Source organism: Cryobacterium sp. Y62 (assembly GCF_002929785.1).
Lineage (GTDB): Bacteria > Actinomycetota > Actinomycetes > Actinomycetales > Microbacteriaceae > Cryobacterium.
Genome location: NZ_PJJK01000120.1, coordinates 171,508 through 212,125 on the forward strand (window position 1 = coordinate 171,508; position 40,618 = coordinate 212,125).

The window sequence follows — 40,618 nt, forward strand, 5'->3', positions numbered from 1 at the left end:
GAAGGAGACGCGTCTGAGGGAGACGCGTCCGAGGGAGACGCGTCGGAAGGTCACGTGACCAAGAGCACCAGCACACAGTGGGGCCTCGACTACCTGTTCGGCCTGGTCGACACCGATGAAACCTTTCGTGCTTTCTGGGCCCACAGCTGGACCGAGGAGAGCGTGGCGCTCACCGACTTTCTGGCCTACCTTGCCGACCGTCGAGCTCGGTTTCCGGGCATGCACGTCTACCACTACGCCGCCTACGAGCGCACTCACCTGCTCAGCCTGGCCGCACGCCATGGCGTCGGCGAAGACCAGATCGATCAGCTGTTGCGTGAGAATGTGCTGGTCGACCTGTATCCGCTGGTGCGTAAGACGATGCGTGTAGGGTCACGTTCCTATTCGATCAAGAAGCTCGAACCGCTCTACATGGGAACCGAATTGCGGGGTGGCGAGGTCACCAACGCAGCCGATTCCATCACCGAATACGCTGCAGTCCGCGACCTGCACGAACACGGAGATCGGGCTGAAGCGCAGCGCATGCTTGACTCCATCGCCGACTACAACCGCTATGACTGCGTGTCAACGCTGCGCCTGCGCGACTGGTTGCTCGCCCTGGCTCGCCGGGCCGGCATCCGCTCGGCCGGCACGCCGCTCAAAGCGGATGCCGACACGGTGGAGCCGTCGCCGGTGCGCGACGCCCTGCTCGCCCTAGCGGCCCCGGCCAGCCACACCCCGCGCACCGCCGACCAGACCGCGGCCGCCTTCGCCGCCGCCGCGATCGACTATCACCGCCGCGAGCAGAAGAGTTTCTGGTGGGGGCACTACTTTCGACTCGAGTATCCGATCGACGAGTGGCAGGACACCCGCGACGTGCTCGTCGTCGAACACGTCAACGTAGACCGTGACTGGTTTAGGGAGGGCCAGCAACGCGTCGACCGCCGACACCTGTGGCTGCGCGGGCGAGTTGCCCCGGGCAGCAGCATCAAACCCGGCGACCAGGCCGGGCCCTATTTGCTTTACGAATACCCGGGGCCATTCCCCAATCCGGACACTTCCGAGGGCGCCCGCACCCACCGCGCAGTGAAAGTGCTCGAGGTCAGCGACGACGGTGGCATCCTGGTCGAAGAGACGCTCCTCAAAGATGTCGCTCGGTATGATCACCGGCCGAGCGCCCTCGCGCCGGCCGCACCGCCCCGGCCGATGCAGCAGAAGCCCGCTATCGATCAGTGGGCCGCTGCCATCGTCGACGCCCAGCCCGGCTGGCCGAGCGACCCGATGGTCGACATTCTGCGCCGCACCCCGCCGCGTACTCGCACGGGGCAGCTGACGGCCATCGCGACCGACGACACCACGATCGACGCCATCACCGTAACGCTGCTTGACCTCGACCACTCCTACCTCGCGATCCAGGGGCCGCCCGGCACCGGCAAAACCTATCTCGGCGCTCACGTCATCACCGCCCTCGTACAACATCACGGGTGGAAGATCGGTGTCGTCGCGCAATCCCATGCGGTCGTCGAGAATCTCCTCGGCGCCGTCGTCTCGGCTGGGCTCGATCTGGCTCTGGTCGGCAAGGTCGTGAAGACCGGTGTTGACCCGGTCGATGCCGCCTTCACGGTACTACCGAAGGACGGCCAGTTGCTCTTCGCGCTCGACCATGCCGCCACCGGATTCGTGATCGGCGGCACCGCCTGGGACTTCAGCAATCCCGCCCGTGTGCCGCGCCACAGCCTCGACCTGCTCGTCATTGACGAAGCCGGGCAGTTCTCGCTCGCCTCAACGATCGCGGCAAGCGTCGGCGCCCAGAACCTGCTGCTGCTGGGCGACCCGCAGCAGCTTCCACAGGTGAGCCAGGGTACCCACCCCGAGCCGATCGACCAGTCGGCGCTTGGCTGGGTCGCCGCCGGCCACGACGTGCTGCCTGCCGACCGGGGCTATTTTCTCGCCGAGAGTCGCCGCATGCATCCGGCCGTGGCCGCTCCTGTCTCCCGGCTGTCTTATGGCGGCCTGCTGCGCGCCAACCCGGTCACCTCGACCCGGTCGCTCGCCGGTGTCGCGCCCGGGCTGCACGCGGTGCCGGTCGTCCACACCGGCAACGCCATCTCCTCACCCGAAGAAGCGGATGCCGTGGTCGTCCTCGTGCAGACCACCCTCGGTCGGCTCTGGACCGACCCGAGCACCGACCGGCTGAACGACTCGCTGACCGAAGCCGACGTGATCGTCGTCACGCCGTATAACGCCCAGCTGGCCCTGGTTCGGCACTCCCTCGACGCTGCAGGCTACCCTGACGTGCGGGTCGGCACCGTCGACAAATTCCAGGGCCAGGAGGCCGCCGTCGCGATCGTCACGCTCGCGACCAGTTCGGCCGAGGACGTACCGCGTGGCCTGTCGTTCCTGATCATGAAGAACCGCCTGAACGTCGCCATCTCACGTGCGAAATGGGCCGCCTACCTGGTCTATTCGCCGGCGTTGACCGATTATCTGCCGGTGACACCGGCCGGCGTCGCCGAACTCAGCGCGTTCATCAGCCTGGTGGAGCCAGATCGCGCAGAGAAGCCAGACCCCGCGGAGAAGCCATGCGGTGCGGAGAAGCCTGGCGGCGCGGAGAGCTAGGCTCGCGGCGGCAGGTCCTTGATGATGTTGGTGATGCGAATCGTCGAGCAGCGACGCCCCGCGTCGTCGGTGACCACGATCTCGTGCGTGGTGAGCGTGCGCCCCAGGTGGATCGGCGTGCAGACTCCGGTCACATAGCCGGACGTTGCCGAGCGGTTGTGGGAGGCGTTGATCTCAATGCCGACGGCGAGTTTCCCCGGTCCGGCGTGCAGGTTCGCGGCCATCGAGCCGAGCGTCTCGCCGAGCACGACGTAGGCACCGCCATGCATCAGCATGGCAGGCTGGGTGTTGCCGGCCACGGGCATCCGTGCCACAGCGCGGTCTATCGTGAACTCAATGAACTCCAGCCCCATCTTGTCGGCCAGGTCTCCGCCACCGCGCTGCTGAACCCAGGCGAGTGCATCGTCAGTCGTATTGAACATGATCACCTTTGGTCGGGGGAACCCACGCGGGAAGACACTTGTAGGCTAGGGGAGTGTTGGACTCCGAAAAGCCTACCCTGATGATCATCGACGGCCATTCCCTGGCATTCCGGGCGTTCTTCGCCCTGCCAGTGGATAGCTTTCAGACCCACGCCGGGCAGCATACGAACGCCATCCATGGTTTTCTGTCGATGCTGCTCAGCCTGCTGCGCAATGAGAAGCCGACCCACCTCGCGGTCGCCTTCGATATCTCCCGTGCTTCCTTTCGCACCCGGGAATACCCCGAGTACAAGGGCACCCGCAACGCGACGCCGCCGGAATTCCTTGGCCAGATTCCGCTGCTGCAGGAAGCCCTCGCTGCGATGAACATCACGACCATCACCAAGGAAGACTTCGAGGCCGACGACATTCTCGCGACCCTCTCGGTCGAGGGCACCGCAGCGGGCTACAACGTGCTCGTCGTTTCCGGCGACCGCGACGCGATCCAGCTAGTCAACGAGACCGTCACCCTGCTCTACCCGGCCAGCCAGGGCGTGTCAGCGCTCACCCGCTACGACCCGGCCCGGGTGCGTGAACGCTACGGCATCGAACCCGAGCAGTACCCCGACGTCGCCGCCCTGGTCGGCGAAACCAGCGACAACCTGATCGGCATCAGCAAGGTTGGCGAGAAAACCGCCGTGAAGTGGCTCGGCCTGTATGGCAGTCTCGACGGCATCCTCGAACACGCCGAGGAGATCAAGGGTGTCGTCGGCAACAACCTGCGCCAGCAGAAGGAGAACGCGATTCGCAACCGCCGGCTCAATCGCCTGGTCACTGACCTGGAGCTGCCCGTAGCGGTCGCCGCGCTCGAGCGCGGCGCCATGGACACCGACGCCGTGCGCGACATCTTCACCCGCCTCGAATTCAAAACCCTGCTCGACCGAGTGCTCAAGCTGGCCGGAGAAGATCCGACGGTTGAGGCATCCGTTGCTGTCATCGAGGAGGTGCCCGCGTTGCAGGCGCCTGTTGCGCAGGACCTGCTCGATGAAGAGTTGCAGTCCTGGCTTGACCGGGTGAGCAGCGCAAACCCGGCGGGCCTCGGCCTCACGGTGGAGGTGCAGGACGGCAAAGTGATCGGGTTTGGGCTGGCCAGCCCGAACGAAACCATCAATCTGCCCTGGCAAGCCGGTCGCAAGGACTACGCCCCGTTCGAATCGTGGCTCGCAGGCGACGCCCCGAAGATCATGAACGATGCCAAGCACCAGGTGAAGGCGCTGCGCCGCAGCGGGCTGCCCTTTGCCGGCCTGGCCTTCGACACCCTGGTCGGCGCCTGGCTCATTCGCCCCGGCGGCCCCGACAAAACCCTGGCCGACCTGGTATCGCGCTATCTCGACGAAACCTTGGCCGTCGCCGACCCCAACCAGCTCGTACCCGACGAAACGCAGCAGGCCGGAGCGCCCGCCCAGGCCTGGTATACCCTGCGTCTGTTCGCCGCCGTCGAGAAAGCCCTCGACCCCGGCTCGCTCAAACTGCTGCTCGAGATCGAGCTGCCGACCCTGTTGGCCCTGGCCGACATGGAACTGGCCGGTGTCAGCGTCTCGCACGAGCAGCTCGCCGAGCTTTCCGCCGAGCTCGGTACCAGCACGGCGAGCCTTGCCGCCGCTGCCTACGCCGAGATCGGCCGTGAGGTGAACCTCGGTTCGCCCAAGCAGCTGCAGGATGTGTTGTTCACCCAGCTCGAGATGCCCAAGACCCGCGCAAACAAGACCGGTTTTTCAACGGATGCCGGTGCTCTTGCCGACCTGCAAGCCAGCAACCCGCATCCGTTCCTCGATCTGCTACTCCAGCACCGCGACGCCACCAAGCTGCGCCAGATCGTGGAAACCCTCGACAAGGCCATCGACACGAGCGGCCGCATCCACACCACCTACGTGCAGATCGGCACGACCACCGGTCGCATCTCCTCGAACGACCCGAACCTGCAGAACATCCCAGTGCGCACCGAAGAAGGCCGGCGCATCCGGGCCGCCTTCCAAGCCGGCACCGGCAGTGAGAGCCTGCTCACCGCCGACTACTCGCAGATCGAGATGCGCATCATGGCGCACCTCTCCGAGGATGCCGGACTGATCGAGGCGTTCAACGCCGGGGAAGACCTGCACCGTTTCGTCGGTTCTCGCATCTTCGGAGTCGACCCGGCCGACGTGTCGGGCGAGATGCGCAGCAAGGTCAAGGCCATGAGCTACGGGCTCGCCTACGGCCTCAGCGCCTTTGGGCTGTCAAAGCAGCTGCGCATCGATACCAAAGAGGCCAAGCAACTCATGACCGACTACTTCGAGCGGTTTGGCGCGGTGCGCGACTACCTTCGAAACGTCGTCGAGCAGGCCAAGGTCGACGGCTACACCCAGACCATTTTCGGTCGGCGTCGGCCGTTTCCCGACTTGGCCAGCCCGAAACGGGTACTGCGCGACAACGCCGAGCGGGCCGCCCTCAACGCGCCTATCCAAGGCTCGGCGGCCGACATCATGAAGATCGCCATGAACGGTATCGCCGCCGATCTGCTGGATGCCTCGATGGAGTCCCGCATGCTGCTGCAGGTGCACGACGAATTAATTTTCGACGTCGTACCGGGGGAATGGGATGCCCTGCGCCAGGTCGTCACCCACAACATGGAGTCCGCTGCCGACCTTCTCGTTCCGCTGACAGTACAGGTTGGTCGCGGCGCCAACTGGGACGCCGCCGCGCACTAGTCCAACCGAGCGCGATCGAAGGGCTGAGGTGCGCCAAATCGTCTTTCCCTGCTCGGTTTCAGGGCGATTGGCTACCCTCACTCTGTCGGGTTGACCGGCCAAATTCCCCAATTGGGGGTACGCAATGAAACGTCGTGTTCTAGGCTCGATGCATGACAAATGACATCCAGCGCTCTCCCACGGCCATCGACGAGATCGCCGAAGAGTGGGTGGACACCCTCGTCGACCTCGACCCCACCGTGGGAACCTACATCGGCCGCACAGAGGGAGACGGTCGCTACGGCGATTACTCCCCGGCCGGTCACGAACGGTTCGTGGACGCGGCGAAGAAGACGATCGCGCAGTTGGATGCCGCCCGCCCGGCCGACAGCGTCGACGAAGTCACGCAAACCGACCTACGCAGCGAACTGTCGCTCACCGTCGAAAGCTCCGACGCCGAGCTGCAACTTCGCGACGTCAACGTGATTGCATCGCCCGCGCAGGAGATCCGCGAGATCTTCGACCTCATGCCCACGAAAACTGTCGAAGACTGGGCCAACATCTCGAGCCGCCTCGGCAACCTGCCAGTGGCCATCGACGGGTACATCGAGACCCTGCGCCACGGCATCGAACGCGGCGTGACACCGGCGCGCCGCCAGGTGCGAGAGGTGCTCGCCCAAGCCCAGCGCCACGCTGCCAACGACGGGTTCTTCGCCGAATTCACCGCGAATGCGTCGCTCGATACCGGAACCCTGCCCGCCTCTCTAGCTAAGGATCTCGGCCTCGGTGCCCGCAAATCAGCGACCGCGTACGACAAGCTCGCCACCTTCTTTCGCGACGAGCTTGAGGGTACTGCCACTGAAAACGATGCGATCGGCCGTGACCTGTATACCCTCGCCTCCCGCCGCTTTCTCGGCGCCACCATCGACCTCGACGAAACCTATGAGTGGGGCATCGAAGAGCTCGCCCGCATGGTCGAAGAGCAAGAGAAGATCGCCGACCAGATCAAGCCCGGCGCGAGCGTGCTCGAAGCCATCGCCTACCTCGACACCGACCCGAGCCGCAAACTGCACGGCACCCCGGCGCTGCAGGAGTGGATGCAGAAAACCAGCGACAAAGCCGTCGCCGACCTGGCCGAAACCCAGTTCGACATTCCCGACGAGATCAAAACCATCGAGTGCATGATCGCTCCGACCCAGGAGGGCGGTATCTACTACACCGGCCCAACCGACGACTTCTCCCGGCCCGGCCGCATGTGGTGGTCCGTTCCGGTCGGCGTGACCGAATTCGACACCTGGCGTGAACTGACGACCGTGTATCACGAGGGCGTTCCCGGCCATCACCTACAGATCGGGCAGGCCGTCTACAACCGGAATAAACTCAATACCTGGCGCCGCCAGCTGGCCGGGACCTCGGGCCACGCCGAGGGCTGGGCGCTCTACGCCGAACGCCTGATGGAACAACTCGGCTACCTCGACGACCCGGCCGATCGTCTCGGCATGCTTGACGGGCAGCGGATGCGCGCAGCTCGCGTGGTCCTCGACATTGGGGTGCACCTCGGCAAACCCCTGCCCGACGGCTCCGGCCCTTGGACCGCCGACTACGCCTTCGAATTTCTCGGCCAGAACGTCAACATGAACGAGAGCTTCGTCAAATTCGAGGTCAACCGCTACCTCGGCTGGCCGGGCCAGGCTCCCTCCTACAAGGTCGGCCAGCGCATCTGGGAGCAGCTGCGCGACGAGAACGCTGCCCGCGAGGGAGCGAACTTCTCGATCAAGGCATTTCACCGTCGTGCCCTCGACCTCGGCGGCGTCGGCCTCGACACCCTGCGGTCGGCGCTGGCCTAGCCCGTCGGTAGCACTTGGGCCGGCCCGGCCGGCCCAAGACGTAGTCCTCGGCGGGAATATACGAATCGGTAAACTGAACTTGTGCGTCCCGCCGAATTGTCCCCGTCCGACACCGGCACTGTCTCAACGACCGGCACTGTCTCAACGACCGGCACTGTCTCAACGACCGGCACTGTCTCAACGACCGGCACTGTCTCAACGACCGGCACTGTCTCAACGACCGGCACTGTCTCAACGACCGGCACTGTCTCAACGACCGGCACTGTCTCAACGACCGGCACTGTCTCAACGACCGGCACTGTCTCAACGACCGGCACTGTCTCAACGACCGGCACTGTCTCAACGACCGGCACTGTCTCAACGACCGGCACTGTCTCAACGACCGGCACTGTCTCAACGACCGGCACTGTCTCAACGACCGGCACTGTCTCAACGACCGGCACTGTCTCAACGACCGGCACTGTCTCAACGACCGGCACTGTCTCAACGACCGGCACTGTCTCAACGACCGGCACTGTCTCAACGACCGGCACTGTCTCAACGACCGGCACTGTCTCAACGACCGGCACTGTCTCAACGACCGGCACTGTCTCAACGACCGGCACTGTCTCAACGACCGGCACTGTCTCAACGACCGGCACTGTCTCAACGACCGGCACTGTCTCAACGACCGGCACTGTCTCAACGACCGGCACTGTCTCAACGACCGGCACTGTCTCAACGACCGGCACTGTCTCAACGACCGGCACTGTCTCAACGACCGGCACTGTCTCAACGACCGGCACTGTCTCAACGACCGGCACCGCACCCATCTCACGTGCACCAGCCCGGACCGGGCCACGGCTCAAACCCAAACGCGCCCTGATCGATCGCCCGGGCATCCGTTTTTTGTTTCTGGCTCCGGCGGGCGCATCGCTGCTGCTGGGACTCTACGCTGCGACGGCGCTGCTCGGCTTGGACGTTCCGCCACTTGCCGACCGTCTGGCCGCGTCGCACGGCGCCCTGATGGTGTTCGGCTTCGTCGGCACCTTGATCGTGCTTGAACGGGCCGTCGCCATCAAGAAATGGTGGGCTTTCACCGCGCCGGCGCTGCTCGGTCTCGGCAGCCTGCTCGTGCTGGCGCCCCTGCCGACCTGGATCGGCCGCACCACGATCGTCGTCGGCGCGATCGGCCTGCTGCTGATCTACCGCACGATCTGGCGTCGGCAGGCGATGACGGCCACCGCCATCCAGTTCCTCGGCGGCATCAACCTGGTCGTCGCCGCCGTTCTCTGGCTCGCCAACGTTCCGGTCGCCCACTTGATCCCGGCTTTCAGCGCCTTCCTCGTGTTGACGATCGTCGGCGAACGCCTCGAACTCGCTCGGTTATCCCTACGCGGCACCCACCCCGGGCGCGGCCTGCTCTGGGCGTCGCTGTCATTGAGCGGCTGCGTCTCGCTCGCCCTCTGCCTGCCGGCCGTCGGATATCCATTCTTCGGCCTGGCCCTGCTCTGGGTGGTCTCCTGGCTGTTCCTGCACGATGTCGCACGCCGCACGCTCCGGGCCACCGGGCTGCCACGGTACATGGCTGCCTGTCTGCTCAGCGGCTACGCCTGGCTGATCGTCGCCGGAGTGATCTGGATCATCGGCGGTGCCACGACAAACGGACCGATCTACGATGCCGCCGTTCACGCCGTGCTGCTCGGATTCACCCTCTCGATGATCATGGCGCACGCCCCCGTCATTTTGCCGGCCGTGCTGCGCCGCCCGCTGCCGTACCGGCCGATCATGTACCTGCCCGTCGTTCTCCTGCACGCTTCGCTTCTGCTGCGGGTGCTGTTCGGCGACGGTCGCGGACAGCTCACCCTGCTGCAGCTCGGCGGCTCACTCAGCATCGCCGCCCTGCTGCTGTTCATCATCATCGCCGTGGCCTCCGCTGCCCGCGCCCCGATGCCAAACGCCAGCCCCGCCAGAAAAAACCGTCAATGAGCCCCGTCACCGCCCGAGTGCACGCCCGCCGGACCTGGTACCTGCAGACCAACGCCGTGGTCGTCGGCTGGCTTGCCGTGCTCGCGGTCGTCGTTCTGGTGCATCAGGGTATTCCGGGCGCCGACTGGCTTATGGTGCATCTGCTGCTGCTCGGCGCCGTCAGCACCGCGATCCTCATCTGGAGCCAGCATTTCGCCGACACTCTGGTTCGGCGGCCGGCCCTCAGCGGGCGCCGGTCGCTGATCATTCGCCTGACCGGGCACACGCTCGGGGCGATTCTCGTGCTGGTCGGCATGACCGTCAACCTGTTCCCTGTGGTGCTCGTCGGTGGCTTAATTGTCGGCGCGGTCGCGGTGCTGCACGCGGTTTTCCTCGGCGGCCAGCTGTACCGGGCGAAACCCACCCGCTTCGGCTCGCTCGTGCGCTACTACGTGGCAGCCGCCGTGAGCCTCGCCGTGGGAGTAGGCCTCGGCATCTGGATGGCGAACCCGGGGACCGGCGGCGATCTGCACTCCCGCCTCTACCTGGCGCATATCATTCTCAATCTACTTGGTTGGGTCGGCCTGACCGCGGTCGGCACCCTGCTGCTGCTCTGGCCCACCGTGCTGCGCACCCGCCTCGGCGATGGAACGGATGCGGCCGCCCGCACCGCCCTACCCTTGCTCGCGGCCGGCGTGGTCGTCGCCGCCGGTGCCAGCCTGGCTGGTCTTCCGCTCGGCGCTGCCGCGGGCAGCCTGCTCTACCTGATCGGCCTCGTGCCCGTCGTACGCGAGGCCGTGCGGCAGGCCCAACAGGCGCCGCCGACCACGTTCGCCGGCTGGAGCCTGGCCGCATCGATCGCCTGGCTCACGTTCAGTGTCGGGGTGCTCGGCTGGCTGGTGGCGACCGCTCCTACTCTGACTGACGCCGTTGCCCGCCTGGGCTGGCTGCTGATTCCGCTGCTGGCCGGCTTCGCGGTGCAATTGCTGCTCGGCGCCCTGAGCTATCTGGTACCGATGGTGTCCGGCGGCGGACCGCAGGCAGGCAAGGCCGCCGCCGCCGAACTCGACCGGGCGCCGCTGTTTCGTCTGCTTGTCGTCAACGGTGGCATCTTGCTGTACCTGCTGCCGGTGCCGAGCCTAGTCAAGGTCGTGCTGTCCCTGCTGGTCTTCGGGGTGCTGCTGAGCTTTCTGGTGCTGCTGGTGCGCGCAGTCATGGCGGGCGGACGTCTCCGCTCTCGGACCGGGTCTGCCCCGGTTGCCCGGCTCGCCACGAAGCCAGCCGGCCCGCGCCACACACGCAGCGGAATGGCCGCTGCCGCGGTTGGAGTGCTCGTGCTGGCCGTCACCGCGGGCGTCGCTCTTGACCCGGTTACGGCCGGGGTCGGGGCAGCATCGGTCACCGCTTCGGACACCGCGACCGCCTCGGGCGAGATCACTCAGGCCACCGTGACCATGCTCGACATGAGATTCTCGCCCTCCAGCCTGACCGTACCCGCCGGCAACCGGCTTGAACTGACCATCACCAACGACGACACGGCCGTGCACGACCTCACTCTGGCGACCGGCATCACGTCGGGCCGGGTCACCCCGGGGGAGACGGTCGTCATCGACGCCGGCATCCTGGCCGCCAGCAGCGAAGGCTGGTGTTCCATCGCCGGCCACCGCCAGATGGGCATGGTGCTGCAGATCGATGTCAACGGCGGGGCGAATACCGAGTCGACGGATGCCGCGGCCGACCACATAGACCACGCTGGATCCGGTCTAACCGACTCCTCCGCCGCCGACGATCTCGGCGCCCAAACCGAGCCTTCGATCGGATTTGAGGCGCGCGACGCCGCACTGCCGCCCGCATCGACTGACACCCACCACGAGTACACCTTTCGGGTCGGCGACACCGAGCTGGAGGTCGCCCCCGGCGTAACCCAGACCCTGTGGCCGTTCAACGGCACCGCGCCCGGCCCTACCCTGCGTGGAAAGGTCGGCGACACCTTCACGATCACCCTGATCAACGAGGCTACGACCGGTCATTCCCTCGACTTCCACGCCGGCGCGCTCGCTCCCGACGGCCCGATGCGCACCATCGAGCCGGGCGAAACCCTCGAGTACTCCTTCACCGCGACGCGGTCAGGTATCTGGCTCTACCACTGCTCCACCATGCCGATGTCGCTGCACATCGCCAGCGGCATGTTCGGGGCGGTCGTCATCGACCCCGCCGGACTCGACCCGGTTGACCGGGAATACCTACTCGTGCAGTCCGAATTTTACCTGGGGCCGCAGGGGGGCACCGCCGACTCCGACAAGATCGCCGCGGCTACCCCCGACCTCGTCGTGTTCAACGGCTACGCCAACCAGTATCAAGAGCAGCCGCTCACCGCGAAGGTGGGGGAGCGCATCCGTTTCTGGGTGGTTGACGCAGGACCGAACCTGATGAGCTCCTTTCACATCGTGGGCGGACAGTTCGACACGGTCTACGCTGAGGGCGACTACCGGCTGCGTGCCGGCGGTAGCACCGGTACCGGCGGCAGCCAGTCGTTGGCTCTCGCGCCGGCGCAGGGTGGGTTTGTCGAGCTGGTTTTTCCAGAAGCCGGCACCTATTCCTTCGTGACGCACGTTATGACCGATGCTGAACGCGGCGCGGCCGGGCATATCCGGGTTGTTCCGTAGGGCCTACTGTTGGAAGCTGAATCTCGAGTTGCCCCTGATCTCCCGGGGTAGCTAGTATGGAGTGTCACAATTGTGACGCCTATCCGCTGCCACGCGCGGAACGTTCTACGGTCTTTCTATACCGCGGAGCATCCAAAACATCTGAAGTATTTTCGCGTGTGGCCCGATTATGTCCATCCTGGAGCAACTACTATATGACAATCGCAACGACCGAACGGGCACCCAAGCAGGTCGCCATCAACGATATTGGATCTGCTGAAGACTTTCTTGCCGCGGTCGAAAAGACTCTGAAATTCTTCAACGACGGAGACCTCATCGAGGGCACCGTAGTGAAGATCGACCGCGACGAGGTTCTCCTCGACGTTGGGTATAAAACTGAGGGTGTCATTCCCTCTCGCGAACTTTCCATCAAGCACGACGTTGACCCCTCTGAGGTTGTCAAGGTCGGCGACCTGGTCGAGGCCCTCGTTCTTCAGAAAGAAGACAAAGAAGGCCGCCTCATCCTCTCCAAGAAGCGCGCTCAGTACGAGCGTGCATGGGGCGACGTTGAGAAGATCAAGGAGTCCGACGGTGTTGTCACCGGTTCGGTCATTGAGGTCGTCAAGGGTGGACTCATCGTCGACATCGGCCTGCGCGGCTTCCTGCCGGCATCGCTCATCGAACTTCGTCGCGTTCGCGACCTGACCCCGTACCTGGGCCAGGAAATCGAAGCGAAGATCCTCGAACTCGACAAGAACCGCAACAACGTTGTGCTGTCGCGCCGCGCCCTGCTCGAGCAGACACAGAGCGAAAGCCGCACCACGTTCCTCAATAACCTCCAAAAGGGACAGGTCCGCAAGGGCGTCGTCTCCTCGATCGTCAACTTCGGTGCGTTCGTCGACCTTGGCGGCGTCGATGGTCTGGTTCACGTTTCCGAGCTCAGCTGGAAGCACATTGAGCACGCCAGCGAGGTCGTTGAAGTTGGCCAGGAAGTCACCGTCGAGATCCTCGAAGTTGACCTCGATCGCGAGCGTGTCTCTCTGTCGCTCAAAGCAACGCAGGAAGACCCGTGGCAGGTATTCGCCCGCACCCACGCCATCGGCCAGGTTGCACCGGGTAAGGTCACCAAGCTCGTTCCGTTCGGCGCGTTCGTTCGCGTTGCTGAGGGCATCGAGGGTCTCGTGCACATCAGCGAGCTGTCCGGCAAGCACGTTGAGCTCGCCGAGCAGGTTGTCTCGGTCGGCGACGAGGTGTTCGTCAAGGTCATCGACATCGACCTCGAGCGTCGCCGCATTTCGTTGAGCCTCAAGCAGGCTAACGATGGCGTTGACCCCGACGGTACCGAGTTTGACCCAGCGCTCTACGGAATGCTCACCGAGTACGACGACAAGGGTCAGTACAAGTACCCCGAGGGCTTCGACTCCGAGACCAACGAGTGGCGCGAAGGCTTTGACGAGCAGCGCGAAAAGTGGGAGCAGGACTACGCTGCAGCCCAGGCACGTTGGGAAGCCCACAAGAAGCAGGTTTCGACCGCGAACGACGAGATCGCTGCCCCCAGCGACGTCGCACCGGCTGGCTCTGCCTTCTCGAGCGAGTCGGCTGGCGCCGGCACGCTCGCCGACGACGAAGCACTCGCGGCTCTCCGCGAGAAGCTCTCCGGCGGCAACTAGCACCATAGCTTTACCACTGCGCTGTTTCACCGCTACAGTGTGACTGCGCAAGGCGGGCCGCATCCTTCGGGATGCGGCCCGCCTTGTTTTAACCGGGGCGACGAAAGCGGATGCCGACGGACCGCGCACTTGGTGGTATCCGCCATCGCTACGCAATCGTCATGAGTCGCGTCGTCGTTCGTGGTATACCTGATAGTGAGGAAATTTCCTCTATTTTGTCGCGCCTCGGTATTCACAAAATTGCCCAGCGGATGCGGCTACCGCCATTTGCAATCGGCTTCTGGCCGGCAGAACACAGTGCACAACGGTTTCACAGCCCCATCGGAGAGTTTCATGAATAGATTTTGTCCCGTTGATTCCTCCGGCGACCGGGTCGAGAACAATTCTGAATGGCGGGGCTCGACGGACGACGAGGGTACACCTTTCGACGGAGCTCTGTCATGGCCAGTCAATGGCCTGCCGCGCCATGCTGCCCGAACGACCGCCAACGCCAACGCCGAACCGCTTGCCGCTACGGCGCCAGCCCCCAGCCCCAGCGTCGTCGTCGAAGCATCTTCCAGCTCCGGACCGCAGCGACCTGTGAAACCCGAGGATGAAAATTGCGCTGCACTCGGGGAAGGTTCCGTGCAGGAAGTGATCGCCATGGGTGGTCACGATTCCAAATGCATCTTCGCGGGTCTCAGCGACGCTGTCGCCGCTATAGCTGAGCCGGGGGGAACATCCACTGCCCTCGTCGTCGAAGACGACCACATGTCGGCGAAGCTCGTCCGACTTTTCCTCGAAGCCGAGGGCTTCGCGGTGGTTGTAGCTTCCACGGGAGAGGAGGCACTCGATCTTGCCCGCCAAGTCCCGCTCAGCCTCATCACCCTCGACGTGAAATTGCCGGGGATAGACGGGTGGAACTTTCTGCTTCAGCTGCATGAATCGCCAAAATTCGCGTCAATCCCGGTCGTGGTCATCGCCGGCGATGTGGACATGAGTGTGGCGTTGAGTCGTGGCGCAGCGGCCGTGCTGGAAAAACCGCTCCAGCGAGCGGAACTGCAGAATTCCCTTTCCCTGCTGGGGTTGCGCCCCAACCGTTCCCATCCCCGCTGTATCCTCGTCGTTGACGAAGACCGGGAAACCTTCGAGCAGGTGACCTCGTATTTGGAGAAACCCACCTACTGCGTCAAATCCGCCGAGACCGGCGACGCGGCGATCACCGACGCCCTCGCGCTGGCTCCTGATCTGATCCTGATCAATCTGATGATGGAAGAACTGGGAGGCTTCAAGATCGTGCAAGCGCTGCAGGAGCATGCGGCGACGCAGCATATCCCGGTTCTGGTCACGTCTTCGGAACAGCTCACCGACCAGGAACAAGACACCCTCGACAGCGATCCAGGACAACCCATCGTCGTTATGAACAGGCCCGACCTCAACCGTGAGGCGTTGCTCGCCGAGATCAAGCGCGCCCTCGAATAGGAAGATCTCAACCACCGGCGCGGGGCCCCGCGAAAAGTCGACGCATCCGCGTGGCGGATGCGCGCGGTGCAACCCCACGCAGCAGATAGTCTGACGGAATGTATCTGATTGGGCTGACCGGCGGAATCGCCTCGGGTAAGAGCACAGTTGCGACGCGACTGGTCGAACACGGCGCGGTGGGCGTCGATGCTGACCAGTTGGCCCGCGAGGTCGTCGAGCCCGGCACTCCCGGGCTCGCAGCAGTCTCGGCGGAGTTCGGTAGCACTGTGCTGCTGCCGGACGGCAGCCTAGACCGGCCTGCGCTCGGTGCCATCATCTTCGCCGACCCGATGAGACGTAAACGACTCAACGCGATCATCCACCCACAGGTGCGCCAGCTCACCCGCGACCGGATCGCGGCCGCGGCCGCTGCCGATCCGCACGCCATCGTGGTCTATGACGTTCCGCTGCTCGCCGAAGCGCAGGCCGGCGGCCTGGTCACCTTCGATCTGGTCGTGGTCGTGCACGCCGACGCGGCGACCCGGATTCAACGCATGATCGCCCTCCGCGGACTGACAGAGGCGCAGGCCACCCAGCGGATCGGCGCGCAGGCGACCGATGAGGAACGACTTGCCGTCGCCGACGTCGTGATCGACAACACCGGCACGCTCGATGCTACGCGGGCGCAGGTCGATGTGCTCTGGGAGCGAGTGCTCGCCGCTGAAACCCGCGAGACCACGACGACCGATGGCATCCGCTCGCCGATTTCGGCTCCGCAGAACTGACTGTCAGACCGCCTTTGTAGAATGGAGGCATGGAACCAACGCGCTCTGTGAACCCGTTTGAAGTGGTCAGTGAGTACACGCCGAGTGGCGATCAGCCGTCCGCGATCGCCGATCTGACCGCCCGCCTCAATGCCGGCGAGACCGACATCGTGCTGCTCGGTGCGACGGGAACCGGTAAGTCAGCGACGACCGCCTGGCTGATCGAGCAGGTGCAACGTCCGACGCTCGTTCTGGCCCACAACAAGACGCTCGCTGCCCAGCTGGTTAACGAATTCCGCGACCTCATGCCCAACAATGCGGTCGAATACTTCGTTTCCTACTATGACTACTACCAGCCAGAGGCTTACGTTCCGCAGACCGACACTTTCATTGAGAAGGACTCTTCGATTAACGAAGAGGTCGAGCGACTGCGGCACTCCACAACGAACTCGCTACTGAGCCGCCGCGACGTCATCGTGGTGTCGACCGTGTCCTGTATTTACGGTCTGGGCACGCCACAGGGCTATCTCGACGCCATGATCGCGCTACAGATCGGCCAAAAAGTCAGCCGCGACTGGTTGGTTCGCAAATTTGTCGCCATGCAGTACAAGCGCAACGATGTCGACTTCTCCCGAGGTAATTTTCGGGTGCGCGGCGACACCATCGAAATCATTCCCATGTACGAAGAGCTCGCCATTCGCATCGAAATGTTCGGCGACGAGATTGAAGGTCTGTACAGCCTGCATCCGCTCACCGGCGATATCGTCAAGAAGCTCGATTCGGTATCGGTCTTTCCAGGCTCGCACTACGTCGCAAGCGACGACGTCATGCGCCGGGCAATCGGCACCATCGAAATCGAACTGGCCGACCGGCTCGAAGTGCTCGAACGCGAGGGCAAACTGCTCGAAGCCCAACGGCTGCGCATGCGCACCACCTTCGACCTCGAAATGATGGAGCAGATCGGCTTCTGCTCGGGTATCGAGAACTACTCCCGGCACATCGATGCGCGCGAACCGGGGGAGGCTCCGCACTGCCTGCTCGACTATTTTCCCGATGACTTTCTCATGGTCATCGACGAGTCGCACGTGACCGTTCCTCAGATCGGTGCCATGTATGAGGGGGATTCCTCGCGCAAGCGCACCCTCGTCGACCACGGCTTTCGACTGCCGAGCGCGCTCGATAACCGACCGCTCAAGTTCGACGAGTTCAAGAATCGGGTCGGCCAGACCGTGTACCTCTCGGCCACGCCGGGTAAATACGAGATGGGCATCGCAGATGGCATCGTCGAACAAATCATTCGCCCGACTGGCCTGATCGACCCGCAGATCATCGTCAAGCCGAGCAAGGGGCAGATCGACGACCTGCTCGAAGAAATCAAGAAGCGTAGCGAACGCAACGAACGCGTGCTGGTCACGACGCTTACCAAGAAGATGGCCGAGAACCTCACCGACTTTCTCACCGAGGCCGGGGTGCGCGTGCGCTACCTGCACTCCGACGTCGACACCCTGCGCCGGGTCGAGCTGCTGACCGAACTGCGCGCGGGCATCTACGATGTGCTCGTCGGCATCAACCTGCTGCGTGAGGGCCTCGACCTGCCCGAGGTATCCCTCGTCGCCATCCTCGACGCCGACAAGGAAGGCTTCCTGCGCTCGGCCACCTCACTCATCCAGACCATCGGGCGCGCCGCCCGCAACGTGTCCGGTGAGGTACACATGTACGCCGACCGGCTCACCGCCTCGATGGAGAAGGCGATCGACGAGACCGACCGCCGCCGTGAGAAGCAGGTTGCCTACAATACGCTGCACGGCATCGATCCGACCCCGCTGCGCAAACGGATCGGCGACATCACCGAGGCCCTCGCCCGCGAAGAGGCCGACACCGCCGAACTGCTCGCGGGCCGCGATGCCCGCCGCAAGAGTTCGACGCCCAACCGCCGGGTCGGCTTGGCCGCGAACGGCGCCAACGACCTCGAGTCGATTATCGCCGATCTCAACTCGCAGATGCTTGAGGCTGCTGGCGAGCTCAAGTTCGAGCTCGCCGCCCGCCTCCGCGATGAGCTCTCCGAGCTCAAGCGCGAGCTCCGGCAGATGGAGAAGGCCGGCCACCTGCAGTAACCGAGGCCTGTGCGCCTCGCGGCACGTGTTTGAGAAGCTGGCACGGGTTGAATCACATGCCAACTTCTCAACCAGTGCCGCGAGAGCGGATCCCCGATCCCCGGCCGGTCAATTAGTCGAACGCGGCCCGATTGCTGAACCGAGTGCGGTTTCCCCCAGCAGTGAGGGCACCACCGACCGCGACGACCGCCGGCACCGCCACCACGATCAGCGCGAGCTGCAGCCACGGGGGAGCGAATGGCAGCAAAGAGAGCCCAGCGGTGTCGCGGGTCAGCGACAGCGCGAGTGAGGGAACCAGCCCGAGCAGCACCCCGATGACGCTGCCGAGGCCAACGATCACCACCGCCTGCCAGAAGCCGAAAGCCCGGCGCACTCGCGGGGAAGCCCCGAGCGAGGTGAGCACGGCGTTGTCCCGGTGCCCGTCGGCGCGGGCGAGCCCGATGGTGATCGACGCCGTGACCAGGGCGATGACGGCGGTGAGACCGAGCAGGGCCCAGGTCCACGACGCGCCGAAGACCTGCGGCCCAGGCTCCACCTGCACGTTCAGGTTCGGGGACACTGCGGTGACGGTTCCCAACACGTGGTCTTTCTCGGCCTGAGTGGGTGCCGTGCCGAGGCTGCTGATCACCATCGTCGGTCGATAATCCAGTTTCATCGAGTCGGCCGTTGATTCGAGCATGAAGACCGCGTACGGCAGCGGATGCTCCGGCTGCTGTAGGGTCGCGGCCAGTGTCACACTGCGGTCCGGACTGTCTGTCGAATCGAGCGACGTCATCCAATCGACGATCACGGTCTCGTCCGCCAGGTACTGCTCATAGGTGCTCACCGCACCGCCCGCGGCGAGCGTGGCCCGTGATTGCTCTGACACGGGTTCGCCGAGAATCGCGGCAAAGTCATCGAGATCGCCGACCCAGATGTGGTCGTTGCCACTAGACATCCTCATGTCGAGGTAATAGGGCGTTGGGCAGCGGATGTCGGTGCGCATTTCGGTCGTCGCCATGTCGTTTTGATCGGCATCGCTCGGGCACACCGTGCCGGGGTTGATTCGCGGATAGGCGAAGACTGGCACGCCATCGGCGGCGGTGGCGTTTGCGCTGGTAGCAGCATCCGCTTCGACAGCGCCGGCTTCGGGGTTGGAAAACTGCAAGTCGCCGGGTGGATCCGCTGCGCTGCTGAGCAGGCGAGCGTGCGCATCGGGGAAGGCGCTATCCAGGGCTTCCACCACCTCGGGTCCACTGTCCTGCATCACAAACTCGTAAGGAGGCTCGTTGCCGTAGGCGTTCAGACCCACCCATGCGGTGTTGAGCGGAACGGGGTACGTATAGTCCTTTGTCGAATTCAACTGAGCGGTCGAAATGAGGGTCATCGCGAAGGTCGCCACGAAGACGCAGCTCATGATGGCAGCGAGAGCCGGAACGCTGCGCCCGGGGTTGCGAGCCACATCGCGGGTTGCGAGCCTCGCACCCGGTCCGAACCGCGAGGCTAACCGGGCAGCCCAGCGCAGAATCAGGGGAGCGACGAACACGGCTCCGATCTGCATGATTACCGGACCGGCGACAATGAGGCCGATCCCGAAATTGGCGAGCCCCATCTGATAGGTCGGCGCAAAAGCGGCGAGCTCGACCAGGCCGCCGGTAACGGCGATGACGGCGCCCAAAACCAGGAGGACGAGCCCTGCCACCGGGCGGCGGCGCGTGACCCGTGGCGGACGCTGAGCGCCGCGCAGTGCCGCCAAAACGTCAATGCGGCCAGCCGCCCGGGCCGGCACTGCCGCCGCACACCAGCCGGCCAGCACGGCGAAGGCCGCGATGACCAACAGGGACAACAGATCGAGGTGAAAGCCCGGATACCGGCTCGCGCTGCCGTTCGCGGAGAACTGCATGAAGATCCACGCGGCGCCAAGTCCGAGAACGGTTCCCAAGGCCGCTCCGAGAGAGCCGAGAATGATGCCGCCGAAAGACATAACGCGAAACAACATGCGCCGGTCACCGCCGACGCTCGCCAGGGTCGCGAGCGTACGCTGCTGGGTGCGGGCGCCGACGGTGAACGCGGCACCCGCCAGCAACGCCACCTCGAACAGGGCGAAGGCGCCGAGGAGAACGAGGAAGAGGTCGACGAAATCTCCGGAGGACCCGCCGTCAAAGGGACTGCTGCCCGCCGGCGGCGGGTCGAGCAGAACGTTGCGCGACAGCACGGTCGCGCCGCGCGGGTTGAGATCACGGATCTGGCTCCAGGTGAGCGGTGTGTCGGGCAAGTACCACTCGGTCATCAGGTCAGCATCGTCGGGCATGACGCCGTCGAAGACGCCTGGCAGCCCGTAAAACGCGACCACCGAGTCGTCGAGGGTCGCGCTTCGAATCGTGCCTGAAATGGTGAACGACGCGACAACGGGCGCGGCGAACGTGGCGGTCGACCCGAGCTTCACCCCGAGTCGGTCCAGCGTGGCAGCGGTCACCATGATCTGTTCGTCATTGGTCGGGGCCGATCCCGCCGTCACGTCCCATTTTCCCGCGAAGGCGGGGTCCCACGGCTGGCCCTGCACGGCCGAAAAGGAACCGAGCCCGTCCTTCGTCTCCGCGACCACCGCCGTCGAGCGAATGGACAACATGGAGGTGCCCTTGGAGAACAGTGATGCCGCGGCGACGGGCGTGGGTTCAATCGACTGTAGAGCGTCAGCGTCAGCAATATCGTCCCTCGTCCCCCAAGATCCGTCGTTCAGCGGGGCCTGGATGAGCTTCGGTTCGGGCGCTGACACGATCTGTACCCGGGCTTCGGTCGATCCGAGCTCGAGGACCACGCGTTCGGCCGGGGTAGCGACATTACTCGCGTCGACCGTCGTGATTCCCACCAGGCCGAGCACGGGAATTGCCACGAGCAGGGCGATCAGCGCGCTGCGACCCGGGGATTGTCCGGCCATCCGACGGGCGATCCGAAACGCAATTCGAGTAGATCCCGAGCGCCCGCCAGCGAGCGAACTCGGTTCAGCACTCATGCCGGCAGCCCACTCAGCAAGCTCGTTACAGCGGATGCCCGCGACTCGTCCACGATCCGCCCGTCGCGCAGAAAGACAATCCGGTCCGCCCAGGCCGCATGGCGAGCATCATGGGTGACCAGAATGCCGCCGGCACCCGCATCGACTCGAGAGCGAAGCATCCGCAGCACGAGCTCGCCGGTCGTGCTGTCGAGGGCACCGGTGGGCTCATCGGCCAGAATCAACGACCGGCCGCCGACGACCGCACGGGCGATCGCCACGCGCTGTTGCTGACCGCCAGACAGGTCGGAGGGAAAATGCTGGGCCCGATCGCCGAGCTCGACGATATTGAGCGCATCGACGGCTGGACGGTGCGCCCTCTTCGACGTCCACCCGTCGAGTTCGAGCGGCAGGCTCACGTTTTCAAGCGCGGTCAGTGAGGGGATCAGGTTAAAGTCTTGAAAGACGAAGCCGAGGCTGCGACGGCGCAGGGTCGCAAGTTCGCGCGCCGAGAGTTGACTGAGCCAGTGCCCCTCGACGATGACCTCCCCGGCCGTCGGCGGGGTCAGCCCGCCGGCCACGGTGAGCAGGGTCGATTTACCCGAACCGGATGCCCCCATCACCGCCACAAGTTCGCCACAGCGCACCGACAGGTCGACCCCCGCGAGTGCGGTGATCGCGGTCTCACCGCAGCCGTACTGCATCGAGACGCCGTCGAGCTGCAAAAGAATGTCGGAGCCGGTCATGCGCTGGCCGCCGCAGTCTTGGCCGGGCGGCCACGCTTGGGCACCGCGGTGTTCAGCGGCAGCGGAGCGGCCAGGCCGGCCGCCCGCGCCCTGGCTAGCCGGTGCTCGGAGTGGTCGAGCCACCGCGCTTCAGCCTCAGCGGCGAAGATGAGCGAGTCGATCACGAGCAGCCAGGCCAACTGCTCGGATGATTCCGGGTCGGCCGTCGCGTTCTTGGCGCGGGTCAGTTCCTGCAGGGTGCGCATGGTGGCGGTGCGCTGTACCTGAATCACCTGGGCAATGTCGACGCCGGGCAGCGTCACGGCGATCGCGAGCTTGATGGCGAGCTCGTCGCGGGTGGCCATGGTGCGCACCACGGGGGAGCCGAGCCAATCGGCGACCTCCGCGCGGCCGGCATTCGTTATTTCGACGTAATTTTGACCGTCAGCGTCGATGTCTGCCTTCTGTACGAGGCCGTCCCGCTCGAGCCGGTCGAGGGTGTTGTAGATCTGGCCGACGTTGAGCGGCCAGGTCGACCCGGTGCGACGGTCGAATTCGGCCCGCAACTGGTAGCCGTAGCACGGCCCCTGGTTCAGGATGGCGAGCAGGCTCTGGCGAACGGACATACGACCTCCGGCACTTCAATCGGCTAATAACTACTGAGTATATACATACTCTGAAACAATATCGGGATGCGCCCGTGTTCGCTCTCGGCGATGCTTGCTGTCAGGCACTGTCAGTGGCGTTGCATAGACTCTATGAGTGTCGATTACCAAGGTAGAAACAGGTCCGAAACTCAGTGTGCGCGGAGCCCGCGTGCACAACCTTCACAACGTAGATCTAGAGATTCCGCGCGATTCGCTCGTGGTCTTCACCGGTCTCTCCGGTTCGGGAAAGTCGTCGCTCGCCTTCGACACCATCTTCGCCGAGGGCCAGCGCCGCTATGTGGAGTCGCTCTCGGCCTATGCCCGGCAGTTTCTCGGGCAGGTTGACCGGCCCGACGTGGACTTCATCGAGGGCCTGAGCCCGGCGGTCTCGATCGACCAGAAGTCCACCAACCGCAACCCGCGGTCCACGGTCGGCACGATCACCGAGATCTACGACTACATGCGTCTGCTCTGGGCGCGTATCGGCGTGCCGCACTGTGCGATCTGCGGCGAGATCATCCAGTCGCAGACCGTACAGCAGATCGCCGACCAGCTGATGGAGTTGAAGGTAGGCATCCGTTATCAGGTCGTCAGCCCGGTCATTTCGCAGAAGAAGGGAGAGTTCGTCGACCTCTTCCAGGAACTCGCCGGTGGCGGCTACTCTCGCGCAATTGTGGATGGCACCCAGATTCAGCTGAGTGAACCGCCCACGCTCAAGAAACAGCAAAAGCACGACATCTCCGTCGTTGTCGACCGTCTGGTCGCCGGCCCCGAACTGCTCAGCCGCCTCACCGACTCGCTCGAGACGGCGCTGAAGCTCACCGACGGCCTGGTGCAGATCAACTTTCTCGACGAAGAAGGCGACAAGGCCTGGCAGAACTTTTCCGAGAAGCTGTCCTGTCCGAACAACCACCCGGTGCAGTTGACCGAGATCGAACCGCGCACTTTTTCGTTCAACGCCCCGTTCGGCGCCTGCCCAGAGTGCTCCGGCCTCGGCACGCGCATGTCCGTCGACGAAGACCTGCTACTCGGCGACCCAGACCTGAGCATCGCCGAGGGAGTCGTGCTGCCCTGGACGACCCAGGGCAAGGGCCTGTTCCAGTACTACGAGAAGCTGCTCGACGGTCTCGCCCGCGACCTCGACTTCTCGCTCGACACCCCCTGGGGTGACCTGACCAGCGAGGTGCAGAACGCCGTCATGCGCGGCGACAACTTCGAGGTGCGGGTCAAGTGGAAGAACCGCTACGGCCGTGAAATGAGCTACACCTCCGGCTTCGAGGGCGTCGTGCCCTACATCGAACGCCAGTACCTGCAGGCCGAGAGCGACACCCAGCGGCAGCGCTGGTCCGAATATCTGCGCGAGGTTGACTGCCACGTCTGCAAGGGCACCCGGCTCAAGCCCGAGGTACTCGCCGTGCTCGTGCACGACGCGAGCATTGCGGATGTTTGCGCGCTCAGTTTGAGCGACGCGCGCAAGTTCATGGACCAGCTCACGCTCACCGAGCGCGAGGCCGCCATCGCCGCTCAGGTGCTCCGGGAGATTCGCGCGCGCCTCGACTTTCTCATTCGGGTGGGGCTCAACTACCTCAACCTCGCCCGCGCCGCGGCGACCCTCTCGGGCGGTGAGGCGCAGCGCATCCGCTTGGCCACGCAAATTGGTTCCGGGCTCACCGGGGTACTCTATGTACTCGACGAACCCAGCATCGGCCTACACCAGCGCGACAACCGGCGCCTGATCGAGACCCTCGTCACGCTGCGCGACCTCGGCAACACACTCATCGTGGTCGAACACGACGAAGACACCATCAAGACGGCCGACTGGATCGTCGACATCGGCCCCGGTGCCGGCGTCAACGGCGGGCACGTCGTGCACTCGGGCTCTTATGAAGGACTGCTGGCCAACACCAAGTCGCTCACCGGCGACTACCTGTCCGGACGCAAGTCCATCGCCACCCCGAAAACCCGCCGTCCGATCGACCCGGAGCGACTGATCGGCGTTACCGGAGCCGAGGCGAACAACCTGCAGAAGGTCTCGGTGACGTTCCCGCTCGGCACCTTCACCGCCGTCACCGGAGTCAGCGGCTCTGGCAAATCCTCGCTGGTCAACGATATCCTCTACCGGGTACTCGCCAACCGACTCAACGGCGCCCGCAAGCTGCCGGGCAAGCACACCCGCGTCACCGGCCTCGAACAGCTCGACAAGGTCATCCACGTTGACCAGGCACCAATCGGCCGCACGCCGCGGTCCAATCCGGCCACCTACACCGGGGTATTCGACAAGATCCGCACCCTGTTCTCCGAAACCATCGAATCCAAGACCCGCGGCTACCTGCCCGGCCGGTTCAGTTTCAACGTCAAGGGCGGACGCTGCGAAGCCTGCTCGGGCGACGGCACCATTAAAATCGAGATGAACTTTCTGCCCGACGTGTACGTGGCCTGCGAGGTGTGCGGAGGAGACCGGTACAACCGCGACACCCTAACCGTGCGCTACAAGGGCAAGAACATCGCCGAGGTGCTCGACATGCCGATCAGCGAAGCGGCCGACTTCTTCGAACCGATTTCATCGATCTACCGTTTTCTCAAGACGCTGGTCGAGGTCGGACTCGGCTACGTGCGTCTCGGCCAGAGCGCCACCACCCTCTCCGGCGGCGAGGCCCAGCGGGTCAAGCTCGCCACCGAGCTGCAGCGCCGTTCCAACGGTCGCAGCGTGTACGTGCTCGACGAGCCGACCACCGGTCTGCACTTCGAAGACGTGCGCAAGCTGCTGCTCGTGCTCAACAGCCTCGTCGACAAGGGCAACACCGTCATCGTGATCGAGCACAACCTCGACGTCATCAAGTCCGCTGACTGGGTGATCGACCTCGGCCCAGAGGGCGGTTCGGGCGGTGGCAAGGTGCTTGCGACCGGAACGCCGGAACACCTCGCCACGGTCGAGAAGAGCTTCACCGGTTCCTTCCTGAAGGAGGTCCTGGCGGCCGGCTAGGCGGCTGAACGGCATGTCTGACTCCTTGAGCTATCGCCCGAAAGCGGGCGAGATTCCGCGGGACCCCGGCGTGTACCGGTTTCGCGACGCGACCGGGCGCATCCTCTATGTCGGCAAGGCTAAAAACCTGCGGGCCCGGCTGAGCAACTACTTCGCACCGCTGCACAGCCTGCACGAACGTACCCGGCGCATGGTCACTACCGCGACCGGAGTCGAGTGGACGGTCGTCGGCACCGAGGTCGAAGCCCTGCAGCTTGAATGGATGTGGATCAACGAGTTCGATCCGCCGTTCAACGTGCAGTTCAAGGACGACAAGTCCTACCCGTACCTCGCCGTCACCCTGGGCGACGAGGCGCCGCGCGCTTTGGTAACCCGCACCGAGGGTATCAAGGGTGCTCGCTATTTCGGTCCCTACCCCAAGGTGTGGGCTGTGCACGAAACCATTGAGCTCATGCTCAAGGCTTTCCCCATCCGCACCTGCAACAACGCAAATTACAAGCGGGCGATGCAGAGCGGCAAGCCGTGTTTCGCGGGGCAGATCGGGCGCTGCTTCGGCCCCTGTTCCGGCCTGGTTTCGATGGAGGATCACCGCAAGATCGTCAACGAGTTCGTGAGCTTCATGGGCAGTCACGACAAGAAGCTCATCAACGAGCTCACCGAGGAGATGAAAGACGCAGCAGCAGCGCAGCAGTACGAAATCGCCGGCAAACGGCGCGACCAAGTGCGGGCACTCAATGCCGTGCTCGAAAAGAGTGCCGTCGTGCTGCGGGACAACGTCGACATCGACCTGTTCGCCATCGAGCAGGACGAGTTGGCGGCAGCCGTGCAGCTCTTCATCGTGCGGGGTGGTCGCATCCGCGGTGTGCGTGGCTGGATGGTCGACAAGGAGCTCGACGTCACCATGAGCGAGCTCATCGACTCCATGATGCAGACGGCCTACAACAACGAGTCGAAGCCGCCGCGCGAGATCGTGCTGCCTGAACTGCCCGACGACGCTGAAGCCCTTGAAATCTGGCTGGCCGACCTAGCGGGGCGCAAGGTGCGGCTGGTGGCCGCGCAGCGCGGCGAGAAGGCCGCCCTCCTCGTCACGGCCACCAACAACGCCAAACAGGCGCTCATGCTCTACAAAACCCGGCGCAGCTCCGACTTCGTCGCGCGGTCGAAGGCGCTCGAGGACATTCAGGAAGCCCTGGAGATGCCGGCCGCCCCGCTGCGCATGGAATGCTACGACGTGTCCCACCTCAGCGGCACCAATATCGTCGCATCGATGGTCGTCTTCGAAGACGGACTGCCCCGCAAAGACGAATACCGCCGCTTCAACATTCCCGTATCCACCGACGACACCGACTCGATCTACCAGATTCTCACGCGCCGGCTCGCCTACCTGAAACCCGAATCCGGTGCAGCGGATGGCGCAGATGCAGCTCCCACCGCGGTCGCAGGTCAGAGCGACATAGCCCAAATAGAGCAGAAGCGGGGCAAATTCAAGTACCAGCCGAACCTGCTCATTGTCGACGGTGGCCAACCGCAGGTCGCCGCGGCCAGGAGGGCCCTCGCTGAATCGGGCGTGACCGGAATTCAACTGTGCGGCATCGCCAAGCGGCTCGAAGAAATCTGGCTGCCCGACTCCGACTACCCAGTAATTCTGCCGCGCAACAGCGACGCTCTGTTCCTGATTCAGCGCATCCGCGACGAAGCGCACCGGTTTGCCATCACCCATCAGCGCATCCGACGTAAGAAGGACGTTGCCTCGATTCTGGGGGAGATCGCCGGGCTCGGCCCCGCGCGGGTCAAAGTCCTGCTGCAGCATTTCGGTTCGGTAGCCCGGCTCAAGGTCGCATCCGTGCAGGAAATAGCAGATGTCCGCGGCATCGGCCCGGTGCTGGCCGAGTCGATCCATGCCCATTTGCGCGCGTGAACCTCTTCCCCGCTGGGTAGGCTTGAGAGTCCCACAACTTTTCATTAAGGCGCTTTGAACGTATGACTACGGATCCCGACAAGCAGGAAGTGCTGATCGTCACGGGAATGTCCGGGGCGGGTCGCTCGACCGTAGCCAATGCGCTGGAAGATCTCGACTGGTACGTCGTCGATAATCTGCCCCCGCAGATGCTTCGACCCTTGGTCGATCTGGTCGAACGTGCCGGTACTAACCTGCCCAAGATCGCCGCCGTGGTTGACATTCGCGGCCGCGACTTGTTCGGTGATTTTCTCGAAACCGTGCAGCAATTACGCAGCAACACGCAGGTTCAAGTGATCTTCCTCGAAGCGCGAGATGACGCGCTCGTGCGCCGCTTTGAATCGGTGCGTCGGCCGCATCCCTTGCAGGGAGATGGCACCCTGCTCGACGGCATCGCGGCCGAGCGGTCTCGCTTGCTGACTGTACGGGAGTCGAGCGACCTGGTCATCGACACCTCAGACCTCAACGTGCACCAGCTGGCGACGACCGTCACTGAGCGATTTGCCGCAGCCGGAGCGGCTGGCGTGCAGCTCACTATCATGAGCTTTGGTTTCAAGTATGGCCTGCCCACGGATGTCGATCTGGTCGCCGATGCCCGCTTCCTGCCAAACCCGTTTTGGATCCCTGAGCTGCGCGCGCACACCGGTGTTGATCCGGAAGTGAGAGACTTTGTACTTGCCCAAAAAGGTGCCCTCGAATTCATCGACCACTATGCGGCCGCCCTGGCACCGGTTTTGGCCGGGTACCAGCGGGAAAACAAACGCCATGCCACCATCGGTATCGGCTGCACCGGAGGCAAACATCGCTCCGTCGCCATGGCCCGAGAACTGGCGTCCCGACTCGAAAAACTTCCCGGAGTCGCGGTTAATATCAAGCACCGCGACCTCGGACGCGAATAAGCGAGACCGGGTTCAGCATCCGCTGCTCCACCGCACTCTCACCACTCAGACCTAACGCAACTGATCAACAGAATGGAAAAGCGATTGGCACTCACCGCCGACGTTAAAGATGAACTATCCCGCGTAGAGGTCTCCAAGACCACCGTGCGCGCCGCCGAATTGGCGACCATTCTTCGGTTCTCCGGAGGCTTGCACATGATCAGCAGCCGCATCGCCATCGAATCCGAACTCGACACCCAGATCCTGGCCCGCCGGGTACGCAAGGACCTCGCCGAACTCTATGGTGTGCGCAGCGCCCTGCAGGTCATCGCCGCAACGGGTATCCGTCAGTCCAACCACTACCTCGTGCAGGTCATCGAGGGTGGCGAGACCTTGGCGCGTCAGACCGGCCTGCTGGATGCTCGTCGCCGACCGATCCGCGGTCTGCCAAACCGACTGACCACGGGCTCCAAGGAAGAGATCGCCGCCGTCTGGCGCGGCGCCTTCCTTGCCAACGGCACGCTCACCGATCCCGGTCGGTCGGCGGCACTCGAGGTCGTCTGCCCCGGCAACGAGGCGGCCATGGCGCTGGTCGGCGCTGCCGGGCGCCTCGGCGTCGCCGCCAAGGCTCGCGAAGTGCGCGGAGTGCACCGTGTCGTGATCCGCGATGGCGATGCCATCGGCGCCATGCTCGTGCACATGGGCGCCACCAACACCGTGCTCAACTGGGAGACGCTGCGGCAGCGCCGCGAAGTGCGTGCCACCGCCAACCGGCTGGTCAACTTTGACGACGCGAACCTGCGCCGTTCGGCCGAAGCCGCGGTCGCCGCTTGTGCCCGCGTTCAGCGCGCCATGGATATCCTGGGCGAAGATATCCCCAAACACCTGCGCTATGCCGGCGATCTGCGCCTCAATTTTCGTGACTCCAGCCTCGATGAACTGGGCCACCACGCCGATCCACCAATGACCAAGGACGCCGTCGCCGGCCGGATTCGCCGCCTGCTCGCCATGGCAGACAAGAAAGCGGTCGAGCTTGGCATCGAGGGAACCGATGTTCCCTACCCCGTGCACCCGGAAGACGACTGACGTCATCAATTCTGTGCCGCGTAAACCCGCAGGTACACTTGAATGTGCGCAAGGTCGCCGCACTCGTGCGGTGACACCACTGAAGAGGAGATAAGTAATGGCTGAATATACCCTGCCCACCCTTGACTACGATTACTCGGCTCTCGAGCCCAGTATCAGCGGCACCATCATGGAACTTCACCATGGCAAGCACCACCAGGCGTATGTCACCGGCGCGAACACCGCGCTGGCGCAGCTGGCCGAGGCCCGTGACAGCGGAAGCCTCGCCAACGTGAACAAGCTGCAGAAGGACCTCGCCTTCAATCTCGGCGGCCACGTCAATCACTCCATCTTCTGGACCAACCTCTCCCCGAATGGCGGAGACAAGCCGATCGGCGAGCTCGCCGCCGCGATCGATGACAACTTCGGTTCCTTCGACAAGTTCCAGGCGCACTTCACCGCTGCCGCCCTCGGCGTTCAGGGTTCCGGCTGGGCTGTCCTGGCCTGGGACTCCATCGGTCAGCGCCTGATCATTCAGCAGTTCTTCGACCAGCAGTCGAACTTCGCTGCCGGGACCGTTCCGGTGCTCATGCTCGACGTTTGGGAGCACGCTTACTACCTCGACTATCGCAACGTGCGTGCCGACTACGTGAAGGCATTTTGGAACATCGCCAACTGGGCGAACGTTCAGGACCGTTTCACCGTGGCGCGCGAGAAGACGAGCGGCCTGCTGCTACTCTCGTAGCCTGCCGGTGCCCCGACCGTGCACCTCAGTGCGGGCGGGGCACCGCTGTTTTACTAGTGCGTTACTAGTGCGTATTTTATTTCATGGCGCCGTCGGCGCCCTTTTCAACAGGAGTTATTTGTGTCCGTAAAGATCGGCATCAACGGATTCGGCCGTATCGGCCGTAACTACTTCCGTGCAGCCCTCGCGAAGGGCAGCGACATCGAAATCGTCGCCGTCAACGACCTCAGCGACCCCGCGTCGCTCGCTCACCTGCTCAAGTACGACTCCGTCGCCGGCCGCTTGAACGCCTCGGTCGAGGTCGACGGTGACAACATCATCGTCAACGGCAAGCCCATCAAGGTGCTCGCCGAGCGCGACCCGGCCAACCTCCCCTGGGCCGCAATGGGCGTCGAGATCGTCATCGAATCCACCGGTCGCTTCACCAAGGCCGTCGACGCGCAGAAGCACATCGCAGCCGGCGCCAAGAAGGTCATCGTCTCTGCCCCGGCCACCGGTGCTGACGTTGCCACCCTCGTGCTCGGTGTGAACGAAAACACCTACGACACTGCGATTCACAACATCATCTCGAACGCGTCCTGCACCACGAACTGCCTGGCACCGCTCGTCAAGGTGTTCCTCGACAACTTCGGTATCGAGCGTGGCCTCATGACCACGATCCACGCCTACACGGCGGACCAGAACTTGCAGGACGGCCCGCACAGCGATCTCCGTCGTGCCCGTGCCGCCGCGCTGAACATCATCCCGACCTCCACCGGTGCCGCCAAAGCACTCGGCCTGGTCATCCCGGAGAGCATCGGCAAGCTCGACGGTTATGCCCTGCGCGTTCCGGTTCCGACCGGTTCGATCACCGACCTCACACTGACAGCCTCGCGCCCGGTCACGGTCGAAGAAGTGAACGCCGCCTACAAGGCTGCAGCCGAGGGCTCCCTCAAGGGGATCCTCAGCTACACCGAGGACCCAATCGTCTCCAGCGACATCGTCGGCGACCCGCACTCCTCAATCTTCGATGCCGGCCTCACCAAGGTGATCGGCGACCAGGTCAAGGTTGCTTCCTGGTACGACAATGAGTGGGGTTACTCCAACCGTCTCGTCGACCTCACCGAGTTCGTCGCCGAGCGACTCTAACGGCCCCCGGTGACGTTACGCACGCTTGACTCGCTTGGCTCCCTCACCGGCAAGCGGGTTCTTGTCCGCTTCGACCTGAATGTTCCGCTGAAAAACGGGCAGATCACCGACGACGGAAGAGTGCGGGCGTCACTGCCCACCCTCAGCGCCCTCGTCGCTCAGGGCGCCCGCGTGGTGATCGTTTCTCACCTTGGGCGCCCCGACGGGGCCATTGATCCCCAGTACAGCTTGAAGCCCGTTGCTACTCGCCTGAGTGAACTGGTTAGCCTTCCGGTGGCCTTCGCCACCGACACCGTCGGCGCCTCGGCCACCGCGGCCGTCGCAGCGCTGCAGAACGGCGAAATCGTCGTCCTGGAAAACCTGCGCTTCAACGCCGGTGAAACCAGCAAAACGGATGCCGATCGCCTCGCATTCGCCCAGCAGCTCGCGCTGCTTGGCGACGCACTCGTCTCGGATGGCTTCGGCGTCGTCCACCGCAAGCAGGCCAGTGTGTTCGATCTCGCCTCGCTCCTGCCGAGCGCTGCTGGACTGCTCATCGCTGCCGAACTTGACGTGCTCGATCGCCTGACCGAAAAGCCGGACGCGCCATACACGGTTATCCTCGGCGGGTCCAAAGTGAGCGACAAGCTCGGCGTTATCGGCCACCTGCTGCCCCGTGTGAACTCGCTGCTGATCGGCGGCGGAATGCTGTTCACGTTTCTGGCCGCGCAGGGACACCAGGTCGGCGCGAGCCTGCTCGAGAGTGACCAGATCGAATCGGTCCGCGGTTACCTGGCCGAGGCGGATCGCCTCGGCGTTAAAATCGTGCTCCCGACCGATGTCGTGGTGGCCTCGAAGTTCGGTGCAGATGCCGAACACGTCATCACCCCGGCCGACGGTATCGAGAACACTCCGTTCGGCGCAGCGGGACTCGGCCTCGATATCGGACCAGACACCGCTTTGGCGTTTGCCGAAATTATTCGGGCATCGAACACGGTGTTCTGGAATGGGCCGATGGGCGTGTTCGAACTCGCGCCATTCGCGGAGGGCACTCGGACCGTGGCCGCCGCACTCACCGAGGTCACTGGCCTCAGCGTGGTCGGCGGCGGCGATTCCGCCGCGGCCGTGCGTATTCTCGGTTTCAATGACGACCAATTCGGTCATATTTCTACCGGCGGCGGTGCCAGCCTTGAATTTCTCGAAGGTAAGCGCCTGCCAGGACTGGAGGTCCTCGGATGGCAATGAACATCAACCCACGGCGCACACCGCTGATCGCGGGCAACTGGAAGATGAACCTGGATCACCTCCAGGCCATCGCTTTCGTACAGAAGCTTGCCTGGAATCTCAAGGACGCTAACCATGACTTCGCCGCCGTGGAGGTGGCAGTCTTTCCACCGTTCACCGACCTGCGAAGCGTGCAGACCCTGGTTTCAGCCGACAAGCTGCCGCTGGCCTTTGGCGCGCAGGATGTCTCGGCGCAGGACTCCGGTGCCTACACCGGTGAGATTTCGGGCTCGTTCCTGGCCCAGCTGGAGTGCCAGTACGTCATCATCGGTCACTCCGAACGCCGCACCCTGCATAACGAGTCCGATGAGCAGGTCGCTGCGAAGGTGACCGCCGCTTTGAAGCACAATCTCGTGCCGCTGATTTGCGTCGGCGAGAGTGCTGAAGACCTTGCCGTACATGGTCCGAGTGCGGTTCCCGTTGCTCAGCTGCACGCTGCTTTGGCCGGCGTTACCAACGCTGCCGATATCGTCGTCGCGTACGAGCCGGTCTGGGCCATTGGTTCCGGCCAGGCTGCCACGCCGGAACAGGCGGAACAGGTCGCTGCCGCGTTGCGCGGCGTTCTTGCTGACACCCTTGGGCAGGATGTAGCCGACAAGACCCGCATCCTCTATGGCGGTTCGGTCAAAAGTGGCAACATCGCTGCGTTCATGCGTGAGCCCAACGTTGACGGTGCCTTGGTCGGCGGCGCAAGCCTGGATATTCCAGAGTTTTCCAGCATCATCCGCTATCAAAAGCACGTCGGTCTCTAAACCGACTCGCACCCTGCCGGTCGCAAGCGAGGCGGTTGCCCGTGTGGCAACCGCCTCGCTTGGGCGTGGCGGGTATAATTACGATGGTCTGGGCGCCAGAGTTGCGCCCACCGTGTTTGTGAAAGGTTTCGTGTGGAGATTCTCCAGGTCGTCATGCAGGTGCTCGTCGGTATTACGAGCCTTCTGCTCACCATGCTCATTTTGTTGCACAAGGGGCGGGGCGGTGGGCTGTCCGACATGTTTGGCGGCGGCGTGACCTCCAACCTGGGAGCGTCGGGGGTCGCCGAGCGCAACCTCAACCGCATCACGATCATCCTGGGCCTGTTGTGGATCTCCTGCATCGTCGTTCTCGGATTGATCACGAAGTTTGACACAGGGGCTTAACTTTTCGGGTGGTGCGGAGTTACCCTGAAGTTGCCCATGTATTGGCCGTGAACGGGCATTTACGGCACATCGTCTACAGCAGTAGAACCAATTACAGCTCGAATCTGCAGCGCACAACTGCACGAGTCAACGGAGGAACAAGATGGCATCAGGCGGAAGCGCAATTCGTGGCTCGCGTGTAGGCGCAGGCCCCATGGGCGAGCAAGACCGGGGTTTTCACGCGGACCGCATCAAGGTCTCGTACTGGGACGCTCTCGGCAATGAAACCGTACGGTACTTTGCGGCGAGCCTGCCAGACGAAGAGATCCCGGTGACCATCGATTGTCCGTCGTCCGGGCTTCCCGCAGGCCGGGACAAGGAGAATCCTCCTTCGGTCGTAAAGCTCGAGCCTTACAAGACCCACCTGGCTTACGTCAAAGAGCGACGTACCGAAGAAGAGGCCGAATCGCTCCTTGAGGAAGCGCTCAACCAGTTGCGCGTTCGTCGCGGCAAGCTCTCACCTACGAACTGATCAAACCCACGAACTGATCTACGCGACCCACAAGGCCGGCTCTCGAGAAATTCAGAGCCGGCCTTGTGTTGCCTGCTACTCCTCATCAGAGCATTTGATCGAGCGGATGCCCGCCGACCGCCTAGTCGGCAGCCGCGATCAGGCTTTCGGGCACCTGAGCCGCGGCGTCGTTATCCACGAAGAAAACGGTGTGGTACCGGCCCTTGATCCCGGCAACAGGCACCTCGTCGCGGCTGGCTCCGGCGAGAGCTAGCCCGAGCGCCGATGCTTTGTCAGATCCGGCCAGCACCAGCCAGACGCGATCCGAAGAGTTGATCACGGGCCGAGTCAAGGACAGTCGGTCGGCCGGGGGCTTGGGGGAGTCACGCACGGCGATGACACTGGCTTCACGCTCGCGGATACCTGATCGGTGCGGGAACAGCGACGCGATATGCCCATCCGGTCCGACTCCGAGAAACGTGACGTCAAAACGAGGGTACTGGGAGCCCTCGGAAGCTTGAGCCAATAACTCTGTCGCATAATGGGCGGCCGCAGCGTCGATCGCATCCGTTCCTATTGCGCTGACGTCGTCGGACGCTCCGAAAGCGTGAATATTCTTCGCAGGGACCGAGATATGGTTCAAAAGTGCTTCGCGCGCCTGCAGCTCGTTACGTTCCGGATCGGTACGGGGCAGCCAACGATCATCGCCCCACCAAAAATTCACCCGGGACCAGTCGATCGTGTCGCGGGCCGCCGATTCGTTGATGGCAGTCAGAACAGCGATGCCGACGGAACCGCCGGTGAGCACGACGTTCGCCTCATCCTGTTCATGCAGAACGTCAACCATGTTTGTCAGAAAGCGTGCAGCGACCGACCCGACCAGAGCCTGCTTATTCTGGTGCAGCAGTACGCGTCGTTCATTGGTCACGGTCACGCTCCGGTTCTTTGGGCCACCACGTCATCGAGTTGCGGCAGACCGCGCGTGATCACTTCACCATACAGCTCATCAGGATCGAGTCGGCGCAGCTCATCGGCCAGGCAATCACGCAGGCTGCGACGCTTGAGCGTCAGGTCCTGCATCGGCTGGCCCGGCTGGGTGAGGGTAGCAATATCGGGAACCCCGCGTTCGAGGGAAATGATCCCGGATGCGCGCTTCAGTTGCACTCCGTGCACACCATTGGCCAGGGGCCCCGTTGTCAGGATGCAGTCCACGGGAATCTGAAGCTGCATCTGCAACCAGGCAGCGAGAAGCGTGGTCGAGGGCGACGCTGCGGCGCCGGTCACTTGGACGCCGATGATCGGCTCGTAGGGCGGCTGGTCCAAAACGGCCGCTAACTGGGCACGCCAGAGTGTCAATCGGGTCCAGGCGAAGTCGGTATCCCCGGGACGGTAACTGCCGCAAAGCTGGTGCAGTGCCGACTGTGGGTCCGGCTGGGCGGAGGAATCCGTGATTCGCCGGTATGCGATGCGGCCGAGAGGCGAGTCACCGGGAACGGCCGGTGCAGTGCCCGGCCACCAGGCCACGACGGGAGCATCCGACAAGAGCAGGCCGGTGACCAAGCTTTCCGGATCGTTCGCGGCATCACCATAGACGCGCAGCACGATGACTTCGCTTGCGCCGGCATCGCCTCCGACGCGAATTTCCGCATCGACGCGAGCCGTGGCATCCGTCTCATCATATTCCTGGGTCGAGACCACGATGACCCGCATGGGGTGTTCCCGCGAGGCATCGTTGGCGGCCTCAATGGCTTCCTCCTCGTGTCCGAGGGTGGAGGCGATGATCAGGGTCAGCACCCGCCCGAGGGCGACTGCGCCGCCCTCCTCGCGGATGCGCACCAGCGCCTTGGAAATCCTGGCAGTGGTCGTGTTGGGCAGATCGACGATCATGGTCGCCTCCAGGTGCGGCCGTCGCGGGCCAATAGGTCGTCAGCGCTTCGAGGTCCCCAGGTACCGGGGCGGTACTGTTCCGGCTGGCCCTGGGTGGCCCAGTATTCTTCCACCGGATCCAGAATCTTCCAGGACAGCTCGACCTCTTCATGGCGGGGGAATAACGGAGGGTCGCCGAGAAGTACGTCAAGGATGAGGCGCTCGTAGGCTTCAGGGCTGGCCTCGGTGAAGGCGTGACCATAACCGAAGTCCATGGTCACGTCGCGAACCTGCATGACCACTCCCGGAACCTTGGAACCGAACCGGATGGTGACGCCTTCGTCCGGCTGCACCCGAATCACGAGGGCGTTGTGGCCGAGTTCGGCCGTCTGGCCGGGCGCAAACAAATATTGCGGGGCCCGCTTGAAGACCACGGCAATTTCTGTCACGCGACGTCCGAGGCGTTTGCCGGCGCGCAGGTAGAACGGAACGCCGGCCCAGCGCCGGGTATCGATCGTCAAGCGCATGGCCGCATAGGTTTCGGTAACCGAGTCCGGGTTCATCCCGTCTTCTTCGAGAAAACCGGCGACTTTTTCGCCGCCCTGCCAGCCGCCGGCGTATTGCCCGCGGGCGGTGCCGAGACCGAGGTCGGCGGGTAGCCGCACCGAAGCAAGCACCTTTTCCTTCTCCGCGCGCAGGTCGGCGGCGTCGAAGGAGATCGGTTCTTCCATAGCGGTGAGCGCGAGCAGCTGCAGCAGGTGGTTCTGAATGACGTCGCGGGCGGCGCCGATACCGTCGTAGTAGCCGGCCCGACCGCCGACGCCGATGTCCTCGGCCATGGTGATCTGCACGTGTTCGACGTGGTTGGCGTTCCACAGCGGTTCGAACATCTCGTTGGCGAAGCGCAGTGCCAAAATATTCTGCACCGTCTCCTTGCCGAGGTAGTGATCGATGCGAAAAACAGAGTCTGGCGGAAAGACCGACTCGACGACGTCATTGAGCTCGCGAGCCGTTTTCAGGTCGCTCCCGAACGGTTTCTCGATAACGACGCGTCGCCACTGGCCGTTCTTCTGCTCGGCCAGGCCGGAACGGCGCAACTGCTCCGTGACGAGGGGGAATGCCTTCGGCGGAATGGCGAGGTAGAACGCATGGTTGCCCATCGTTCCGCGTTCGCGGTCCAGATCGTCAATGGTTTGCGTCAACCGAGCAAATGCATCGTCATCGTCGAAGGTGCCCGAAACGAAACGGATGCCTTCGGCCAGCTGCGCCCAGACATCCTCGTGAAAGTCGGTTCGAGCGTGTTCCTTGACGGCGTCATGCACCACCTGCATGAAGTCCTCGTTGTCCCAGTCGCGTCGGGCGAAGCCCACCAGGGCAAAACCTGGCGGCAGCAGCCCCCGGTTGGCGAGGTCATAGACCGCAGGCATGAGTTTCTTGCGCGCGAGGTCCCCGGTAACGCCGAAGATCACGAGGCTGGACGGCCCGGCGATTCGATTCAGACGGTAGTCGGACGGCGACCTGAGCGGATTAAACTCCGGGGTAATTTCCACCGGGGACATGCAGCTCCTTTAACGGGACAGTGCAGAAAATAGGGGACACGAAGAAATGGGGTGGTGCGCAAGCGGGTGGGGTTCCTCGCGGCCGATGGCCGAGAGGAACCCCGGTTGGTTAGCCTAGGGCGTTAAACAAGGTACTGATGTTCTGCTTGGGGTCGGTCAGAGTCAGTGTCAACACGGGGCGGCCGTGCTCGGCGAGCACACTCGCATCGCCGCTGGCCTGCGCCTGAATGAGCTCGCCGAAGGTGAATGGACGCTCGGGAATATCGAGGTCCTCGGCCGGCGTGGCCAGAATTTGCAGGAAGACAGCGGTTGCCGTTCCACCTTTATGGAACTGTCCGGTAGAGTGCAGAAAGCGCGGCCCCCAGCCGAAGGTCACCGGGCGCTTGGAGAGCGTGGCAAGCTTGCCACGCATCTGCTCCAGTTCGGGCAGATCCAGTCGGTTGACGTAGGCCTGCACGGCCACGTAACCATCCGGACCCAGCTCTTCGAGCAACGCATCGATGGCCGAACCGAGGTCGCTCGCAGCACCGATGACGTGCGGCGTGCCACGCACTTCGATGCCATCGGCGATAAACGCAGCGGGCTCGGGCGCCGGGCGGGCGTCGAGGAGACCACGGGTGGCAATCTTGGCGGACTCCACGTCGGGCTGATCGAACGGATTGATGCCGAGCAGACGCCCAGCGACGGCGGTCGCGTACTCCCAGACCAAGAACTGCGCACCGAGGGTTCCGCTGACACGGATCTCGTCGCCCGTCTCGGTGAACAGTTCGGTGCCGGCGTCAGCGACGACCCGCACGAGATGTACGTCCGGCAGCACCTCGGTCAGTTCGGGGGCATCGAGTTCGAGCACGATCGGCAGGATGCCGGTTCCGAGCTTGCCGGTCGATTCCGCGATGAGCTGTTCGACCCAGTCGGCGAAGCCCACAATGTGGGTGCCGTCCGAGACGATGGCGAGCTTACCGCGGCGCGGGCTGGTCGCGGCAATCGCTGCTCCAAGCACGAGCCCCGGGTTTTCGGGGGAGTCGACGGCCAAGGACAGGGAGATGGCTTCGGCCTCGTCGAGCAGTGCGCCGACATCGACGCCGGCGAGCCCGGACGGTACGAGGCCGAACGCGGTCAGCGCGGAGTAACGTCCGCCGACGTTGGGGTCAGCGTTGAAGACGCGGTAGCCAGCTTCCCGAGCGGATGCCTCAAGCGGTGACCCTGGATCGGTCACGACGACGATGCGCTCGGCTGGATCGATGCCGATCGCCCGGAAAGCGCGTTCAAAAACGCGGCGCTGGCTGTCGGTTTCGACGGTCGAACCACTCTTCGAGGAGACCACGAGGGCCGTTCCTGCGAGGTTATCGTTCAGTGCAGCCAGTACCTGACCGGGGTCGGTCGCATCGAGGACGGTGAGGTTCACGCCAGCGGTGCGAGTGATGACCTCGGGGGCCAGAGACGATCCACCCATGCCGGCAAGGGCGATCTGGGTGACACCTCGTGCCTGCAGCACGGCCCGCAGTTCCACGATTTGTTCGACGAGCGGCCGCGAGACGACCACGGACTCGGTCCAGCCGAGGCGCAGTGCTGCTTCGGCTTCCGCTTCCGGACCCCACAGCACTGGGTTATGAGCGGTAACGCCAGAGGCGATGAGATCGGTCACCAGCGCAGGAACAGTGGCGCGCACAGCATCGGCCGCGGCGCCACTCACCGAGATACGAAAGCTCATTACACGACCGCGCTGGTCGATGCGGCCGTGAGGGCCGTCTGTACGGTGTCGAGCAGTTCGTTCCAGGACACCTCGAACTTGGAGAGACCCTCTTCTTCGAGCAGACGGGTGACGTCGTCGTACGACACGCCCTGCACCGCCAATGCGTCGAGCACGGCGTTTGCGGCGGCATAGGAGCCGGTGACCGAGTCGGTCGGGATAACGCCGTGGTCGGCTGCAGCTTTCATGGTCTTCTCGGGCATCGTGTTGACGACCTCAGGCGCAACCAATTCGGTCACGTACAGGGTGTCGGGCAGGCTGGCATCCTTGACGCCGGTGGAAGCCCAGAGCGGGCGCTGCTTGGTGGCACCGGCCTTTATCAGGCCGAGGGCACGTTCGCTGCTGAATGCCTGCTCGTAGACCTGGTAGGCCAGCTGGGCGTTGGCGACGCCGGCTTTGCTTTTCAGGGCGAGCGCTTCGGGGGTTCCGATGGCCTCGAGGCGGGCATTGATCTCGGAGTCAACGCGCGACACGAAGAACGAGGCAACGGAGTGAATCGTAGAGAGGTCGATGCCGGCAGCCTTAGCCTGCTCGAGTCCGGCCAGATAAGCGTTGATGACCTGGCGGTGACGCTCAAGGCTGAAGATCAGGGTGACGTTGACGCTGATACCGAGGGCGGTCGTTGCCGTTATGGCTTGGAGGCCTTCGATCGTCGCCGGGATCTTGATCATGGCGTTGGGACGATTGACCTTGGCCCAAAGCTTCTGAGCTTCGGTCACCGTTCCGGCAGCGTTACGGGCCAGGCTCGGCTCGACCTCGATGGAAACGCGTCCATCCTGACCGTTGGTCGAGTCGTAGACGGGGCGGAAGATGTCGCAGGCAGCAGCGACGTCGTCGGTCGTGATGGCGAAGACGGAGTCGACCACGTTCGTGCCCGCCGCAGCGAGGATCGCCACCTGCTCGGTGTATGCCTCGCCCTTGGCGAGGGCTCCGGCGAAGATGGTCGGGTTGGTGGTGACGCCGACGACGTTGCTATTCGTGATCAGGTCCTGCAGTCCGCCGGAGTTGATGCGTTCACGGGACAGGTCGTCGAGCCAGATGCTGACGCCGGCTGCGGACAACTGGGCGAGGGGGGTAGCTGTGGTCATAGTAAAAATCTCCTAATAGTGCTGCCGTCAGGCAGCCATGCTGTAGCGGTTCAATGGAGAGTCATGGAGACGTGCGGTGTTGACCTGCGGCGGTTATCCATGCGCCTAAGACAACGTCAGGCTGCGCTGATTGATTCCTTGGCAGCGGCGACGACGGCTTCGGTGGTGATTCCAAATTCGCGGAACAGCGTCTGATAGTCGGCGGATGCGCCGAA

The 40,618-nt window shown here is 63.8% G+C and carries 29 protein-coding genes (1 of these 29 cut by a window edge); 19 read left to right on the forward strand and 10 right to left on the reverse strand.

Features of this window, described 5'->3' with window-relative positions:
* On the forward strand, positions 1-2,598 hold the 3' portion of the coding sequence (locus CXY71_RS19175; protein ID WP_104139323.1) for a bifunctional RecB family nuclease/DEAD/DEAH box helicase. 1,014 nt of this gene lie to the left of the window's left edge; the window shows 2,598 of its 3,612 coding nt (coding positions 1,015-3,612); its start codon lies beyond the left edge, outside the window; it ends in the stop codon at positions 2,596-2,598.
* Here the strand turns inward: CXY71_RS19175 and CXY71_RS19180 are convergent.
* A complete protein-coding gene (locus CXY71_RS19180) occupies positions 2,595-3,020 on the reverse strand; it encodes a hotdog fold thioesterase (RefSeq protein ID WP_104139432.1) in 426 nt (141 codons plus the stop codon). The two genes, CXY71_RS19175 and CXY71_RS19180, sit on opposite strands and share 4 nt — an antisense overlap.
* A gap of 53 nt (positions 3,021-3,073) precedes the next feature.
* On the opposite strand from CXY71_RS19180, the gene polA reads away from it, so the two are divergent.
* Positions 3,074-5,746 (forward strand): DNA polymerase I, encoded by a 2,673-nt coding sequence (polA, locus tag CXY71_RS19185; protein ID WP_104139326.1) that lies wholly within the window; start codon positions 3,074-3,076, stop codon positions 5,744-5,746.
* Positions 5,747-5,898: 152 nt separating this feature from the next.
* A complete protein-coding gene (locus tag CXY71_RS19190; protein WP_104139328.1) occupies positions 5,899-7,572 on the forward strand; it encodes a DUF885 domain-containing protein in 1,674 nt (557 codons plus the stop codon).
* Here CXY71_RS19190 and CXY71_RS21550 read toward each other — a convergent pair.
* Positions 7,569-8,375 (reverse strand): hypothetical protein, encoded by an 807-nt coding sequence (locus tag CXY71_RS21550; protein ID WP_199184373.1) that lies wholly within the window; start codon positions 8,373-8,375, stop codon positions 7,569-7,571. The genes CXY71_RS19190 and CXY71_RS21550 overlap by 4 nt on opposite strands.
* A gap of 85 nt (positions 8,376-8,460) precedes the next feature.
* Between CXY71_RS21550 and CXY71_RS19200 the strand changes: the two genes are divergently transcribed.
* The 6 genes from CXY71_RS19200 to uvrB all read left to right on the forward strand — a co-directional run bounded on the left by CXY71_RS19200 (position 8,461) and on the right by uvrB (position 18,152).
* Positions 8,461-9,540 carry a hypothetical protein gene (locus tag CXY71_RS19200; protein WP_199184374.1) on the forward strand — a complete coding sequence of 360 codons (1,080 nt, stop codon included), beginning with the start codon at positions 8,461-8,463 and terminating at the stop codon, positions 9,538-9,540.
* Positions 9,537-12,185 carry a multicopper oxidase domain-containing protein gene (locus tag CXY71_RS19205; RefSeq protein ID WP_104139331.1) on the forward strand — a complete coding sequence of 883 codons (2,649 nt, stop codon included), beginning with the start codon at positions 9,537-9,539 and terminating at the stop codon, positions 12,183-12,185. Before CXY71_RS19200 ends, CXY71_RS19205 begins: the two co-directional genes overlap by 4 nt.
* A 194-nt stretch (positions 12,186-12,379) precedes the next feature.
* Complete coding sequence (gene rpsA, locus CXY71_RS19210) at positions 12,380-13,834, forward strand: 30S ribosomal protein S1 (RefSeq protein WP_092107815.1); 1,455 nt, start codon at positions 12,380-12,382, stop codon at positions 13,832-13,834.
* 750 nt (positions 13,835-14,584) lie between these two features.
* Positions 14,585-15,295, forward strand: a complete 711-nt coding sequence (locus tag CXY71_RS19215; protein WP_233198494.1) for a response regulator — start codon at positions 14,585-14,587, stop codon at positions 15,293-15,295.
* A 98-nt stretch (positions 15,296-15,393) separates the two neighbouring features.
* On the forward strand, positions 15,394-16,059 hold the full coding sequence (gene coaE / locus CXY71_RS19220) for a dephospho-CoA kinase (RefSeq protein WP_104139337.1): 666 nt from the start codon (positions 15,394-15,396) through the stop codon (positions 16,057-16,059).
* A 29-nt stretch (positions 16,060-16,088) separates the two neighbouring features.
* Positions 16,089-18,152, forward strand: a complete 2,064-nt coding sequence (uvrB, locus tag CXY71_RS19225) for an excinuclease ABC subunit UvrB (protein WP_104139340.1) — start codon at positions 16,089-16,091, stop codon at positions 18,150-18,152.
* Positions 18,153-18,264: 112 nt separating this feature from the next.
* Here the strand turns inward: uvrB and CXY71_RS19230 are convergent, their stop codons facing one another.
* The 3 genes from CXY71_RS19230 to CXY71_RS19240 form a co-directional block, all read right to left on the reverse strand.
* Positions 18,265-21,069, reverse strand: a complete 2,805-nt coding sequence (locus CXY71_RS19230) for an FtsX-like permease family protein (RefSeq protein WP_233204726.1) — start codon at positions 21,067-21,069, stop codon at positions 18,265-18,267.
* A 71-nt stretch (positions 21,070-21,140) separates the two neighbouring features.
* The gene (locus CXY71_RS19235) at positions 21,141-21,869 is read right to left on the reverse strand and encodes an ABC transporter ATP-binding protein (protein ID WP_104139346.1); all 729 of its coding nucleotides are present in this window, start codon (positions 21,867-21,869) and stop codon (positions 21,141-21,143) included.
* Positions 21,866-22,474 carry a PadR family transcriptional regulator gene (locus CXY71_RS19240; RefSeq protein WP_104139349.1) on the reverse strand — a complete coding sequence of 203 codons (609 nt, stop codon included), beginning with the start codon at positions 22,472-22,474 and terminating at the stop codon, positions 21,866-21,868. Before CXY71_RS19240 ends, CXY71_RS19235 begins: the two co-directional genes overlap by 4 nt.
* Before the next feature lie 136 nt (positions 22,475-22,610).
* Here CXY71_RS19240 and uvrA point away from each other — a divergent pair, with 136 nt between their 5' ends.
* The 10 genes from uvrA (at position 22,611) to CXY71_RS19290 (ending at position 34,161) form a co-directional block, all read left to right on the forward strand.
* The gene (gene uvrA / locus CXY71_RS19245) at positions 22,611-25,478 is read left to right on the forward strand and encodes an excinuclease ABC subunit UvrA (RefSeq protein WP_104139352.1); all 2,868 of its coding nucleotides are present in this window, start codon (positions 22,611-22,613) and stop codon (positions 25,476-25,478) included.
* Positions 25,479-25,491: 13 nt separating this feature from the next.
* Positions 25,492-27,396, forward strand: coding sequence for an excinuclease ABC subunit UvrC (uvrC, locus tag CXY71_RS19250; protein ID WP_104139355.1), 1,905 nt, complete (start codon positions 25,492-25,494; stop codon positions 27,394-27,396).
* A gap of 62 nt (positions 27,397-27,458) precedes the next feature.
* A complete protein-coding gene (gene rapZ, locus CXY71_RS19255; RefSeq protein ID WP_104139358.1) occupies positions 27,459-28,334 on the forward strand; it encodes an RNase adapter RapZ in 876 nt (291 codons plus the stop codon).
* A gap of 84 nt (positions 28,335-28,418) precedes the next feature.
* Complete coding sequence (whiA, locus tag CXY71_RS19260; protein ID WP_104139361.1) at positions 28,419-29,399, forward strand: DNA-binding protein WhiA; 981 nt, start codon at positions 28,419-28,421, stop codon at positions 29,397-29,399.
* Positions 29,400-29,496: 97 nt separating this feature from the next.
* Positions 29,497-30,123 (forward strand): superoxide dismutase, encoded by a 627-nt coding sequence (locus tag CXY71_RS19265; RefSeq protein WP_104139364.1) that lies wholly within the window; start codon positions 29,497-29,499, stop codon positions 30,121-30,123.
* A gap of 120 nt (positions 30,124-30,243) precedes the next feature.
* Positions 30,244-31,251 (forward strand): type I glyceraldehyde-3-phosphate dehydrogenase, encoded by a 1,008-nt coding sequence (gap, locus tag CXY71_RS19270; RefSeq protein WP_104139367.1) that lies wholly within the window; start codon positions 30,244-30,246, stop codon positions 31,249-31,251.
* Positions 31,252-31,260: 9 nt separating this feature from the next.
* Positions 31,261-32,475: a phosphoglycerate kinase gene (pgk, locus tag CXY71_RS19275; protein ID WP_104139370.1), complete on the forward strand. Its 1,215-nt coding sequence runs from the start codon at positions 31,261-31,263 to the stop codon at positions 32,473-32,475.
* Complete coding sequence (gene tpiA / locus CXY71_RS19280; RefSeq protein WP_104139373.1) at positions 32,472-33,266, forward strand: triose-phosphate isomerase; 795 nt, start codon at positions 32,472-32,474, stop codon at positions 33,264-33,266. Before pgk ends, tpiA begins: the two co-directional genes overlap by 4 nt.
* Before the next feature lie 132 nt (positions 33,267-33,398).
* Positions 33,399-33,650, forward strand: a complete 252-nt coding sequence (gene secG / locus CXY71_RS19285) for a preprotein translocase subunit SecG (RefSeq protein WP_092107845.1) — start codon at positions 33,399-33,401, stop codon at positions 33,648-33,650.
* A 142-nt stretch (positions 33,651-33,792) separates the two neighbouring features.
* Positions 33,793-34,161: an RNA polymerase-binding protein RbpA gene (locus CXY71_RS19290; RefSeq protein ID WP_092107849.1), complete on the forward strand. Its 369-nt coding sequence runs from the start codon at positions 33,793-33,795 to the stop codon at positions 34,159-34,161.
* Positions 34,162-34,282: 121 nt separating this feature from the next.
* Here the strand turns inward: CXY71_RS19290 and pgl are convergent, their stop codons facing one another.
* The 5 genes from pgl to tal all read right to left on the reverse strand — a co-directional run bounded on the left by pgl (position 34,283) and on the right by tal (position 40,403).
* Positions 34,283-35,068 (reverse strand): 6-phosphogluconolactonase, encoded by a 786-nt coding sequence (gene pgl / locus CXY71_RS19295; protein ID WP_104139438.1) that lies wholly within the window; start codon positions 35,066-35,068, stop codon positions 34,283-34,285.
* 2 nt (positions 35,069-35,070) lie between these two features.
* Positions 35,071-36,027, reverse strand: coding sequence for a glucose-6-phosphate dehydrogenase assembly protein OpcA (locus CXY71_RS19300; protein ID WP_104139376.1), 957 nt, complete (start codon positions 36,025-36,027; stop codon positions 35,071-35,073).
* Positions 36,024-37,565 (reverse strand): glucose-6-phosphate dehydrogenase, encoded by a 1,542-nt coding sequence (zwf, locus tag CXY71_RS19305; RefSeq protein WP_104139379.1) that lies wholly within the window; start codon positions 37,563-37,565, stop codon positions 36,024-36,026. The genes CXY71_RS19300 and zwf overlap by 4 nt, the downstream gene beginning before the upstream one ends.
* A gap of 109 nt (positions 37,566-37,674) precedes the next feature.
* A complete protein-coding gene (locus CXY71_RS19310; protein WP_104139382.1) occupies positions 37,675-39,276 on the reverse strand; it encodes a glucose-6-phosphate isomerase in 1,602 nt (533 codons plus the stop codon).
* Positions 39,276-40,403 (reverse strand): transaldolase, encoded by a 1,128-nt coding sequence (tal, locus tag CXY71_RS19315; RefSeq protein ID WP_104139385.1) that lies wholly within the window; start codon positions 40,401-40,403, stop codon positions 39,276-39,278. Before tal ends, CXY71_RS19310 begins: the two co-directional genes overlap by 1 nt.
* Positions 40,404-40,618: the final 215 nt, after the last annotated feature.

What these genes read in the sequence shown, in the direction of transcription:
- CXY71_RS19265 (WP_104139364.1), top strand. Translation starts at nt 29,497, where the DNA reads ATGGCTGAATATACCCTGCCCACCCTTGACTACGATTACTCGGCTCTC.
- tpiA (WP_104139373.1), top strand. Translation starts at nt 32,472, where the DNA reads ATGAACATCAACCCACGGCGCACACCGCTGATCGCGGGCAACTGGAAG.
- zwf (WP_104139379.1), bottom strand. Translation starts at nt 37,565, where the DNA reads ATGTCCCCGGTGGAAATTACCCCGGAGTTTAATCCGCTCAGGTCGCCG.
- rapZ (WP_104139358.1), top strand. Translation starts at nt 27,459, where the DNA reads ATGACTACGGATCCCGACAAGCAGGAAGTGCTGATCGTCACGGGAATG.
- CXY71_RS19310 (WP_104139382.1), bottom strand. Translation starts at nt 39,276, where the DNA reads ATGAGCTTTCGTATCTCGGTGAGTGGCGCCGCGGCCGATGCTGTGCGC.
- coaE (WP_104139337.1), top strand. Translation starts at nt 15,394, where the DNA reads ATGTATCTGATTGGGCTGACCGGCGGAATCGCCTCGGGTAAGAGCACA.
- CXY71_RS19230 (WP_233204726.1), bottom strand. Translation starts at nt 21,069, where the DNA reads ATGGCCGGACAATCCCCGGGTCGCAGCGCGCTGATCGCCCTGCTCGTG.
- CXY71_RS19300 (WP_104139376.1), bottom strand. Translation starts at nt 36,027, where the DNA reads ATGATCGTCGATCTGCCCAACACGACCACTGCCAGGATTTCCAAGGCG.
- CXY71_RS19190 (WP_104139328.1), top strand. Translation starts at nt 5,899, where the DNA reads ATGACAAATGACATCCAGCGCTCTCCCACGGCCATCGACGAGATCGCC.
- uvrB (WP_104139340.1), top strand. Translation starts at nt 16,089, where the DNA reads ATGGAACCAACGCGCTCTGTGAACCCGTTTGAAGTGGTCAGTGAGTAC.
- CXY71_RS19205 (WP_104139331.1), top strand. Translation starts at nt 9,537, where the DNA reads ATGAGCCCCGTCACCGCCCGAGTGCACGCCCGCCGGACCTGGTACCTG.
- CXY71_RS19240 (WP_104139349.1), bottom strand. Translation starts at nt 22,474, where the DNA reads ATGTCCGTTCGCCAGAGCCTGCTCGCCATCCTGAACCAGGGGCCGTGC.
- CXY71_RS19215 (WP_233198494.1), top strand. Translation starts at nt 14,585, where the DNA reads ATGTCGGCGAAGCTCGTCCGACTTTTCCTCGAAGCCGAGGGCTTCGCG.
- CXY71_RS19235 (WP_104139346.1), bottom strand. Translation starts at nt 21,869, where the DNA reads ATGACCGGCTCCGACATTCTTTTGCAGCTCGACGGCGTCTCGATGCAG.
- tal (WP_104139385.1), bottom strand. Translation starts at nt 40,403, where the DNA reads ATGACCACAGCTACCCCCCTCGCCCAGTTGTCCGCAGCCGGCGTCAGC.
- CXY71_RS19180 (WP_104139432.1), bottom strand. Translation starts at nt 3,020, where the DNA reads ATGTTCAATACGACTGACGATGCACTCGCCTGGGTTCAGCAGCGCGGT.
- uvrC (WP_104139355.1), top strand. Translation starts at nt 25,492, where the DNA reads ATGTCTGACTCCTTGAGCTATCGCCCGAAAGCGGGCGAGATTCCGCGG.
- rpsA (WP_092107815.1), top strand. Translation starts at nt 12,380, where the DNA reads ATGACAATCGCAACGACCGAACGGGCACCCAAGCAGGTCGCCATCAAC.
- CXY71_RS19290 (WP_092107849.1), top strand. Translation starts at nt 33,793, where the DNA reads ATGGCATCAGGCGGAAGCGCAATTCGTGGCTCGCGTGTAGGCGCAGGC.